We start from the raw sequence: 57,671 nt of genomic DNA on the forward strand, positions 1-57,671 counted from the left end.
GGCGGTGCCCAGGTCCCAGACGCCGTTGGCCTGCGGCAGGTCGGCGCGCTCGTCGAAGTCGAGGACCTGCTCGTAGAACTCCACGCCACGGGCCGCCGACGCCTCGTCGATGCCGCCGACCAGCTTGGGGTAGCGGCGCAGGTCGGCGAAGACCCGGCCGGTGAGCACGCGCTCCGGGGAGAAGACGAGGTGGAAGTCCTCGCCCGCGGTCAGGCCGGAGCCCTCGGCGAGCATCGGCGCCCAGCGGGTGCGGGTGGTGCCGACCGGGAGGGTCGTCTCGTAGGAGACCAGCGTGCCGGGCTTGAGGCCCTGCGCGATCGCCTTCGTCGCGGAGTCCATCCAGCCGAAGTCCGGCGTGCCCTCGGCGTCCACGAACAGCGGGACGACCACGACGACGGCGTCGGACTCGGCGACCGCGGACGCGGTGTCCGTGGTCGCGCTCAGCAGACCGGCGTCGACGGCCTGCTTCAGCTTGACGTCCAGGTCGTGCTCACCGGGGAACGGCTCGACGCCGGCGTTGACCAGCTCGACGACCTTCTCGTTGACGTCCGCGCCGATGACCCGGTGGCCCTTGGAGGCGAACTGCACCGCCAGCGGGAGCCCGATCTTGCCGAGCGCTACTACACAGATGTTCATGGAGGGTCGCTACTTCTTCCTTTTGGAACGGGACTTCAGTTTCCGGACAAGGCCCCCCAGCGCTCGCCGGACGACGGTCCTCTTCGGGGGGTTCAGCTGGGCGGTGTCGATCACCACACGCCCCTTGGGGTTGACCACGGCCGACGCCCGGTAGGGATCGCCGTCCCGGCCCCACCTGCGGGCCAGCGGCATGGGCAGATCCTTGCCGCGCACGGGGATCTCGTACGTCGATCCGGCCACGTCCAGGTACACGCGTACGCCGCGCTTGCCGGTGACGAGCTCCAGCGGGACCCGGGCGTGCAGCACGCTGGCGGCGCCGTCCGCGGCCGGCTCCACCGTCGTCTCCCCCACGACGGGGGCGAGTTCGTGGTCGTCCTTCAGCCGGCGCGCGGCCGCCTTGTCCGCCGACTTGGGCATGGCCCCCTTGACCAGCCGCAGCGCGGCGCCGTCCACGTCGCCGAGGACCGGCACCCGTACGGACGCCGTGTAGGCGAGGGACTCGCCCTGCTGCTCCCAGCCGGAGGCCACCAGTTCGGTGCCCTTGGCGAGGCGGCCAGGGACGGCCTCCCCGATCAGCTCGTAGACGCGGTCGGGGACCCCGACGAGCGCGTCGCGGAAGCCCGGGTAGCGGGCGTAGGCACGCGTGCCGTCGAGGACGAACGGGGGCGCCCCGTGCTCCTTCTCCGAGGAGATCGCCTCGGCCAGCTCGTCGACCGCGCCCGCGCGCGCGAGGGCGATCCGCACCCGGCGCTTGACGTCCATCGCGTCCCGGACGGCGTCGGTGAAGTACACGTCGGCGAGCCGCGCGATGCCCGCGCAGAGCTGTCGCTGCAACTCCCGGTCCAGGGACGGGAAGTCGTCCTGGACGAGCTTGGCGAGCTCCCAGGTGAAGTGGCGGCGCAGGACGGCGTCGCGCTCCTCGCCCGCCTCGATGAGGCCGGCCGTGAAGTCCATGATCTCCGCCGCCGCCCGCAGCCGCGCCAGATGGTCGGCGCGGTAGGTGATGTTGCTGGCGTCGCCCCGCTTGACGGCGTAGTAGCAGGTGTAGTCGGCCACCACCGAGATCTTCCGCGCGCGGACGCACGCCTCGATGGTGAACGGCTGGTCGCTGCCCACCGGCAGGTGCTCGGGGAACCGCAGGTGGTGCTTCTCGACCATCTCCCGCCGGAACAGCTTGGTGTTGGCGAGGGTGAACGGCAGCGCCGAGTCGGTCAGACCGACGTGCGCGGCGTTCTCCTTGTACAGCTGCTGGTGCACGTACCGGCCGTTGGTGCCGACCATCTTGCCTATGACGACGTCGGAGTCGTTCTCGTCGGCGCACTTCACCATGCGCTCCAGCGCCTCCTCGCCGAGGAAGTCGTCGGAGCCGATGAAGTACACGAAACGGCCGGTGGCCACGTCCAGCGCACGGTTGCTGGGCGCGGCCGGGCCGCCGGAGTTCGGCTGGTGGATCACCTTGACGGTGTCCGGGTACAGCGCCGCGAACCGGTCCAGTTCGCGGCCGCTGTCGTCGGTGGAGCCGTCGTCGACGGCGACGACCTCCAGGCGCTCTCTGCCGATGCTCTGCCCGATCAGGGAGTTCAGGCACTCCGTCAGGTAGGGCATCGTGTTGTACACCGCGACGACGACGCTGACGTCCGGTGCGGCGCTCATGCTCCCGCCTCCACCGGTCTGCGCTCGGCCGCCGGACGGACCGCGCTGCCGGGGACGAGCCGGGTGTACACCTTGTCGAGCAGGTCGGCCTGGGCCTCCCAGGTCCACTCGTCGAGCAGGCCGTCGCGGTCGTACACGTCCCGGTAGCGGTCCGCGTCGCCGAGCACCGACTTGACGGCGCGTACGTAGTCCTCGATGTCCTCGGCCCGGAACACCTCGCCCTGGCCAGTGCTCTGGACCATCTCGCCCATCGTCTTCACGTCACTGACGACCAGCGGCAGCCGGGCGTGGGAGTACTCGAAGAACTTGGTGATGAGGGCGATCTCGTGGTTCGGCCAGTGGTGGATCGGGATGACCCCGAGGTCCGCCGAGGCCAGGAACGGCACCACCTGGTAGTGCGGCACGTACGGCAGGATGTGCAGCCGGTCGGAGACGTCCAGCTCCTCGGCGCGCTCGCGCAGGGTGCGCATGTACTCGGACTCGGTGTTGAGCACGACGAACGCGGTGTGCACGTCCGGAAGCTGCGGCAGCGACTCGACCATGATGTCGAGGCCGCGCTGCGGGGCGGCGGCACCGCTGTACACGGTCAGCGGCACGTCGCGGCCGATGCCGCACAGTTCGCGCAGGTCCGGGACCGGCTCGGCGGCCTGCTCCGGGGAGATCTCCGCGTCGGGCGCGTTGAGCACCACGGCGGGGCGCTCCGTGAGCGAGTGCCGCTCCTGGAGCATGCCGGCGAGGGTGTCGGACACCGTGGTCACGGCGTCCGCGTACCGCGAGTACTCCAGCTCGTGCGCGCACTGGGCGATGTGCCAGCGCGGGTGCGAGTTCCACGGCTTGATGCCGGGGAGGAACTCGTGGGCGTCCCAGACCAGCTTGACCTTGCGGCCGCGGGACCGGGCGCGCAGGGTGGCGCGGGCGCCGACGCCCAGCATCCGGAAGTCGTTGGCGTGGATCAGGTCCGGGTTCAGCTCGTCGATGACCTTGCCGTACGCCAGCTCCATGTCCCACAGGTGCGGGTCGAGCCTGCGCCAGCTGCGGGTGCCCATGGTCTTGTGCCAGAACGCGGTGGTGAACCGGTCCAGCGGGCCTTCCATCTCCTTGCGGCTCTTCTCCAGCTTGGCGGTCTTGCGCGCCCGCAGGTTCACCCAGTCCTGCACGAACCGGGAGGTCAGCCGCGGCAGCAGCAGCCGCAGCCGGCCCAGGAAGGAGCCGTTCTGCTGGGCGAGGATCAGCCGGATGTTGAGATCGGCACGCCACGCCTTGATCTTCTGCCGGCGGAACGCGGCCAGCGGACCGGGCTTGTAGGCCAGCGGCGAGCGCAGCACGGCCCGGCGGTACTCGTGACGGCGGCGGTGCATGGGACCGGGGACCGGCAGCAGGCGCACCTGCGCCTCACCGATCTCCCAGGTCGTCTCCTGCTTCCCCTTGCCCTTGCCGAGCAGGACGACGTCCCACCCGGCGGCGGCGGCCGAGCGTGCTTCCTTCTGCACGCGCGAGTCGCCGTTCACCCCGTTGTCGACCAGCATGACGATGCGTCCCCGCACCGCCTTCTTCGTCGACGTGTTCTCAGCTGCCATGAGTTGCCAGGTCCTCCACCTGAAGGGAAACGCTACGGTTCTGCGTCGCCGATTCCAGCACCGCGGCGGCCACCTGGACGGTGCGCATGCCCTGGCGCAGGGTGCAGATGTCGGCGTCCTTGCCGAGCACCGCGTCCCGGAACAGTTCGTGCTCGACCAGCAGCGGCTCACGCTTGGGAATGGCGTAGCGGATCATGTCGCCCTCGGAGACCCCGCGGAAGGCCTGGAGGGCCTCCCACTCGGTGGTCACCGCGGCGTTGGAGTGGAACGTCAGGTCCGCGGTGAGGGTGTCGGCGATGAAGCAGCCGCGCTCACCGGTGACCGACGTGAAGCGCTCCTTGAGCGGGCTCAGCCAGTTCACCAGGTGGTTCACCATGGTGCCGTCGTCGAGCCGGCCGACCGCGGAGACCATGTCCTCGTGGACGCGGCCGCTCTTGGAGACGGTGTGGGCGGCGATGGACACGTACTCGCGTCCGGTCACCCAGCCGGTGAGGTCGATGTCGTGGGTGGCGAGGTCCTTGACCACGCCGACGTCCGCGATGCGGTGCGGGAACGGGCCCTGGCGGCGGGTGACGACCTGGTAGACGTCGCCCAGCTCGCCGGCCTCCAGCCGCGCGCGCAGCGAGCGCAGCGCCGGGTTGCACCGCTCGATGTGACCGACACCGGCGACCAGGGAGCGCGACTCGAACGCCTCGACGAGACGGCGGGCGCCGTCGACGGACTCGGCGAGGGGCTTCTCGATGAGCGCGCACACGCCGGCCTCGGCGAGCGCCATGCCGACCTCCTCGTGGAGGCCGGTGGGGCAGGCGACGACGGCGTAGTCGACGCCGAGGGCAATGAGCTCCTCGACGGTGTCCAGGATCGGCGCGCCCTGGGCGGCGCCGAACTTGTCGCCCATCGGGTCGACGACGCCGACCAGGTCGACGCCCTCCAGACCCGACAGCACGCGGGCGTGGTGACGCCCCATGGAACCGAGGCCGACGAGTCCCGCCCGCAGCGGCTTGGCGTCGCTCACAGCTGCTCCCCCAGCGCGTTCACGGCGGCGACGATGCGCTCGAGGTCGGCGGCGGACAGCGCCGGGTGGACGGGCAGCGACACGACCGCGGCGGCGGCGCGCTCCGTCTCGGGCAGGTCCCAGGTGCGGCCGGCCTTCTGGTCCGGCTCCCAGTACGGCTTCAGCCGGTGGATGGGGGTCGGGTAGTACACGGCGTTGCCGATGCCGGCCTCGGTGAGGCGGGCCATGGCGGCGTCGCGGTCGCCCTCGATGCGCACGGTGTACTGGTGGTAGATGTGCCGGGCGCCCTCGGCGACCTTCGGCGTGACCACGTTCGGCGCGCTGATGTGCTCGGTGAGGTACGCGGCGTTGGCGATGCGCTGCTCGGTCCAGCCGTCGAGCTTGCGGCGCTGGACGCGGCCGATCGCGGCGGAGACGTCCGTCATGCGCACGTTGGCGCCGACGATCTCGTTGGCGTAGCGCTGCTCCATGCCCTGGTTGCGCAGCAGGCGCAGGGTGCGGGCGACCTCGGCGTCACCGGTGGAGATCATGCCGCCCTCGAGGCTGTGCATGTTCTTCGTCGGGTAGAAGCTGAAGGTGCCCGCGGCACCGAAGGCGCCGACCGGCGTGCCGTTCAGTGCGGCCGCGTGGGCCTGGCAGGCGTCCTCGACGACGGCGAGGCCGTGCTTCTCGGCGATCGCCATGATCTTGTCCATGGCGGCGGGGTGGCCGTACAGGTGGACCGGCATGATCGCGGCGGTGCGCGGCGTGATGGCCGCCTCGACCGCGGCGGGGTCCAGACAGAAGGTGTCGGCCTCGATGTCGGCGAAGACCACGTCGGCGCCGACCAGCCGGACCACGTTGGCGGACGCGGCGAAGGAGAACGACGGCACGATGACCTCGTCGCCCGGGCCGATGTTCAGGGCCATCAGGGCCAGGTGCAGCGCCGAGGTGCCGGAGTTGACCGCGACGCAGTGGCGCCCGTCGACCAGGTCCGAGAACTCCTCCTCGAAGGCGGCCACCTCGGGGCCCTGGACGACCATGCCGCTGCGCAGCACGCGCACCGCGGCCTCGATCTCCTCCTCGGCGATCACTGGTCTGGCGGCCGGTATGAACTCATGGGCGTCGGTCATCGACATCCCCTCCTCTACGGCGACCTCGAAGGCGCACCACGTCATGCAGGGTCGGGAAGGGCCATGTCGATGCTCAGCACGGCCGCATCCCGGTGTCCACCGACGCCTGTGGGCGAGTGGACGGGTTGTACACAGGAGCCCGCCCCCCGAGGGTTCCTTGCGGGAATTCAGCCGTTTCCAGGCCGGAGGACCGGATGTGCTCATCGGCTGTGGTCACGGTGTGCATGTCTTTGGCCACCGTGGCCACAGTGCACGTTACCAGCACGGGGACGGCAATTTTCCCGGGTGTTACCACAGAGAAACCCAGGGCTCTGGTGCGCTCCATCACAAGCAAGACACAGAGTAACTCCGCGGTGAACGCACTGCGACGCGAGTACGTGGGGGCGTACGGAAGCTCGAACACGCCCGTGTGGCGCGCCCCTCACGCACCACCCTCGGGGACGCTCCGCGCGCCCGGGCGTGTACGACCGGCGGCACGCGAACGGCGGCGCGGGCGCCCGGTGGTGTCCGGGTGCCCGCGCCGCCGTGCGGGTGCGTGACCGGGTCAGTCCTCCGTCGAGGCCGACACCGACGGCACGCTCTGCTGTGCCGCCGCGGTCTTCTTGGCCGCGGTCGCGGTGGTCGCCTTGGCCGCCTTCTTGGCCGTCGTCTTCTTGGCGACGGTCTTCTTGGCGGCCGTCTTCTTGACCGCGGCCGTCTTCTTGGTGGCGGCCTTCTTCGCCGTGGCCTTCTTGGCCGTCTTGCGGGCGGCGGTCTTCTTGGCCGGAGCGGCCTCCGCCTCCTCGACGGTCACGTCGTCCGCGAGGGCCTCGGCCGGTGCCTCGGTGAGGGCGGCCTCCGGGGCGGTCTCCGGGGCGGCCGCCTCGGCGGTGGCCTCCGTCGCGGCCGACGGGAGGACCGTCACGGCCGTCTCCTCGGACGCGGTCGGCGCGGTGGCCTTGCGCACGGCGCGACGCCGCGGGCGGGCCGGAGCCGCGCTCTCGGCGACCGCGGCCTCGGCCTGCTCCACCGGGGCGGCCACGGCGACCGCGGCCTCCACCGGCTCGGCGACCACGGACTCGGCGACCGTCAGCACGGCGGCCTCCGCCCCGGCGGGCGAACCGGCCGGCGCGGACACCTTGCGGGTGGCCCGACGGCGCGTACGCCCCTTGGGCGCGGCCTCGTCGGCCGCCGCAGCCTCCGGGGCCTCGACGACCGGGTCCTCGACGGCGACCGGCTCGGCCTGCGCGACGACCGTCTCGACGACGGCCTCCTGCGCGGCGGGCACGTCGGCCGGCCCGGCGACGGGCGACTCGGCAGGCGCCTCGACGGCCTCCTCCACGGGCTCCGCCGGGGCGAACACCTCGGAGACGCCCGCCCTGCGCGACGTACCGCCACGCACCGGACCGCTCTTCGGCGCGCCCGCCGGAGCGGACGCCCGGCGGCTCGCCCGACGACGGCCCCGCCCGCGCGAGGCCGCGGCCTCCGCCTCGGCGACGCTGCTGTACAGCTCCTCGTCGGCGGCGAACTCGGGGGCGGAGAGCGCGATCGGCTCGGCCACCTCGGCGGCGACCTCGAGCTCGGTCTCGGCCTCCTCCTCGACGCCCACCCCGGCCTCGGACAGGTCGGCGGTCACCGTCTCGTGCTCGTGCTCGTGGTCATGGGTGTGCGCGTCACCGCCGCGGCCGCGCTTCTTGCGCTTCCCGCCGCCACCGGCGGAGGTCGGCTGCTCCATGTGGACGATGACACCGCGGCCGTTGCAGTGCACACAGGTCTCGGAGAACGACTCCAGCAGACCCTGGCCGACCCGCTTACGGGTCATCTGCACGAGCCCCAGCGAGGTCACCTCGGCGACCTGGTGCTTCGTACGGTCACGGCCCAGGCACTCGAGGAGGCGCCGCAGGACGAGATCCCTGTTGGACTCCAGGACCATGTCGATGAAGTCGATGACGATGATGCCGCCGAGGTCGCGCAGCCGCAGCTGACGCACGATCTCCTCGGCCGCCTCCAGGTTGTTCCTGGTGACGGTCTCCTCGAGGTTGCCGCCCTGACCGGTGAACTTGCCGGTGTTGACGTCGACGACGACCATCGCCTCGGTCCGGTCGATCACCAGCGAACCGCCGCTGGGCAGCCAGACCTTGCGGTCCAGCGCCTTGGAGAGCTGCTCGTCGATCCGGTAGGTGGCGAAGACGTCGACCTCGGAGGTCCACCGCGACAGCCGCTCGGCCAGGTCGGGCGCGACGTGCGAGACGTACCCGTGGATGGTCGACCAGGCCTCGTCGCCGCTGACGACGACCTTGGAGAAGTCCTCGTTGAAGATGTCGCGGACGACCCGGACGGTCATGTCCGGCTCGCCGTAGAGCAGTGTCGGGGCGTTGCCGCTCTTGGCCTTCTTCTGGATGTCCTCCCACTGCGCCTGGAGCCGTTCGACGTCACGGCGCAGCTCGTCCTCGCTCGCGCCCTCGGCGGCGGTGCGCACGATGACGCCCGCGTCCTCGGGGACGATCTTCTTGAGGATCGTCTTCAGCCGGGCCCGCTCGGTGTCGGGCAGCTTGCGGCTGATGCCGGTCATCGAACCCTCGGGCACGTACACGAGGTAGCGGCCCGGGAGGGAGACCTGGCTGGTCAGACGGGCGCCCTTGTGGCCGATGGGGTCCTTCGTCACCTGGACGAGGACCGACTGGCCCGACTTCAGGGCGGCCTCGATCCGGCGCGGCCCGTTGGCCATGCCGAGCGCCTCGAAGTTGACCTCACCGGCGTACAGGACGGCGTTGCGCCCCTTGCCGATGTCGATGAAGGCGGCCTCCATCGACGGCAGCACGTTCTGGACCTTGCCCAGGTAGACGTTGCCGACGTACGAGGTCGACTGCTCCTTGTTGACGTAGTGCTCGACGAGCACGCCGTCCTCGAGGACGCCGATCTGGGTGCGCTCACCGCTCTGCCGGACGACCATCACGCGCTCGACGGCCTCACGGCGGGCCAGGAACTCGGCCTCGGTGATGATCGGGACACGGCGGCGGCCCTGCTCACGGCCTTCGCGGCGGCGCTGCTTCTTGGCCTCCAGACGGGTCGAGCCCTTGATGGACTGCACCTCGTCGGACGGCTCGGACGGCTTGCGCGGCTCACGGACCTTGACGACGGTGCGCTCCGGGTCGCCCTCGCCGGGCTCGCCGTCGCTCGTGCCGTCACCGGCGCGACGACGACGGCGCCGACGGCGGCGGCTGCCGGCGGAGGAGCCGGCGGCGTCGTCCTCGGCGTCCTCGTCCTCCTGCTCGGCGGTGTCCTCGGCGTCCTGCGCGGCCTGCTCGGCGGCGAGTTCGTCGGACTCCGCGTCCCCGGACTCGCCCTCGCCCTCGGCGGCGTCACCGCGACGGCGACGACGGCCGCCACGGCGGCGACGGCGACGGGAGCCGGTCTCCTCGGTGTCGTCGTCACCGTCGACGGCGTCCTCGGCGTCCTCGGCGTCGTCGGCGGTCTCGTCCGTCTCGTCCTCCGGCTCCGGCGCCTCCTGCACGGCGGGGGCGGCGGGCGCGGCGGCGGTGCGGAAGGTCTCGGTCTCCTCGCCGGAGGGGGCGCCCCGACGGCGCCGGCGGCGGCGCGAGCCGGTCTGCTCCTCGGCGGCGGGCTCCTCGGTCTCCTCGACCTCGGCGGGCTCCTCGGGCTCCTCCGTCACGGCGGCGGCCGCCTCGGCGGCGGCGCGCTGCGGCGTCTGGAACTGCGGCTCGGCGAACACGGGCGCCTGGAACACGGCGACCGAGGGCCGCGCGGGACGACGCGGGGCGTCGCCCTCGTCGCCGCCCTTCGCGGACGCGGGCTCGGAGAACCCACCGGCGGCCCGGCGCACCACGCGCCGCCGCGGGCGCCGGGATCCGGCGTCCTCGTCGGCGGCGGCCTCGGGGGCCGCGGGCGCCTGGGCGGCGGCAGGGGGCGCGGGCGCCTCGTCCCGGGCCTCGGTCTGCACGGGCGCGTCGGCGGGCGTGGTCACCCGACGGGTGGCCCGGCGACGGCCGCGCGGCGCGGCCACGGGCTCTTCGGCGGCGGGCTCGGTGACGGCGGCGGGCTTCTCGGCGTCGTCGGCGCTCGCCGGCGCCACGGCCTCGGCGGTCTCCACGGCCTCGGCGGCCGCGGGCGCGCCGGCGGGCGCGGAGGCCCGGCGGGTGGCACGGCGACGGGTACGCGGCGCGGGCGCGGCCTCGGCGGTGTCGGCGTCCTCGACGGTCACCGTCACGACGGTCTCGGCGGCCTCGGTGGTCTCCGTGGCCTCGGCGGTCTCCGCGGGCGTGGTCACGCGACGCGTGGCACGGCGACGGGTACGGCGCGGAGCGGCGTCCTCGGCGGTGTCGTCCCCGGCGGGGGCCGCGCTCTCCTCGACCGCGGTCACCTCGGCGGGCGCGACGGCCGGGACGACGGTCTCGGCCGCCTCGGTGGCCTCGGCGGACGCCGGAGCCCCGGCCGGTGCGGACGCCCGGCGCGTGGCCCGACGGCGCGTACGCGGCGCGGCCTCGACGACCTCGGCCTCGGCCTCCGCCTCGGTCAGCGTCTCGTCGACCTTGGTGTCCTCGACGTCCTCGACGTTCTCGTCCGCCAGGGCCTCGACGGTCTCCACGGCCGGTATGGCCGGCGCGGTGATCTCCGCGGCGGCCTCGGCACCGGCGGCCGGCGGACCGGCCGGCCGGGAGGCGGCACGGCGCCGGCGACGCGGCGGCAGGGTGTCGCTGGGGGTGTTGTTCTGGTCTTCGGAACCCTGGGTGGGTTCGGTCGGCTCGAGCATGCGGGTGTATCTCCCGTCAGGCTCCCGGGCGCCGCGCTGGGTCCGGTGCCGATCACTGGGGATCGGTCACCGCTGACGTCCGCGGCTCGCGCAGTGCGCGGTGCCGCCGTCCGGGGCGCGGCCGCCGCACGGGAGCTCTCTGTGTCTTGTCTCGCCGGTTCCGTACGCCGTTTTGCGTACGGCCTGGCGAAAGTCTTCTGGTCGGTGCACTGCCCGACCCAGGTGGCTCCCGAGTACGAGGGCGGCGCTACGGCGTCCGTCCCTGTGCGGAACCTTCCTTACGCCGGCGCCTTCGCGGCGGCAGTCGGATCGGCCGTGTGGGCCCCGGCTGCCTCGCGGTCGGGCGCGAGCGGGTCGGTCACCGCGCCGGTCTCTTCATCGAGCAGCCCCTGCGCCAGCCTGGTCACCGCTGCGGGGACCGGCGGCGCCAGGTCGGCCACGGCGCGAAGACCGGACAGGACGTCGTCGGGTCGTACGGCAGGCGTCACGTGCCGAACAACCAGCCGCAGTATCGCACAGGGCCGGTCGGTCGGCCTATCAGCCGTTTCACTCTGTGTTTCAAGTTGCACGACGGCCGGGCGGGCGTCGAAGGTGCGCACGCCGTTCTTGGTCATGCGCTGGACCTCGACGGACCCGGCGGTGTTGAAGGCCTGGACGGCGCGCTGGGCGTCGGCCGCCTCCACTCCGTCGAGCCGCAGTTCCCACACGGAGGCCGTGAGTCTGTCGGCCAGGCCCGAGGTGCGGACCTCGACCGCGTCCACGATGTCGAGCCCGGTCGGCAGCGACTCGTCGAGCAGGGCTCTCAGCTTCTCCGGGTCCCGCGCCGCGGTGAGCGCGATCTCCAGGTACTCCGCCTCGCTGCCCGTGCCGGTGGGTGCGGCATTGGCGTACGACACCTTCGGGTGCGGCGTGAACCCCGCCGAGTAGGCCATCGGCACCTCGGCACGGCGCAACGCGCGCTCGAAGGCACGCTGGAAGTCACGGTGGCTGGTGAACCGGAGGCGGCCGCGCTTGGTGTAGCGCAGTCGGATGCGCTGCACCGCGGGTGCGGGCGGCGGGCCTTCGGGCTGTCGCTTGCCCAGTGTCGTTCAGTCCTTCGTGAGAGCGGTCGTACTGCTATCAAGAGTACGTGTGCCGAGCGGCCTCGGTTCCCGCCGGGAGGCAGTCTCCCTCTCCCGGGGCACTCCGAAGAGCGCCCGCCGCACGTCGGCGCGGGCCTGGCGGACCGTCTCGCGGGCGGCGGCCAGGGCCTGCCGGCCGGCCCGGCCCACGGCGCGCGCGGCCTCGGCGGCGGGCCGCAGCACGGCGTCGCGCACCACGTGCCCGACCGGGGTGAGGACCGTGCGGTACACCCAGCGCACGGGCTCGACGAAGATCCACCGCAGGAGGGTGGCGAGGAACCGGCCGACGGCGAGCGAGATCCGCCCGGCGATCCGCCAGGCGTGCCCGAGCGCCTCCCCCACCTCACGCGCGAGGACGGCGAGGAAGCGCCCGACGGGGGCCAGCACCCAGCGCCACAGGGCGAGCGCCGGCAGCACGATCAGCACCCGCACGGTCCAGTAGACCGCCAGGCCGATCCCGGTGACCAGTGCCCCCACGCACCACACGGCCGCCCGTCCGACGGGCGCGAGAATCCAGGTGTACAGCCAGCGGGCCGGTACGACGACGAGGTACCGCACCAGCCAGAGCACCGCGTGGCCGACGGGTGTGAGCACGCGCGCGTACACCCATCCCAGCCCGGCCCCGATCCCGCGTGCCAGCCAGGTCGCGCCCGCCCAGATCCCGGCGGCCACCCAGGTCGCGCCGGCCCAGATCCCGGCCGCCACCCAGGTCGCGCCCGCCCAGACGCCCCGGCCCAGCCGGGCCAGGCCGTGTCCGACCGGGGTCAGGACCTGCCGGAAGAACCAGACCGCCGGGACGACGACCAGCACGTTCCCGAGCCACGCGAGCGCCGTGCCGACGGGGACGACGACGTACCGCCACAGCCCCACCAGCGGCCACACGAAGAGGGCCCGCCCCAGCCACAGCAGGGCACGGCCCAGCGGCCGCAGCACGGTGTCCAGGAGGAACCGGCCCACGACGACGAGCGCGTCCCAGGCCATCCGCACGGGCACGACCAGCACGAGCGCCACGATCCGCACGGGCAGCCGGATGGCGACGACGAGACACCCCTCGGGCTGCCGGGGTTCGACGGGACGTTTCTCCAGGTCCATACCGGTAGGGACGCCGCGCGGGGCCGGATGGATGCGAAAAGCCCCCTTCCCGATCGGAAAGGGGGCTTCGCGTCCGGCTCAGTGGCTGTGCGCGGCACTTCCCGCCGGCTGCTCCACGGTCAGCGGCAGGAGCTTCTTGCCGGTCGGACCGATCTGGATGCTGGTGTCCATGGCCGGGCAGACACCGCAGTCGAAGCACGGCGTCCAGCGGCAGTCCTCGACCTCGGTCTCGTCGAGGGAGTCCTGCCAGTCCTCCCAGAGCCAGTCCTTGTCGAGACCGGAGTCCAGGTGGTCCCAGGGCAGGACCTCCTCGTACGTCCGCTCACGGGTGGTGTACCAGTCGACGTCCACGCCGAAGGCGGGCAGTGCCTTGTCCGCGCAGGCCATCCAGCGGTCGTAGGAGAAGTGCTCGCGCCAGCCGTCGAAGCGGCCGCCGTCCTCGTAGACGGCCCGGATGACCGCGCCGATACGGCGGTCGCCGCGCGAGAGCAGGCCCTCGACGATGCCGGGCTTGCCGTCGTGGTAGCGGAAGCCGATGGAGCGGCCGTACTTCTTGTCGCCGCGGATCTTGTCCCGGAGCTTCGTCAGCCGGGCGTCCGTCTCCTCCGCCGACAGCTGCGGAGCCCACTGGAACGGGGTGTGGGGCTTGGGGACGAAACCGCCGATCGAGACCGTGCAGCGGATGTCGTTCTGGCCGGAGACCTTGCGGCCCTCGGCGATCACGTTCATCGCCATGTCGGCGATCTGCATGACGTCCTCGTCGGTCTCCGTCGGCAGACCGCACATGAAGTACAGCTTCACCTGACGCCAGCCGTTGCCGTACGCGGTGGAGACCGTCCTGATCAGGTCCTCTTCCGAGACCATCTTGTTGATGACCTTGCGCATGCGCTCCGAGCCGCCCTCGGGGGCGAAGGTGAGGCCCGAGCGGCGGCCGTTGCGCGTGAGTTCGTTCGCCAGGTCGACGTTGAAGGCGTCCACGCGGGTGGAGGGGAGGGACAGGCCGATCTTGTCCGCCTCGTAGCGGTCCGCCAGCCCCTTCGCGACCTCGCCGATCTCGCTGTGGTCGGCGCTGGACAGCGACAGAAGGCCGACCTCCTCGAAGCCCGTCGCCTTCAGGCCCTTCTCCACCATGTCGCCGATCCCGGTGATCGACCGCTCGCGCACCGGGCGGGTGATCATGCCGGCCTGGCAGAAGCGGCAGCCGCGGGTGCAGCCGCGGAAGATCTCCACCGACATGCGCTCGTGGACCGTCTCGGCGAGCGGGACCAGGGGCTGCTTGGGGTAGGGCCACTCGTCGAGGTCCATCACCGTGTGCTTGGAGACGCGCCACGGGACGCCCGACCGGTTGGGGACCACACGGGCGATCCGGCCGTCGGGGAGGTACTCGACGTCGTAGAACGCGGGGATGTAGACGCCGCCGGTCTTCGCGAGGCGGAAGAGGACCTCCTCGCGGCCGCCGGGGCGGCCCTCGGCCTTCCACTCCTTGATGATCCGGGTCATGTCGAGCACGGCCTGCTCGCCGTCGCCGATGACCGCCGCGTCGATGAAGTCGGCGATCGGCTCGGGGTTGAACGCCGCGTGGCCGCCCGCGAGGACGATCGGGTCGTCGACCGTGCGGTCCTTGGACTCCAGCGGGATGCCGGCGAGGTCCAGGGCGGTGAGCATGTTGGTGTAGCCCAGCTCCGTGGAGAAGGACAGGCCGAACACGTCGAACGCCTTCACCGGGCGGTGGCTGTCCACGGTGAACTGCGGGACGCCGTGCTCCCGCATCAGCGCCTCCAGGTCCGGCCACACGCTGTAGGTGCGCTCGGCGAGGACGCCCTCCTGCTCGTTCAGCACCTCGTAGAGGATCATGACGCCCTGGTTGGGCAGGCCGACCTCGTAGGCGTCCGGGTACATCAGCGCCCAGCGGACGTCACAGGCCTCCCAGGGCTTGACCGTGGAGTTGAGCTCGCCTCCGACGTACTGGATCGGCTTCTGCACGTGCGGGAGCAAGGCTTCGAGCTGCGGGAAGACCGACTCGACAGACATCGCGGCGTTACCTTCGTGAGCTGACTGGGGGTACCCCCGGCCTCAGGCGGCTGGGGAGGGTGACCATCTAGCGTAACCCGCCCGGAGCACTCCCCCGGCCGTGATCACCCGTTCCCTACACCTCCATGGCCTCTCGGATCGCCGTCCAGGCGTCCGGCACCTGAGCCTCGACGGCCGCCGACCGCCGCTCCTCGCGGCCGAAGAGCAGCCCGTACGTGAAGGTGTTCTCCCCCGCCGCGTGCGCCACGGCGGACAGCTCGCGCAGGGTGGTGCGGGCCATCACGCTGTCCTGGTGGTCGCCGAGCAGGCCCTGGAGCGACTTCATGGACTTGACCAGGGTCTTGGCCGCACCGCCGAGGGCGGGGACGGCGGCCTCGGCCGCGTAGCGGGTGCGCTTGGCCTTCTTGCGGGCCTCGTGCAGCGCGAGGTCGCGGTCGGCGCCGGGCGGCCGCTCGACGGCCTCCTCGATCAGCGCGGCCACCTTCCCGAAGTCCTTGCGTACGGCCTTGGGGAGCACCTTCTCCGGCTTCCCGGCGGCCGCCTTGCGCACCGGCGGATCCGCGACCAGGGCGTCCAGGGTGTCGAGGAGGGTCAGATAGCGCGCGGAGTCCAGGGCGCCGAGCAGCCGGCGGCGCGATCCGCCGTAGCCGGCCTTGGCCCAGGTGTGCAGGCGCTCGGAGACGGGGCCGTCGACCAGGGTGGCGGGCAGTTCGCCGAGCCCCGCGGCGAGCCGCTCGGCCAGCACCTCCTGGTCGCGGCCCACGCCCAGTTCCCCGGCGAGCCACTTCAGCTCGTCGGCGATCGGGTCGGTGACCTCCCGGTCGAGGACCGTCCCGAACGAGCGGAAGGTGCTGCGCAGCCGCCGGGTGGCGACCCGCATGTCGTGCACGGACTCCTCGGCGTCCCGGCGCACGGCCGGGTCCAGCGCCACGATCGCGTCCCGCTGGGCGCGGACGTACGCCAGGACGTGGTCGCCGGCGGTGACGGGCTCGCCGGGCCCCTCGTCCTTGGGCTTCGGATGCCCGCCCTTGGTCTCGGCGAGCGCCCGCGCCAGCTTCGAGGGGGACTTCGAGGGCCGTACGCCCGCCTTGCGCAGCCGCTTGTCCACCTTGTCCAGGAAGGCCGGGTCACCGCCGTCGGCCAGCTCGACCTCGATCTCGGTCCACTGGGTGCGGCCCTTCCCGCCGAACAGCCGCTCCGCCCGTACGGTGTCGACTCCGACCTCGGCGAGCTGCCGGCCGTCGGCGTCGACGAGGTCGTGCACGTCCCGCGCGGAGCGCAGCCGCACCACGGGCACCAGTTGCCCTTCGCGCACCCGGGCGCGGACCAGTCCGGCGAGTTCTTCGGGGAGGTCGTCGCAGAGCGGGACCTGGATCTCGTCCCGGACTCCCGGTCCGACCGGGAGTTTCAGATGCCAGCCGGCGTCGGAGCCGCCGGTCCTGCGGCGCAGGGTGATCGAAGCCGCGGCCAGGCGCAGGTCCGAGGTGTCGTAGTAGGTCGCGTCGAGTTCTGCGGTGCCTTTGTCGAGGACGTCCGCCACCTGGGGAACGCCGGTCAGGTCGGGCAGCCCACTGTCATCGGATTCGTACTTGCGCTCGATCTCGCGTTTCGTCTCCGCCATGAATTGAATCTAGTCGCACTCGGGCCCGGAGGGCAGTACCCACCGGGCCCGAATGGCCGTGAAACACCGGCGGACGCCGAGGTGTCGGCGTCCTGTCCGGCTCGCTACGCGGACATCGGCCGCTGCACGCGAATGGACTGCAACAGCCCTATCGCGACCCACACCGCGAACATCGACGATCCGCCGTAGGACACGAACGGCAGCGGAAGACCCGTCACCGGCATGATGCCGAGGGTCATGCCGATGTTCTCGAACGACTGGAACGCGAACCACGCCACGATCCCGGCGGCCACGACCGTGCCGTACAGCTCGGTCGTCTCGCGGGCGATCCGGCAGGCGCGCCACAGGACCACGCCCAGCAGCAGGACGATCAGCCCCGCGCCGACGAAGCCCAGTTCCTCGCCCGCGACCGTGAACACGAAGTCCGTCTGCTGCTCGGGCACGAACTGACCGGTGGTCTGCGAACCGTGGAACAGGCCCGAGCCGGTCAGACCGCCCGAGCCGATCGCGATACGCGCCTGGTTGGTGTTGTAGCCGACGCCCGCCGGGTCGAGGCTCGGGTTGGCGAAGGCGGCGAACCGGGCGATCTGGTAGTCGTCCAGGATGTGCAGCTGCCAGACGGCGACCGCGCCGGCCGCGCCCGCGCCGAGGATCCCGAAGACCCAGCGGTTGGAGGCACCGGAGGCCAGCAGCACCCCCAGCACGATCATCACCATCACCATGACCGACCCGAGGTCGGGCATCAGCATCACGACGAGCATGGGGACCGCCGCCAGGCCCAGCGCCTGGACGACCGTGCGGTGGTCCGGGTACGTCCTGTCGCCCGCGTCGACCCGGGCGGCCAGGAGCATCGCCGTGCCCAGGATGATCGTGATCTTCACGAACTCCGAGGGCTGAAGCGAGAAGCCGCCGCCCAGCACGATCCAGGAGTGGGCGCCGTTGACCGTCGAGCCCAGCGGTGTCAGCACCAGCAGGATCAGCAGCACCGACAGGCCGTAGAGCACCGGCACCGCGTTGCGCAGGGCGCGGTGGCCGAGCCAGACCGTGCCGGCCATCAGGGCGAAGCCGATGCCGGTGTTCATCAGGTGCCGGATCAGGAAGTAGTACGGGTCGCCCTGGTTGATCTCGGTGCGGTTGCGGGTCGCCGAGAAGACCAGCACCGAGCCGATCAGCGACAGGGCCGTGGCCGACAGGAGTATCGGCCAGTCCAGTCGCCGGGCCAGCGAGTCACGGGCGAAGACCCGGGTCCAGCCGGCCCGCTCGGGCCCGTACCCGGAGACGGAGAAGCTGTTCGCGCCGGTCATGTGCACATCCTCCGGCTTCCCCTCTTCCGCCGTCGCCTGCGGGTGTCCCGGTTGGTGCCCGTGCCGGTCTGCTGCACGGTGCCGGCCGGCTGCGACTCGTCCGGCTCGGGGACGCCCTGCTGGCTCAGACGCTGCTCCTTGGCCGGGTCCTTGGCGACCTTCGGGGACTTGATGGTGCCGTCCGTGCGGACCGTCGGCAGGCTCTTCTGCGGGGTGGGCAGCAGGGCCTTGGACTTGTCGATCGTGCCGTCGTCGGCGACGCCGTACAGCGCGTCGTAGATGTTGCGCACGGCCGGGCCGGACGCTCCCGAACCGGTACCGCCCTGCGAGATCGTCATCACGACCGCGTAGTCCTTGGTGTACGTGGTGAACCAGGACGTCGTCTGCTTGCCGTAGACCTCGGCGGTACCCGTCTTGGCGTGCATCGGGATCTTGTCCTGCGGCCAGCCGACCTGGGCGAAGCGCCAGGCCGCCGTACCGCGGGTGGCGACGCCCGCGAGGGCCTCGTCCATCTGGTTCAGCGTGGTCCTGCTTATCGGCAGCTTGCCGTGCGACGTGGGCTCGATCTCGGTGACCTTCTTGCCGTCGGCGCTGATGACGGCCTTGCCGACCGTGGGGTCGTAGAGCGTGCCGCCGTTGGAGATGGCGGCGTAGATCGTGGCCATCTGGATCGGGGTGACGAGGGTGTCGCCCTGGCCGATGGAGTAGTTGATCTCGTCACCGGCGCGCATCTGGTTGCCTTCGAGGCAGTTCTCGTAGGCGATCACCTCGACGTAACTGCCGTCCTTCTTGCCGGACTTGCACCAGGCGTCCTTGTTGGCCTCCCAGTAGGCCTGCTTCCAGGCGCGGTCCGGGACCCGGCCGGTGACCTCGTTGGGGAGGTCGATGCCGGTCTCCTTGCCGAGGCCGAACTGGTGGGCGGCCTTGAAGAAGTAGTCGTTGGCGCTCTTCTTCGGCTTGATGCCGCCGTCCTTCTGCCACTCCCGGTGCGCGAGCCCGTAGAACACGGTGTCGCAGGAGACCTCGAGGGCGCGGCCGAGGCTGATCGGGCCGAAGTTCTCCGACTCGAAGTTCTTGAAGACCTGTCCGCCCACCGAGTAGGAGCTGGTGCACGGGTAGTGGCCGTCGAACGCGTACCCGGCCTCGACCGCCGCCGCCGTCGAGATCACCTTGAAGGTGGAGCCGGGGGCCGACTGACCCTGTATGGCCCGGTTGAGCAGCGGATAGTTGGAGGACTTGCCGGTGAGCTTCTTGTAGTCCTTGGCGGAGATGCCGCCGACCCAGGCGTTGGGGTCGTAGTTCGGGTTGGACGCCATGGCGACGATCCGGCCGGTCTTGGCCTCCATCACCACGACGGCGCCGGAGTCGGCCTTGTACTTCTCCTGGGTGTTGCGGTCCCACTGCTTGCGGGCTTCCTTCATCGCCTCGTTCAGCTCGTACTCGGCGACCCGCTGGACGCGGGAGTCGATGCTGGTGACGAGGTTGGAGCCGGGCTGGGCCGCGTCCGCCTCGGCCTGGCCGATGACCCGGCCGAGGTTGTCGACCTCGTAGCGGGTGACGCCGGCCTTGCCGCGCAGTTCCTTGTCGTACTGCCGCTCCAGGCCGGAGCGGCCGACCTGGTCGGAGCGCAGATAGGGCGAGTCGGTGTCCTGGGCCTTGGTGATCTCCTCGTCGGTGACCGGGGAGAGGTAGCCGAGGACCTGGGCGGTGTTGGACTTGCCGGGGGCGGGGTAGCGCCGCACGGCCTCCGGCTCGGCGGTGATGCCGGGGAAGTCCTCGGCGCGCTCGCGGATCTGGAGGGCCTGCTTGGCGGTGGCCTCGTCGGTGATGGGGATCGGCTGGTACGGCGAACCGTTCCAGCAGGGCTGGGGGGTCTCGGCGTCGCACAGGCGGACCTTCTGAAGGACCTCCTCGGGGTCCATGCCGAGGACGCCCGCGAGCTTGGTCAGGACCGCCTTGCCGTCGTCCTGCTGCTTGAGCAGGTCGGTACGGGAGGCGGAGACCACCAGCCGGGTCTCGTTGTCCGCGAGGGGGATTCCGCGCGCGTCCAGGATGGAGCCTCGGACGGCGGGCTCGACGACCTGCTGGACGTGGTTGCCGGAGGCCTCCTTGGCGTACTCCGCGCCCTCCCGGATCTGGAGGTACCACAGGCGTCCGCCGAGGGTGCCGAGGAGGGAGAGGACGAGGATCTGGATCACGACGAGACGGATCTGGACCCGTGGGGTCCGCCCGGTCTCGGGAATGTTGGTCACTGCTGCTGCCTCCCCCTTTCAGTGCGCAGGCGTGTGTGCGCTGACGAATGATGAACGACCGGCCTGTGAGGCCTCGTTCCGCCCGGGCTTCCCCGTTCGGGTGAACTCGCGGGGGCTCACAGCCGCTTGACCCCCTTGATCCGGCCGGCCCGCGCCACCCGGGCCTTGGTGACCTTCATCTTCAGCCCGCCGCGCTGGCCGCCGATGCGCAGCCCCGTGCCCGAGGAGAGCCAGCCGGAGGAGATGTCCGACGACTTGCCGGCGGAGCCGGTCTCGCCGAGCGGGTCGTTCTCCGCCCGCCGGGCCAGGAACATCACCGCGGGGACGATGAACGGGGCGAGCAGCAGGTCGTACAGGGCGGCGGTGAACAGCAGGCCGGTCAGGCCGACATGGCGGGCGGCGGTGTCGCCGACGAGGGCGCCCACGCCCGCGTAGAGCAGGGTGGAGCCGATCGCGGCGCCGACCACGACCAGCATCGGGCCGGTGGCCGACTTGATCTGCCCGTTCTCCGGTTTGATCAGCCCGGCGAGGTAGCCGATCACACACAGCACCAGGGCGTAGCGGCCGGCCGCGTGGTCGGCGGGCGGGGCGAGGTCGGCGAGGAGGCCGGCGCCGAAGCCGATGAGGGCGCCGCCGACATGGCCGTAGACCATGGCGAGGCCCAGGACGGTGAGCAGGAGGAGGTCGGGGACGGCGCCGGGCAGATGGAGGCGGGCGAGGACGCTCACCTGGACCACCAGGGCGACGACGATCAGCGGGGCGGAGAGCAGGATCCGGTTGACGCGCATGGGGTGTGTCAGCTCCTACTGCTGCTCTTGCTGCTGGCCGTCGGCGTTCGGGGTCACCGTGACGGTGACCGTCGGAGTGGGTACCGGTTTGGGCTTGGCCGGCAGCACCGTGTCGCGCGGGTCCTTCTTCGGCGCCTCGACGACCACGCCGATGATGTCGAGCTTGGTGAAGCTGACGTAGGGCGTGACGTAGAGGGTGCGGGTGAGGTCGCCGCCGGAGGGGTCGACCCGGGAGACCACGCCCACCGGGACGCCCGGCACGAACGGCCTGTCGGCCTGCGAGCCGAAGGTGACCAGCCGGTCGCCCTTCTTCACGTCCGCCTTGCCGTTGAGCAGTTCGACCCGCAGCGGCTGGTCGCCCTGTCCGGAGGCGAAGCCCAGCTCGTCGGAGGCCTCCATCCGGGTGCCGACCGTGAAGTCGGGGTCGTTGGCGAGCAGGACGGTCGCGGTGTCCGGTCCGACCGTGGTGACCCGCCCGACCAGCCCGTCGCCGTTCAGGACGGTCATGTCGCGGGTGACGCCGTCCCGGGCGCCGACGTCGATGGTGATCGTCCAGGAGAAGCCCTGGGCCGCCCCTATCGCGATGACCTCCGCGCCCTTGATGCCGTACTGGCCCGCGCCCGCGGTCTTCAGCATCTTGTCGAGCTGGGCGAGGCGGCTGCGGTTGCGGTCGTCGCTGCCGAGCTTCGCCTCGAGGGCCGCGTTCTCCTTCTCCAGCTCGGCGAGCCGGTCGTGTCGCTCGTCGGAGTCACGGACGGCGGAGACGGCGTTGCCGACGGGGTTCACCGCCGACGCCACACCGTCCTCGATCGGTCCGAAGACCGCGGCCGCGGCCTGTCGGGCACCGTCGACCGGGGAATCCTCCCCTCCCCGGATGTCGACCGTGATCAGCGCGAACGCGACGGCGACCAGCAGCACCAGGAGCAGCCGGCTCTCTCGTGTGTCCCTCACGTGCGGCGGCCGTGCCCTTCCTCGATAGGAAATCAGGAACCAGGATTCAGGAATTCGGGTAGCCCCTGGCCAGGATGACCAAGGGCGCTTTGTCGGAGCTTATGCCGCGATATCAACGATCCGCCGCACGAGGAGAGATCATCCCGTACGGCGGAATCGAAGCGTTACGTCATCTGCGGGGCGCGGCGTCCAGAACCTGCTGGAGCGCCTCGAACTCCTCGACACACTTGCCGGAGCCGAGCGCGACGCTGTCCAGCGGATCCTCGGCGATGTGGATCGGCATGCCGGTCTCCCGGCGCAGCCGCTCGTCCAGACCGCGCAGCAGGGCTCCGCCGCCGGTCAGAACGATTCCGCGGTCCATGATGTCGCCGGACAGCTCCGGCGGGCACTTGTCGAGCGTGGTCTTCACGGCGTCGACGATCGCGTTGACCGGCTCCTCGATCGCCTTGCGCACCTCGGCGGCCGAGATCACGACGGTCTTGGGCAGCCCGGACACCAGGTCCCGGCCCCGGATTTCGGTGTGCTCGTCGGAGTCGAGGTCGTACGCCGAGCCGATGGTGATCTTGATCTGCTCGGCCGTCCGCTCACCGAGAAGGAGGCTGTACTCCTTCTTGATGTGCTGGATGATCGCGTTGTCCAGCTCGTCGCCCGCGACGCGGATGGACTGTGCGGTGACGATGCCGCCGAGCGAGATGACCGCGACCTCCGTGGTGCCGCCGCCGATGTCCACCACCATGTTGCCCGTGGCCTCGTGGACCGGCAGGCCGGAGCCGATGGCTGCGGCCATGGGCTCCTCGATGATGTGCACCTGACGGGCGCCGGCCTGGGTCGACGCCTCGATGACGGCACGGCGCTCGACGCCCGTGATGCCCGAGGGCACGCAGACGACGACCCGCGGCCGGGCGAGATACCGCCGCTTGTGGATCTTCAGAATGAAGTAGCGGAGCATCCGCTCGGTGATCTCGAAGTCGGCGATGACGCCGTCCTTCAGCGGGCGCACGGCCACGATGTTGCCCGGCGTCCGCCCGATCATCTTCTTCGCCTCCGCGCCGACCGCGAGGATGCCACCGGTGTTGGTGTTGATCGCGACGACGGACGGCTCGTTGAGTACGATCCCGCGACCCCTGACGTACACCAGCGTGTTGGCGGTCCCGAGGTCGACAGCCATGTCACGGCCGATGAACGACATTGAGTTCCCCATCAGGATTCGACTGGCCTTCCCATGAGCTTGTGAGGGCTGTTTCAGGTCGGCGAGGTGGGTGCTGTGACGTGAAGGGTTCCATCGTAGACGCGCCTTCCCGAACACTGCGCGAGGGTCTTCGCCATTGTCAGCAGATGCCGGACCGGCTCGCTTGTGGAGACGGTCCATCGGGGGCACGCGTTCCCCCGATCGGCACGCATATGCCGAAGGACGGCCGAAAAGGTACGGCCGTCCCTGGTCGGACGCGTGGGCGAACTGACGGAGGCTCAGAAAAAACCGCGAAAAATCCGCGATCACCGGCAGTCGGCGGGCTCAGCCACGGCAGCGGTGGGCGGCCCGGGGCGCGGCCGGAACCGGAGGGCTCAGGCGCGGCCCGGGAAGAAGATCTTCACCTCGCGCTCGGCGGACTCCTCGGAGTCGGAGGCGTGGATCAGGTTCTCCCGGACGATGACGCCGAAGTCGCCGCGGATCGAACCGGGCGCGGCGGCGATCGGGTCGGTCGGGCCGGCGAGCGCGCGCACGCCCTCGATGACCCGCTCGCCCTCGACGATCAGCGCCACGACCGGGCCGGAGGCCATGAACTCCACCAGCGGCTCGTAGAACGGCTTGCCCTTGTGCTCCCCGTAGTGCTGCTCCAGTGTGTCCTGGTCCAGCGTGCGCAGCTCCAGCGCGGTGATCTGCCAGCCGGCCTTGCGCTCGATACGGCTGATGATCTCGCCGGTCAGGCCACGACGGACGGCGTCGGGCTTGAGGAGGACGAGGGTGCGCTGGCTCACGAGGGGCTCCTTACGACTGCGGGTGGGCACTACGGCCGGTGCGGTGGGACGAGATTACAGGGCGTGTCCGTGCCCCTGTCACACAGCGTCAGCGGTATCCCCCGAGGAGGCCGCGGCCTGTGCGGCGAACCGGGCCTTCGCCTCGTCGATCTTCCGGCCGTAGTGCACCGAGGCCCACCACAGACCGGCGAACAGCAGACCAAGGATGAACATCGTCGGGACGACGAAACCGGCGGCGACCAGCGCGATCTGGAGCGCCCAGCCGAGGGCCACGCCCCCGGGCCGGGTGATCACACCGCACAGCACCACGCAGAAGAACATCGCGGCCCCGCACACCGTCCACACCGTGGACATGGCCAGATCGGGGTCCTTCATGGCGACCAGTCCGGCGAAGCCGACGATGAAGAACTCGCCGATCAGGGTCGAGGAACAGAGCGTACGCATGGCTGGGGACTCAGCCCTTCCCGAGAAGCAGCCGGGCCTCGCCGACCGTGATGACGGAACCGGTGACCAGGACCCCGCCGCCGGCGAACTCGCCCTCCTCCTCGGCGAGCGTGATCGCCGCCTCCAGGGCGTCGGGCAGCCGCGGCTCGACCTGGACCCGCTCGTCGCCGAACACCTCGACGGCGATCGCGGCCAGTTCGTCCGCGTCCATCGCGCGGTGGCTGGTGTTCTGGGTGACGACGATCTCCGCGAAGATCGGCTCGAAGGCCTCCAGCAGCCCTCGTACGTTCTTGTCGCCGCTCGCGCCGACGACGCCGATCAGCCGGCTGAAGTCGAAGGCCTCGCCCACCGCCTCGGCGATGACCCGGGCGCCCGCCGGGTTGTGGGCGGCGTCCAGCACGATCGTCGGCGAGCGGCGCACGACCTCCAGCCGGCCCGGCGAGGTGACCGCGGCGAACGCCTTGCGGACGGTGTCGATGTCGAGCGGCTCGGCCCGCGCGGCCCCCACGCCGAAGAACGCCTCGACGGCGGCGAGCGCGACGGCCGCGTTGTGCGCCTGGTGGGCGCCGTGCAGCGGGAGGTACACCTCGGGGTACTCGCCGCCCAGCCCGCGCAGGGTCAGCAACTGCCCGCCGACGGCGACCTGCCGGGCGACGACGCCGAACTCCAGTCCCTCGCGGGCCACGGTCGCGTCGACCTCGACGGCCTTCTTCAGCAGCACCTGCGCCGCGTCGACCGGCTGCTGGGCCAGGATGACGGTGGCGTCCTGCTTGATGATGCCGCTCTTCTCGCCCGCGATCTCGGCCGGGGTCTCCCCCAGCCGGTCGGTGTGGTCGAGGTCGATGGGCGTGACCACGGCGACGTCGCCGTCGATGACGTTGGTGGCGTCCCAGGAGCCGCCCATCCCCACTTCCACGACGGCCACGTCGACGGGGGCGTCCGCGAACGCGGCGTACGCCATGCCCGTGAGCACCTCGAAGAAGGACAGCCGGTACTCCTGCTGCCCGTCGACCATCTCGATGTACGGCCTGATGTCCTGGTAGGTCTCGATGAACCGCTCGGCGGAGATCGGGGCGCCGTCCAGGCTGATCCGCTCGGTGATCGACTGGACGTGCGGGCTCGTGTACCGCCCGGTGCGCAGCTCGAAGGCGCCGAGGAGGGCCTCGATCATGCGGGCCGTGGACGTCTTGCCGTTGGTCCCCGTGATGTGGATCGAGGGGTACGACCGCTGCGGCTCGCCCAGCAGGTCCATCAGCGCGGCGATCCGGCGGACGGAGGGCTCCAGCTTGGTCTCGCCCCAGCGGGTGGCCAGCTCCGTCTCGACCTCGCGCAGGGCCTTGTCGACCTCGGGGTCCTCGGGGCGGCCGGGGACGTCGGCGCTCGGCCGGCCGCCCTGGGAGCGCAGGGTGCGGCTGCCGGCCTCGATGACGGCGAGATCGGGGTCTCGGTCGGTCTCGGCCTCGATGATGTCGTCGAAGGGGTCGTGGTTGCCGTTCGGGGGGAGCTCGGTCACGGGGCCAGTCTACGGAGGCGCACCGACAGACGTAGGCAAAGGCCCCCGGAACCGTCCTGGTCCCGGGGGCCTCGCCGACGTACGGGGCGCGAGACGCCCCCTAAGCCTTCGGCAGGCGCTCCAGCTGGGTCTCGATGCGGGCGATGTCCTCGTCCGCCTTGGCGAGCCGGGTGCGGATCTTGTCCACGACGTTGTCCGGGGCCTTCGCGAGGAACGCCTCGTTGCCGAGCTTGGCCTCGGCCTGCTGGCGCTCCTTCTGCGCCGCCGCGAGGTCCTTCGCGAGGCGCTTGCGCTCGGCGGCCACGTCGATCGTGCCGGACAGGTCCAGCGCGACGGTGGCGCCCGCGACCGGCAGGGTCGCCGTGGCGGAGAAGGCCTCGCCCTCCGGCTGGAGGCGGAGCAGCTGGCGGATCGCCGCCTCGTGCGCCGCGAACGGCGTGCCGTCCAGCTCCAGCCGGGCCGGGACCCGCTGGCCGGGCTGGAGGCCCTGGTCGGCGCGGAACCGGCGGACCTCGGTGACCACCGACTGAAGGCTCTCGATCTCCCGCTCGGCGTCGGCGTCCCGGAAGCCCGAGTCGGTCGGCCACGGGGCGACGACGATCGACTCGCCGCCGGTCAGCGTGGTCCACAGGGTCTCGGTGACGAACGGGACCACCGGGTGCAGCAGCTTCAGCGTGACGTCGAGGACCTCGCCGAGGACCCGCTTGCTGACCTCGGCCGCCTCGCCGCCCGCCTGGAACGTGGTCTTGGACAGCTCGACGTACCAGTCGAAGACCTCGTCCCACGCGAAGTGGAACAGCGCGTCGGAGAGCTTCGCGAACTGGAAGTCCTCGTAGAGCGCGTCGACTTCGGCGACGACGGAGTTGAGGCGGGAGAGGATCCAGCGGTCGGTCGCCGACAGGGCGGCGGCGTCCGGCAGCGGGCCCTCGACCGTGGCGCCGTTCATCAGCGCGAAGCGGGTCGCGTTCCAGATCTTGTTGGCGAAGTTGCGGGAGCCCTGGACCCAGTCCTCGCCGATCGGGACGTCGACGCCGGGGTTGGCGCCGCGCGCGAGGGTGAACCGGAGCGCGTCGGAGCCGTACTTGTCCATCCAGTCCAGCGGGTTGACCGCGTTGCCGAAGGACTTCGACATCTTCTTGCCGAACTGGTCGCGGACCATGCCGTGCAGGGCGATGGTGTGGAACGGCGGGGTGCCGTCCATCGCGTACAGGCCGAACATCATCATCCGGGCGACCCAGAAGAAGAGGATGTCGTAGCCGGTGACCAGGACGGAGTTCGGGTAGAACTTCGCGAGGCTGTCGGTCTGTTCGGGCCAGCCGAGCGTGGAGAACGGCCACAGGCCGGAGGAGAACCAGGTGTCCAGGACGTCGGTGTCCTGGTGCCAGCCCTCACCGGTCGGGGCCTCGTCGTCGGGGCCGACACAGACGACCTCGCCGTTCGGGCCGTACCAGACCGGGATGCGGTGGCCCCACCACAACTGCCGCGAGATGCACCAGTCGTGGAGGTTGTCGACCCAGTCGAAGTACCGCTTCTCCATCTCCTGCGGGTGGATCTTGACCCGGCCGTCGCGGACCGCGTCACCGGCGGCCTTGGCGAGCGGGCCGACCTTGACCCACCACTGCATGGACAGCCGCGGCTCGATGGTGGTCTTGCAGCGCGAGCAGTGGCCGACGGAGTGGGAGTACGGCCGCTTCTCGGCGACGATCCGGCCCTCGGCGCGCAGGGCGGCGACGATGGCGGAGCGGGCCTCCAGGCGGTCCAGGCCCTGGAAGGGGCCGTGGGCCGTGATGACCGCGTGCTCGTCCATGACGGTGAGCGACGGCAGGTTGTGGCGCTGGCCGATCTCGAAGTCGTTCGGGTCGTGGGCCGGGGTGACCTTGACCGCGCCGGTGCCGAACTCCGGGTCGACGTGGGTGTCGGCGACGACCGGGATGGAGCGGTCGGTGAGCGGCAGCCGGATCTGCTTGCCGATCAGGTGCCGGTAGCGCTCGTCGTCGGGGTGGACGGCGACGGCCGTGTCACCGAGCATCGTCTCGGCGCGGGTCGTGGCGACGACGATGGTGTCGTCCCCCTCGCCGTACTTCATGGAGACGAGCTCGCCGTCGTCGTCCTGGTACTCCACCTCGATGTCGGAGATGGCGGTGAGGCAGCGGGGGCACCAGTTGATGATGCGCTCGGCGCGGTAGATCAGCTCGTCGTCGTAGAGCCGCTTGAAGATGGTCTGGACGGCCTGGGAGAGCCCTTCGTCCATGGTGAAGCGCTCGCGGGACCAGGCGACGCCGTCGCCGAGGCGGCGCATCTGGCCGCTGATCTGGCCGCCGGACTCGCCCTTCCACTGCCAGACGCGCTCGACGAACGCCTCACGGCCCAGGTCGTGGCGGGACTTGCCCTCCTTGCCCAGTTCGCGCTCGACGACGTTCTGCGTGGCGATGCCGGCGTGGTCCATGCCGGGCTGCCACAGCGTCTCGTACCCCTGCATGCGCTTGCGGCGGGTCAGGGCGTCGATGAGCGTGTGCTCGAAGGCGTGCCCGAGGTGCAGGCTGCCGGTGACGTTCGGCGGCGGGATGACGACGGTGTACGGAGGCTTGTCGCTCTTGGCGTCGGCCTCGAAGTAACCGCGCTCTACCCAGCGCTCGTACAGCGGCCCCTCTACATCGGCCGGCGCGTACTGGGTCGGCAGTTCGGTGTGGGGCGCTGATGGCTGCTGCTGAGCGTTCTCGGTCACGGGGCCAGTTTAGGGGTGTCACGGCGCCGTCCCGAAACGTGTTTGCTCTGTAACGGTAGGGGCCCCGCCGCTCTGAGCCTGTTGCCTTTGAGCCAGGATGTGAAAATCACATAAGCATCTGGAGGGGAACCCAGAGATGAGTCACAACCAGCCGGGCCCGTACGGCGGGCAGCCCCAGCAGCCCGGACCGTACGGCCAGCCCGGCCCGTACGGCCAGCCGCCGCAGGCACCCCAGCCCGGCTACGGCTACCCCCAGCAGCCCCCGGCCCCGCAGCCCGGCTACGGCTACCCCGCGCAGCCCCCGCAGGGCGTACCCCCGCAGACCCCGCCCTACGGCCAGCAGCCCGGGTACGGCCAGCAGCCGCCGTACGGCCAGCCCCCGTACGGCCAGGCCCCCTACGGCATGCCCCAGCCCCCGGCGCCGGGCGGCGGCAGGAAGAAGACCGGCATCATCCTCGGCTCGGTCGCGGTCGTCGCGGCGATCGCGGTGGCCGGCTACTTCGTCCTGAGCGGCAGCAGCGGCGCGGCCGGCCTGGAGGACGACGGCGCGCACAAGATCGCCACGCCGACGACCCTGCTCACGGACTACAAGCGGGTCTCCGACGACGGCGCCAGCAGCGGCGACGACTCGGCCAGCGAGCTGGAGAAGAGCGGCGTGAAGGACGCCAAGACGGCTCTCGGCATCTACTCGACGGCGGACCTCAGCGGCTACGACCCCGACGACCCGAGCACGATTCCCGACCAGAGCGAGCTGGCCACCGCCAAGGGCATCACCTTCGTCGGCGCCTACGGCAAGATCGCCGATCCCGAGCAGGCGCTGGACACCTTCTTCGCCAACTTCAAGAAGTCGTCCGAGGAGTCCTCCTCCTCCGACGGCTCCACCACCCCCAAGACCGAACTGGTCGGCGAGCCCGAGGACGCCGACATCGACGGCGCGGTCATGAAGTGCCAGGCCGCCAAGGGCACCGACACCACCACCAAGCAGGCGAAGACCGACTGGTTCTGCGCCTGGGCCGACTACAGCACCATCGTCATGGTGTCGCCCGGCGACACCACCAAGGGCATCACCAAGGACGTGGCGATCGACGTCACCACCAAGGTGCGCTCGGAGGTCCGCGTCAAGGCGTAGCCCGCACGCGTTCCCGCACCACGTCGAAGGGGCCCCGGTCGGTCGACCGGGGCCCCTTCGATGCGGTGTTCGGCGTGTGGTGCCGTCGGCTACGCCGTCTTCTGCTCGCCCGGGCCCCGGCCGCCCCGCGCCTCGCGGGGGATCAGGGTCGGGTTGACGTTGGAGTGGACGACGTCGGCGGTGATGACCACGCGGGCCACGTCCTTGCGGGACGGGACCTCGTACATCACCGACATCAGGACCTCCTCCATGATGGCGCGCAGGCCGCGGGCGCCGGTCTGGCGGAGGATGGCCTGGTCGGCGATGGCCTCCAGGGCCTCGCGCTCGAAGTCCAGCTCCACGCCGTCGAGTTCGAAGAGGCGCTGGTACTGCTTCACCAGCGCGTTGCGCGGCTCGATGAGGATCTGGAGCAGGGCCTCGCGGTCCAGGTTGTGCACCGAGGTGATGACCGGGAGACGGCCGATGAACTCGGGGATCATGCCGAACTTGACCAGGTCCTCCGGCATGACGGCCTCGAACTGGTCCTTGGCCTCCAGCTCGCGCTTGGAGCGGATCGTCGCGCCGAAGCCGATGCCCTTGGCGCCGGCCCGGGTCTCGATGATCTTCTCCAGACCGGAGAAGGCACCGCCCACGATGAACAGGACGTTCGTCGTGTCGATCTGGATGAACTCCTGGTGCGGGTGCTTGCGGCCGCCCTGCGGCGGGACGGAGGCCGTGGTGCCCTCAAGGATCTTCAGCAGGGCCTGCTGCACACCCTCGCCGGACACATCGCGCGTGATCGACGGGTTCTCGCTCTTGCGGGCGACCTTGTCGATCTCGTCGATGTAGATGATGCCGGTCTCGGCCTTCTTGACGTCGTAGTCGGCGGCCTGGATCAGCTTCAGCAGGATGTTCTCGACGTCCTCGCCGACGTAACCGGCCTCGGTGAGCGCCGTGGCGTCGGCGATGGCGAACGGAACGTTCAGCATGCGCGCGAGGGTCTGGGCGAGGAGCGTCTTGCCCGAGCCCGTGGGGCCGAGCAGGAGGATGTTGGACTTCGCCAACTCGATGGCGTCCTCGCGGCTTTGGCCGCCGCCGTTCTCACCGGCCTGGACCCGCTTGTAGTGGTTGTACACCGCGACGGAGAGGGCCTTCTTCGCGGGCTCCTGGCCGACGACGTACCCCTCCAGGAACTCGTAGATCTCGCGGGGCTTGGGCAGTTCCTCCCAGCGCACCTCGCTCGTCTCCGCGAGCTCCTCCTCGATGATCTCGTTGCAGAGATCGATGCACTCGTCGCAGATGTACACACCGGGCCCTGCGATGAGCTTCTTGACCTGCTTCTGGCTCTTGCCACAGAACGAGCACTTGAGCAGATCGCCGCCGTCACCGATGCGTGCCACGGTGTGCTTCCCCTTCGCCTGGGAGACGACTGGACGCTTTCGAATCCAGCGGCTCCTGGTGCTGCCTTATTCCGACGGTACCTTGCCGGGACCCCCGTTCGGGCCCCCCTTGGCACGGTTCACTTCCACGTGGACCGTGTCACACCGTGCCAAGGGGTACGGACGAGAGCGCCCCGTGCGTCAACGCAGTGAGTTGTTGTTCATCTTCCGGGTGGAGATGATCTGGTCGATCAGGCCGTACGACAGCGCGTCCTCGGCCGTGAGGATCTTGTCGCGCTCGATGTCCTCGCGGATCTTCTCGATCGGCGTGGTCGAGTGCTTGGCCAGCATGTCCTCCAGCTGCGAGCGCATCCGGAGGATTTCGTTGGCGGCGATCTCCAGGTCGGAGACCTGACCGCGGCCGGTCTCGCTGTACGGCTGGTGGATCAGCACCCGGGCGTTCGGCAGCGCCATGCGCTTGCCCGGCGTACCGGCGGCCAGCAGGATCGCGGCGGCGGAGGCCGCCTGGCCCATGCAGACCGTCTGGATGTCGGGCTTCACGAACTGCATCGTGTCGTAGATCGCGGTCAGCGCCGTGAAGGAGCCGCCGGGGCTGTTGATGTAGACCGAGATGTCGCGGTCGGGGTCCATCGACTCCAGGCACAGCAGCTGCGCCATGACGTCGTTGGCGGAGGCGTCGTCGATCTGCACGCCGAGGAAGATCACGCGCTCCTCGAAGAGCTTCGCGTACGGGTCGTACTCGCGGATGCCCTGCGAGGTGCGCTCCACGAAGCGCGGGATGACGTAGCGGGACTCGGCTCGGGGACCGGTGTACTCGGCCGCCGTACGGGCGTAGAGGCCGCTGCCGGGGAAGTCGTTCACGGTGTCTCCTGGAAAGGGGCTGGGGCGGTGGCTGGAGGGGCTGGGCGGGGCTTGTCGACGGCGGTGTCCGGGCGGGTCCTCGCGGGGCTTCGGCCGGCCTGCGGGGCCCTGGGGTCCCGAGGGCCTGACGGCCGCTGCCGGGCCTCGTGAGCCCTGCGGGGCCGTCGGGGCGTCTCCGGGGCCGTGGAGGCCCTGGCGACCCGCCTCACGGCGGCCTCGCGGGGTTCGCGGGGTCCGGCGGGGCCGTGGCGGCCCTGCCGGGCTGCGCGGCCCTTGCGGGGCTGCGTTGCCCTTGCGGGGGCCGTGCGACCCTGCGGCCGCTGCGGCCTGCGCGGGGCCGCAGCGGCCCGCCCGGGTCGTCGCGCGACCCCTGCGGAGCTGTGCGGCCCGCTGCCGGACCGTGCGGCCCGTGCGGGGTGCGGCCCTGCGGAGGCCCGGCGGCCCTGCCGGGGCTGCGAGGCCCTTGCGAGGTTTCCGCGGGCCCTGCCGGACCGCTCGGACCTGCGGGGCCTCACGGCCTTCGCGGTGCCCTGCGGCCCTGCCGGGCCGGGTGGCCCTGCCGGAGGCGGTCGTGCGGATCCCCGGTCGGGGGACCTGCGCGGCCCTGCCGTCGGGTGTGGCTTACGCCGCCCCGGTGCCGCCACCGCCCGGCATGCCGGCGGCCGTCGGAATCACGTCGTCGATGAGGCCGTACTCCTTGGCCTCGAAGGCGTCGAACCAGCGGTCGCGGTCCGAGTCACGGGTGACCTGCTCGACCGTCTGGCCGGTGTGCTGCGAGGTCAGCTCGGCCATGCGCTTCTTGGTGTGCAGCAGCCGCTCGGCGTGGATCTTGATGTCCGAGGCCGAGCCGGCCAGGCCGGCCGAGGGCTGGTGGATCAGGATCTCGGCGTTCGGCAGGGCGAAGCGCTTGCCGGGCGTGCCCGCGCTGAGCAGGAACTGGCCCATCGAGGCCGCGAGGCCCATGGCGATGGTCACCACGTCGTTCTTGATGAACTGCATGGTGTCGTAGATCGCCATACCGGCCGTGATCGAACCGCCGGGGCTGTTGATGTAGAGGTAGATGTCCTTGTCCGGGTCGGCGGCAAGGAGCAGCAGCTGTGCGGTGATCTTGTTGGCGATGTCGTCGTCGACCGGCTGGCCGAGGAAGATGATCCGCTCGCCGAGCAGCCGGTTGTAGACCTGGTCGCCGAGGCCACCACCGATGGAAGGCTCGCCGGCGGCATAGGGCATCAGATTCGTCACGTATCCACCTGCTCGTCTTACGACGGCGCCGGGCCGTCTCACGTGTACTGCCGGGGGCAACGGGGACTCCCCTGCCCTCGTATTCATGGACCCTAACGCGCGGGTCCCTTCGGAGAATCCCGGAGAGGTGAGTGTTCGCCGGGGGCGTAGCGGCCCCGGACGGGAACGGGCCCCGGAACACAAGGTTCCGGGGCCCGTCGCACAAGCGTCGGAGACGAGGCTCAGGCCTCGTTCTTCTCCTCGGCGGAGTCGGAGGCCTCGACGGCGCCCTCGACGGCCTCGACCGTCTCGGTGGCGGCCTCGACCTCGTCCTCGTCGTCGAGGTCGATGACCTCGCCGTTGGTGTCCTTCACCGTGGCGGCCTCGACGACCAGCGCCAGGGCCTTGCCGCGGGCGACCTCGCCGACGAGCAGCGGAACCTGGCCGCCCTCGACGACCGCCTGGGCGAACTGGTCGGGGGACATGCCCGAGGAAGCGGCACGGCGCATGAGGTGCTCGGTGAGCTCCTCCTGGTTGACGTTCAGCTGCTCGCGCTTGACCAGCTCGTCCAGGACGAACTGGGTCTTGATGCCCTTGACCGCGGCCTCACGGGTCTCGGTCTCGAACTCTTCCTCGGTCTTGCCCTGGATCTCCAGGTACTTCGCGAGGTCGAGGCCCATCTGGCCGAGCTGGTGGTGCTCCAGGTTGTGCTTGCGGGTGTTGACCTCGTCCTCGAGCAGCTTCTCGGGGACGGGCACCTCGACGAGCTCCAGCAGCTTCTCCAGGACGCGCTCCTGGGCCTGCGTGGCCTGGTCGTACTGCTTCATGTTCTCGAGGCGCTTGCGGCTGTCCGCCTTCAGCTCGTCGAGGGTGTCGAACTCGGAGGCGAGCTGGGCGAACTCGTCGTCCAGCTCCGGCAGCTCGCGCGCGGCGACCTGGGTGACCTTGACGGAGACCTCGGCCTCCTTGCCGGCCGCCGAGCCGCCCTTGAGTTCGGAGGTGAAGGTGGCCTCGCCACCGGCCTCCAGGCCCTTCACGGCGTCGTCGATGCCGTCCAGCAGCTCACCGGAGCCGATGGTGTAGGAGACACCGCTGGCGATGCCGTCCTCCAGGACCTCGCCGTCGACCTTGGCCTCGAGGTCCACGGTCACGACGTCGCCGTCCTCGGAGGCGCGCTCGACCGGGGAGGTGGAGGCGAAGCGCTCACGGAGCTGCTCGACGGACTTGTCGATGTCGTCCTCGGTCACCTCGACCGCGTCGACCTCGACCTCGATGGAGGAGAAGTCCTCGGGGAGCTCCAGGGCGGGACGGATGTCGACCTCGGCGGTGAAGTTCAGCGTCTCGCCGTCCTTCAGCTCGGTGATGTCGACCTCGGGCTGGCCGAGGACGTCGATCTCCGCCTCGTTGACGGCCTCCGTGTAGAACTTCGGCAGCGCGTCGTTGACGGCCTCCTCCAGCACCGCACCGCGGCCGAACCGCTGGTCGATGACCCGGGCAGGGATCTTGCCCTTACGGAAACCCTTCACCGAGACCTGCTGGTTGATCTTCTTGTACGCCGCGTCGAGGCTGTCCTTGAGCTCCTCGAAGGGCACCTCGACAGTGAGCCGAACCCGAGTCGGGTTCAGGGTCTCCACGGCGCTCTTCACGGTTCGGTCTCCTTGTGGCTGACTGCTTGGTTTTCGCCGGGGCCTGACAGGTCCGGCGATTCGTCGCCCGGGGGAGTTCGTGGGCCGGAAGGCCGGGCACGGACACACGGGCGCGCAGCTTGCATAGTAACCGCAGCGGCCGGGCCGCCCAAAGACGATCACCGGCCGGGCGCACTCCGTGATCGCGCAGGTGGTCGGGGTGGCGGGATTTGAACCCACGGCCTTCCGCTCCCAAAGCGGACGCGCTACCAAGCTGCGCCACACCCCGTGGTGCGACACGTAGGGTACATGCCCACAAGCCCCCTGACCGCCCCTTTCGGGGAGCGCGCGGGGGCACGACGGCGCGGGCCCGGAACGGGGTGTGCGGGCGAGGCGGCCGACCCGCTACGATGCGTGCAGTGCCGCGGTCACCCGGTGTGCGGCACGCCTGTGCGGGCGTAGCTCAATGGTAGAGCCCTAGTCTTCCAAACTAGCTACGCGGGTTCGATTCCCGTCGCCCGCTCCATACGCCCGAGGCCCGGGCGGAGGCCGACTCCTCCGCCCGGGCCTTCGGCGTTCCCCGGCCGGCGTTCCTCAGAAGCTGATCGAGTTGATCGTGTCCGCGAGCGAGTCGAGGAAACGGTTGATCGACGGCGCCATGCCGGTCGAGGCGAGGAAGAATCCGAACAGGACGGCGACGATGGCGGGGCCGGCCTTGATGTTGCCGCCCCGGATCAGCACCACCAGGATGATCGCCAACAGCAGCACCACTGACAGTGAAATGGCCACACTGATCACACCCTCGGTCGGTCCGCACTCCCGGCCCGGGGACGCAGCGCCGCGCACCCCCGCCAGAGACCATGGTGCCACCAACCCGGCCTCCCTATGCGGCTCGTGACACATCATTGCCCCGTCGCCCGGGCGCGCGTACCCCGCACAGCAATTCGAAGCCCACCCCCCACAGGGAATTGAGGGAGATCGTTTCCCGCTCCACACAACACGCGCGCAGGGAATTCGAATTGTGGACACAGGTACCTCAACACCCCACCCCCAGAGGACGTTATGTACCTTTTAGTCTAGATGAATCGTGACATCCAGGACATCAACTCCGGTGAATATCGGGGTACCCGCAGCCAATAACCAGGAATGACCTCGGTTGTTTTACGCATAGCCACAGACAACGCTAGGGTGCTTCAGATGTTCCACGCCGCTTCGTCTCCCGTGACTAGTCCGCGCTCCCCCCTGGGCGAGAAAGATCAGCACCACCGGCCCCAGGACAGACAGTCCAAGCGGCGTGACGCGTTCTTCGACAACGCCAAGTACCTGGCGATCGTCCTGGTGGCCGTGGCCCACTCCTGGGAGCCGCTCAAGGGCGACAGCCGGGTGCTCCAGGCCGCCTACATGGTCGTGTACGCGTTCCACATGCCGGCGTTCATCGTCATCTCCGGGTTCTTCTCCCGCGGCTTCGACGCGAGCCCCGGCAAGCTCGGGCGGCTGGTCACCGGGATCGCCGTGCCGTACGTCGTCTTCGAGACCGCCTACTCGCTCTTCAAGCGCTACGTCGACGACTCCCCCGGCCAGGAGCTCAGCCTCCTCGACCCCTACTACCTGACCTGGTTCCTGGTCGCGCTCTTCATCTGGCGGCTCACCACACCCCTGTGGAAGACCGTCCGCCATCCGCTGCCGGTGGCGCTGGGCGTCGCCGCGCTGGCGTCCGTCAGCCCGGACATCGGCGACGACCTCGACCTCCAGCGGGTCCTTCAGTTCCTGCCGTTCTTCGTGCTGGGCCTGTGCCTGCGGCCGGAGCACTTCCGGCTGGTGCGCCGCCGCTCGGTGCGGATCGCGGCCGTGCCGGTGTTCGCCGTCGCGCTGGCCTTCGCCTGGTGGGCGGTGCCGCGGATGAACGGCGCCTGGTTCTACCACCGCGACGCCGCGCAGGAGATGGGCGCACCCTGGTGGGCCGGGCCCGTCATGCAGCTCGCGCTGTTCGGCTGCTCCCTGGTGCTGACGGCCTGCTTCTTCTCCTGGGTCCCGGGCCGCACCCTGTGGTGCACGGCCCTCGGCGCGGGCACCCTGTACGGCTATCTGCTGCACGGCTTCCTGCTGAAGGGCGCCGACTACCGCGGCTGGTTCGACCAGGCCTGGCTGCACCGGCCGCTCGGTGAGATCGCCGTCAGCGCGGCCGTGGCCGTCGCCGTCACCCTGCTGTGCACGCCGCCCGTCCAGCGGGTCTTCCGGTTCGTCATGGAGCCCCGGATGGAGTGGGCCTTCAAACGGGACGCGGCCGAGCTGGCACGGGAACGCGAGAAGGCGGGCGAGCGGGAGCGGGAACGGCGCGGCGAGAAGGTCAGCGCCTAGGACGCCTGTCCGGGCCGGGTCCCGGGCGTCAAGGTCCCGGGCGTCGGTCGACGGGCCCGGGCGGCAGGCCGAGAAGGGCGCGCATCCGGGCGTACTTCTCGGTCAGCCGGGTCCGGGTCGGCTCGTCCAGGACCGCGAGGCGGGCCGGGTCCGCGTTGTGCGCGAGGTCCGCCTCCTTCACCAGCAGCGCGCCGGGGGTCGCGAGGATCCGGGCCGCGTACGCCCGCGGCGGCTCGCCCGCCCGTTTGGTGACCGCCAGGACGATTCGCTTCGTACGGTCGCTCAGCGCGGCCGCGCACAGCCACTCCCCGGTCAGGGCGTCGTCCTCGACGGAGTCGTGCAGCCAGGCCGCGGCGATCTGCTCGTCGTCGCCGCCGCGGGACCGTACGCCCTCGGCGACCGCGTGCAGGTGCTCGGCGTAGGGGCGGCCCGCCTTGTCGGTCTGGCCCTCGTGGGCGGCGCGGGCGAGGGTCTCGACCTCGGCCAGGGTGAGCATGCGGATCCCCTCAGGAGAGCAGGGCCGGCTGGGACGTCGGGCCCTCGCGGCAGACCAGCAGCAGGGCACGGTCGTCGTTGACGTCCTTGGCGACCGCCTCGATCAGATGCCAGGCGGCGCCCTGGAAGCCGCCGGCGACATAGCGGTCGGCCTCGCCGGTGAGCCGGTCGATGCCCTCGACGATGTCCCGGTCGGAGGTCTCCACCAGGCCGTCGGTGAACAGCATGAGCACGTCACCGGGGCGCAGCGACCCCTTCACGGGGTCGAACTGGGCGCCCTCGTAGACGCCGAGCAGCGGCCCCTCGGCCGCCTTCTCCTCCCAGCGGCCGCTGCCGGCGCTGAGCTGGAGGCCCGGCGGGTGCCCGGCGGAGTACAGCTCGTAGTCCCCGGAGTCGAGGTCGAGAACGAGGTGGATGGAGGTCGCGAAGCCCTCGTCCCAGTCCTGGCGGAGCAGATAGCCGTTGGCGGCCGGGAGGAAGGCGTGCGGCGGCAGCGAGCCGAGCAGGCCGCCGAAGGCGCCGGACAGCAGCAGGGCCCGGGAGCCCGCGTCCATGCCCTTGCCGGAGACGTCGGTGAGGACGACCTCCATGGTGCGGCCGCCGTTCGTACGGGCCGCGACGACGAAGTCACCGGAGAACGACTGGCCGCCGGCCGGCCGCAGGGCCATCTCCCGGTGCCAGCCCTGCGGCAGCTTCGGGAGCTTGCTCTGCACCCGGATCCGTTCGCGCAGGTCGAAGAGCATGGTGCCGCCGCGCCGCCAGGGCACGCCGACCCGGCTGCGGAACTGGGCGATGAGCAGACCGAAGAAACCGCATGCGGCGACGACCAGGACGACGCCCGGGGTGACCCGGGACGGGCCCTGCGTGTACGGGCCCAGCTGGACCGACTCCACGATCAGTGCCGTGGCCGCGGCGGCGTAGAGGCTGAGCAGGCTCGACGGGCGCAGCAGCAGGCCGCCGGCGACGATCGGCAGGACCAGGGCGGCCGGGGAGCACCACACCGAGTTGGCGAGGGTGGTGGCCGCGATCAGCGGAACGGTGAGCAGCAGCAGGGCCAGCGCGATCCAGTCCGAGCCGTCACCGCGGAAGTAGTCCACGGCGCTTCTGCGCACGCCGGTGCGGACCCGGTGCATCCAGTGCTTCAACCGGGCCGTCGACGTTTCGGCTTCCGCTCGCCGCTGTCGTCCTGATGCCATTAGTTCGGGACCCTATCCATCCAACCCGCCGCTTGGCACGGGAGGTCCCACTTGTCCCCCGTCCGAGCTTCAACTTCACAGTGAACTTCACGGAAAGCGCTCGCGTCGCCAGGAGAGAGAAATTTGCTGGCTCGTCCCGCAATGTGCTGCTAGGCATGGACCCATGACGACAGGTGCGACCACTGCGGGTACGACGACACGGCCGGCGGGGCGGGCGACCTCTTCCGCGGCCGAGCTGCGGACGCTGCGGCAGGACGATTGGGACAGCTGGTACGACACCCTGCTGCGGGCGTTCGGCGGGGTCTCGGAGTCGGCCGAGGAACGGGAGCTGTGGCGGGCGCTCACGGTGTGCGAGCGGTCCGTCGGTGCGTGGGACGGCGAGCGGGTGGTGGGCACCGCCGGGGCGTTCGGCTTCCGGCTGACCGTGCCGGGCGGGGCGTCCGTGCCGGCGGCCGGGGTGACGATGGTCGGGGTGAGCCAGACGCACCGGCGGCGCGGGCTGCTCACGGCGATGATGCGGCGGCAGCTGGACGACGTACGGGCCTGGGGCGAGCCGCTGGCCGTCCTCACCGCCTCCGAGCCCATGATCTACGGCCGGTTCGGGTACGACGCGGCGACGTTCGGGCTGCACGCCGAGATCGACACGAGCCGGGTGCGGCTGTCCGCGCCGGCCGGGGTGGACGACGTACGGCTGCGGTACGCGGATCCCGTCGCGGAGCTGGACGTGTGCGAGGCCGTGTACGCGCGGACGGTGGCCGGGCGGCCCGGGATGCTGGCCCGGCTGCCCGGGTGGGAGCGGCTCGGGGTGCTGGAGGCGGAGACCGAGCGGGACGGCGCGTCGGCGCTCCAGTGCGTGGTCGCCGAGCGGGACGGCGAGGTGACCGGGTACGCCCGTTTCCGGGTCCGGCCGGAGTGGACGGACACCGGGCACAACGGCCAGGTGCTGCTCCAGGATCTGGCGGGGGTCGATCCGGTCACGGACGCGGCCCTGTGGCGGTTCCTGTTCGGGATCGATCTGACGACCTCGCTGAAGGTGCGGGGGCGGCCGCTGGACGAGGCGTGGCGGTACCAGGTGTCGGACGTCCGCCGCTGCCGGCTGCGGGTGCGGGACTCCCTGCACGTACGGCTGGTGGACGTGGGCGCGGCTCTCCAGGCGCGGACCTACCAGGCGCCGGTGGATGTGGTGTTGGAGGTCGAGGACGCCTTCTGCCCCTGGAACGAGGGGCGTTGGCGGCTGACCGGCGACGCCCGGGGCGCGGCGTGCGGGCGTACCGCGGACGCAGCCGATCTCGCCCTGTCGGTACGGGAGTTGGGGGCGGCGTATCTCGGCGGGGTGAGCCTGGCCGCGCTGGCCGCGGCGGGGCGGGTGCGGGAGCTGCGGCCGGGGGCGCTGGCGGCGGCGGCCGTGGGCTTCGGGGCACCGACGGCCCCGTGGCTGCCGCACGGCTTCTGAGGCCGTGTCCGCAAGGTCCCGTCCGGCTCGCGGTGCCCGGCACGACCCGGGACGCCGTCAGTCCTGCTGGCAGGTGGGGCACCAGAAGAGGTTGCGGGCGGCGAGGTCGGCGGTGCGGACCGGGTCGCCGCAGAGGTGGCAGGGCTGGTGGGCGCGGCGGTAGACGTACACCTCGCCGCCGTGGTCGTCGACGCGGGGCGGGCGGCCCATCGCCTCGGGGGTGTGCTCGGGGCGGACGGTGTCGATGCGGTTGTTGCGGACGCCCTCGCGCATGAGGGCGACGAGGTCGGCCCAGATCGCGTCCCACTCGGCGGGGGTGAGGTCCCGGCCCGGGCGGTAGGGGTCGATGCCGTGCCGGAAGAGGACCTCGGCGCGGTAGACGTTGCCGACGCCGGCGATGATCTTCTGGTCCATGAGGAGGGCGGCGATCGTGGTCCGGCTGCGGGAGACGCGGACGTAGGCCCGCGAGGGGTCGGCGTCGGCGCGCAGCGGGTCGGGGCCGAGGCGGGCGTGCACGGCCCGCTTCTCGGCGTCCGTGATGAGGGCGCAGGCGGTGGGCCCGCGCAGGTCGACGTAGCCGGTGTCGCCGGCGAGGCGCAGGCGGACGGTGTCCGTGGGCGGGGGCGCGGGGGCGTCGCCGAAGGTGACCTTGCCGAAGAGGCCGAGGTGGATGTGGACCCACTCGCCGTCCCGGAAGCCGAGGAAGAGGTGCTTGCCGTGGGCCTCGGTCCGGGTGAGCCCGACGCCGTCCAGGAGTGCGGCGGCGTCGGAGAACTTCCCCTGGGGGCTGGTCACGCGCGGTGCGGTGCCGGCGAAGCGGTCGGCGTAGTCCGCCGCCAGCCGGTGGATCGTGTGCCCCTCTGGCACGGTGCGTGTTCCTTTCCAGCCCCCGCCGGGGGCGGTCAGTCCTGCTGCGGGTGGTGGGCCGGGATCGCCGGGAGGTCGCCGGTCGTCTCGTAGTCGGCCAGCATCTCGATCCTGCGGATGTGGCGCTCGTCACCCGAGAACGGGGTGCCGAGGAAGGTCTCGACGAACTTCGTGGCCTCCTCCGTGGTGTGCATCCGGGCCCCGACGGCGACGACGTTGGCGTCGTTGTGCTGGCGGCCGAGGGAGGCGGTCTCCTCGCTCCAGGCCAGGGCCGCACGGACGCCCTTCACCTTGTTCGCCGCGATCTGCTCGCCGTTGCCGGAGCCGCCGATCACGACGCCGAGGGACTCGGGGTCCGCGGCCGCCTTCTCCGCCGCACGGAGGCAGAAGGGCGGGTAGTCGTCCAGGGCGTCGTAGATGTGCGGGCCGCAGTCGACCGGGTCGTGACCCGCCGCCTTCAGCCATTCGACGAGGTGGTTCTTGAGTTCGAAGCCGGCATGGTCCGAGCCGAGATACACGCGCATGGGATGAGTGTGACATGGGTGTCGCGGGGCAGCAGCGTGGGGTGTCAGGCCCGAAAAACCCGGCCAACGCCATGGAACCTCAGGGAAACCTCAAGTAACGATCCGGATTCAGAGGTTCACGAATCACTTCGCCTCCGTTTCACTGGACCGACTTGTTACACGGCGCAAAGGAAATCCATCCCCCATGACTTCGCAGCCGACCCTCACGAAGGCCGACCGCGGCCATGAAGGCCCCGGAGAACCCGGTTCCGGCCTCCAGGCAGGTCTCAAGAACCGGCATCTGTCGATGATCGCCATCGGCGGTGTCATCGGTGCCGGCCTGTTCGTCGGATCCAGCTCCGGCATCGCCACCGCCGGACCCGGCATCCTGCTCTCCTACGCGCTCGTCGGCACGCTCGTGGTGCTGGTGATGCGGATGCTGGGCGAGATGTCCGCGGCCAACCCCACCTCCGGCTCCTTCTCCGCGCACGCCGACCGGGCGCTCGGCCCGTGGGCCGGCTTCTCCATCGGCTGGCTGTACTGGTTCTTCTGGGTGGTCGTGCTGGCCGTCGAGGCCACCGCCGGCGCCGCGATCCTGGAGAGCTGGATCCCCGCCGTGCCGCAGTGGGGCTGGGCGCTCATCGTGATGGTGGTGCTGACCGCCACCAACCTGGTCTCCGTCGGCTCCTACGGCGAGTTCGAGTTCTGGTTCGCCGGCATCAAGGTCGTGGCGATCGGCGCGTTCATCGTCGTCGGCGGGCTGGCCGTGTTCGGCGTCCTTCCGGGCGTCGACAGCGACAAGGCCGGCCTGGGCAACCTCACCGGCGAGGGCGGCTTCCTGCCCCACGGACCCGGCGCCATCCTCACCGGCGTCCTGCTCGTCGTCTTCTCCTTCATGGGCAGCGAGATCGCGACCCTGGCGGCCGGCGAGTCCGAGAACCCGCAGCGGGCCGTGACCAAGTCCACCAACAGCATCATCTGGCGGATCGGCGTCTTCTACCTCGGCTCGATCTTCGTCGTCGTCACGCTGCTGCCGTGGAACGACCCCTCCATCAAGGAGCAGGGCTCCTACGTCGCCGCCCTCGACTCCCTCGGCATCGCGCACGCCGGTCAGATCATGAACTTCATCGTGCTGACCTCGGTGCTGTCCTGCCTGAACTCCGGCCTCTACACCGCCTCCCGGATGGCCTTCTCGCTCGGCCAGCGGGGCGACGCGCCCAAGGCGTTCGCCCGCACCACCTCCCGCGGTGTGCCGATGACGGCGATCGTCGCGTCGGTGGTGTTCGGATTCGTCGCGGTGTTCTTCAACTACAAGTTCCCGGACTCCGTCTTCCTCTTCCTCGTCAACTCCAGCGGCGCGGTCGCCCTGTTCGTCTGGCTGGTCATCTGCTTCTCGCAGCTGCGCATGCGGAAGATCATCCAGCGCGAGGCGCCGGAGAAGCTGGTCGTGCGGATGTGGCTGTACCCGTACCTGACCTGGGCGACGGCCGCGCTGATCGTGTTCGTCCTCGGTTACATGCTGACCGACACCAAGGGGGAGAGCAGCGGACGCACGACCGTGCTGCTGTCGCTGCTCGTCGCGGCGGTCGTCATCGCCATCGCCGTCGTGAAGGAGCGCCTGGCGCCCCGCGGCCGGACGGCCGTGGCGGACGCGGTGCCCGCGGACGCCGCCGAGTAGCGCTCGGCCACCTGTACGAGGGGCCCGCCGTATCCCTGACACCGGCGGGCCCCTTCGTCATTCCCTCTCCGGCGCGCCACGCGCTCCTCACAGCACCGTGAAGCTGTCCTTGACCGTCTCGTAGGTCCGCAGCGCCTCGGCCTCGATCCCGGGCCGGTACCAGGTGTTGATCTGGTACGACGTCCCGCTCTCGTCGAATCCCAGGAGCCGGGCGTGCCAGCGGGCGCCCCGGAGGGTGAAGGTGTACTCCCAGACGACCGCCGGACGGCCGCGGAACGTCGTCTCCTCCAGCCGGATCTTCTCGTAGTCCGCGCCCTGGCGGGCGTTGCGTTCGGAGGTCTCCCAGGTGTCCATCAGGTCGCCGCGGGCCAGCGAGGACTTGGCGACGAGTTCCTGGGTGCCGTCGGGGGAGGTGTAGTGCACCTCCGCGCCCGTCTTCACGTCCCGCCGCCAGCCCCGAGGGGTCGCCCACGCGAAACCGCCGGCCTCGGCGTGTGTGCCCGGCGGCAGGCTCCGCGGCCGGGACGTCCCCTCGACGGTGGGCGACGGCGTGGGCGTGCCGGGCGTCGAACGGGGCGTGGACGGCCGGGACGTGCCCCCGGCCTCGTCCTTCTCGCCCCCTCCGCCGGGGGCGAGGGCCAGCACGACCGCCACGACCGCGCCCACGGCGACGACGGCGGCCGCGGCCGCCACGGCCCTCGTACGGCGTCGGGTGCGGCCGGCGGGCGCGGAACCCGGCGGCCCGTCCGGCGGGGGCCGGCGTTCGGTCTCCGCGGCGGCCCGGGTGGGGGAGACGCCGAAGGCGGCACCGGAGGGGCGGGGGCGGGTGCCACCGCCTGCCGGGCCGGGTGACGGGGGTTCGGCACCGGCCCGCGAGCGCGGCGGCGAGGCGCCCTCCGCCGGCGCCCCGGGCACGGCCGGCAGCCGGGGATCGTACGGCCCGGCCGCCCTGGCGGGCCTGCGCAGGGCCCGGGTCGGCGACTCCCCCGCACCGGGCTCCCCCTCCCCCGCAGTTGGCGTCGGCGACGGCGCGGGTGCCGGGAAGGCCACCGGCCGCAGGGCCGCCGCCACCTCGGCCAGGGACGCCCGCACCTGCGGCTCCTTCTCCAGCAGTGCCGCCAGGATCTCCCGCAACGGGCCCGCGCCGGGCGGGAGTTCGGGCTCCTCATAGAGGACGGCGTGCAGGGTGGCCAGGGTGGTGTCGCGGGAGAAGGGGGAGTGGCCGGCCAGGGCGGCGCAGAGGGTCGCGCCGAGGGACCAGACGTCGGACGGCGGGCCCTGGGGGCGGCCGGATATGCGCTCGGGGGCCATGTAGTCGGGGGAGCCGACCAGCATGCCGACCATGGTCAGCGCCTTGGCGTCCTGGATCGCGGCGATGCCGAAGTCGGTGAGGACGACCCGCCCGCCGTCCGGTTCCGCCCCGCCCGTGTCCTCCACCAGGACGTTGCCCGGCTTGATGTCCCGGTGCAGGACGCCCCGCGCGTGCACCTGGCGCAGCGCCGCGACCAGCCCGAGGCCGATCCGGGCCGTCTGCGCCGGTCCCAGCGGGCCGTCCTCCGCCATGACCCGTTCCAGCGAGCGGCCGGCCACCAACTCCATGACGATCCACAGGCGTTCGCCCTCGTCGACCACGTCGTAGACGCGCACGACATGGGGGTGGTCGATCCGGGCCGTGGCCCTGGCCTCGCGCAGGGTGCGTTCGCGGCGGGTGCGGGTGTCCTCCGGGTCGAGGCCGTCGATGCGCATCTCCTTCACGGCGACCGGCCGGTCGAGCATTTCGTCGGTCGCCCGCCACACCCGCCCCATTCCCCCCTGGCCGATGCTCTCGACCAGCCGGTACCGCCCTGTCACCAGAAGACCTGGAACACCGCCGCTCTCCGAATTCACCGGCAATTCGCTGCACCCCCTCCATTGCGCGGCCCTACCAATTCATGCCGCACCAGCATAGTGCGGAGAAATCTTGTGGTACCTCTTCAAGTACTGCGAATTCAGGCGCAGCCAAGGGGGACGAACATGAGTTCTCGTCGTACGACGACCATCGCCGGATCACTGGTCGCGGCATCTTTCTCGGCAGTGTTGATCCTTTCCGCCCCGGCCGGGGCGGACGACCAGGTGCCCGGCAGTGGCAAGGGGGGAAAGGCCGTCGACGAGGCACCGGCCGGCGTGCGGCTGACCACGCTGCTGCCCGAGAGGATCTCGGTCGACAACGGTTCACGGGAAACGGCGATCACCGCCACGGTGAAGAATGAGGGAACCAAGGAAAGCGGAGAGATCAGGATGCTCGTCGTCGGTTTCGACGGGCTGACCGTCAAAAGTGTCGAGGGGTGTGCCGCGATCGCGAAGAAGGATCTCCCGGAGGGGTCGAACAGCGGTTTCTCGTGCCCCGTCGGAAATCTCGCGGCGGGCGCCTCGAAATCGTACGACGTCGACGCGACGTTCGATCTGGGCGCGACCGGAAAGATCTGTCTGCCCGTCCAGACCGCGGACGGGACGAAGACGTTCTGGCAGCAGGGCCCGGTGCCCTTCGGTACGACGAACCCGTCGCCGAACGCGCCGGCCACCCCGCTGCTCCTGGGAACCGACAACACACCCGTGGCGCCGGGCGAGTTGCCGAGGACCGGCGCCGGACGGGACCTGCTGCCGCTGGGCGCGGCCGGTGTCTCGCTGCTCACGGCGGGCGCGGCCGGGCTGTGGTGGGCCGGGCGCCGGCGGCCGGGAGGGGAGGCGGGCTGAGCGGCGCATGCCCCGCCGAACGCGCGGGAGGCCCGCCGGGGTGATCCCGGCGGGCCTCCTGCGCGGCGGCTGCGTGCGCGTCAGCGCTTGACGAGCTTCCAGGCACTGGGCAGCAGGCCCATCGCCAGGGCGGCCTTGAGGGCGTCGCCGATCAGGAAGGGGGTGAGGCCGGCCGCGACGGCGGCGGAGAGGGAGAGGTCGGCGGCGTAGGCCAGGTAGGGGACGCCGACGGCGTAGATGATCGCCTCGCCGAGCAGCATCGCGCCCGCCATGCGCCACACGCTGCGGTCGGCGCCGCGCCGGGCCAGGGCACCCACGACGGCGGAGGCGAGGACCATGCCGAGGATGTAGCCGAAGGAGACGGCCGCGGAGCCCGAGGTGCCGTCGGCGAACCACGGCACGCCGGCGACGCCGGCCAGCGCGTAGAGGGCGAGGGAGAGGAAGCCGCGCCGGGCGCCGAGGGTGGTGCCGACGAGCAGGGCGGCGAAGGTCTGGCCGGTCACCGGCACCGGGGAGCCGGGGATCGGGACCGCGATCTGGGCCGCGAGGCCGGTGAGCGCGGCGCCGCCGAGCACGAGCGCGACGTCGCGGACTCGGGAGGCGGGGATCAGGTCGGCGAGGACCTGTCCGGTGCGAGCGGGGGCGACGACGGCGGTGCTCATGGGGACTCCGCTGGGTGGGGACGGTTCGGGACACGGCGACGCTATCCCAGGGGAGTCCGGGCGATCACCGTCCGCGATCGACAAACGGCCGAACGGCAGATTGGTGGGCTCCTGACAAAGGGTGGGGGTTACACGCGGTACGAGGTGACCCTGGTCACTGAGGTCGAGTGGTTCGGGATACGCGAGTGCCCCGGACGGTCTCTGTAGGGTTTCACCAAGGAAGCGACGGCCGTCTCGCCCGTCGGTCGCCATCTGGGCAGGGCCGATCCCCTTTGCTAGCTTCGAGCCATGGTTGCCCAGGCCCTGAACTTCTCGTCGCGTCGCCACGTCGACCTGCGACGCGTGGGCGCGGCCGCCTGTCGCCCTCCGGTGTGAGGCGGGCGGGGCCGATCGTCCGGCGCGCCGCGCTCCACAGACGGCGCAGTGTCGGACCGGCTCCCGACTTCCGAGGAAGTTCTCCCATGCCCCGTACCGCGGCTCCTCCCGCCCCGCCCTCTCCCGTCACCCGGGTCGCCGACAGCGACCGGCGGCGTACCAGCGCCAGTGTGATCCTGCGGTCCGTGCTGGAACACGGACCGGTCGCGCGCTCCACCATCGCCCGGCTCACCGGGCTGTCCCCCGCCTCCGTCACCGACCACTGTGCCCGGCTCACCGGGCTCGGGCTCATCCGGGAGGCGGCGGTGCCCCGGCGCAGCAACGGGGTGGGCCGGCCGCACGTCCCCGTGGACCTGGACGACTCGCGGTTCGTGGTGGGCGGGGTGCATGTGGCGGTGCCGTACACGACCGTCTCGCTGCTGGATCTGCGCGGCCGGGTGGTGGCACGGCGGGAGTTGAAGCACCGCGGCCGCCTGGAACCGTCCGAGGTGCTGGCCCGGGCCGCCGACGCGCTCGGCGCTCTGCTGGGGGAGGCTCCCGGCTGCCGGGCCCTCGGGGTGGGGGTCGCCGTGGGCGGCTGGGTGGACCGGGATTCGGGGACCGTCGTCGAGCATCCGCTGCTGGGCTGGCGGGACGTGCCGGTGCGGGAGACCGTCGGCGCGTACACCGGGCTGCCGGTCGAGGTGGACGGGCACGCGCGGGCGCTGGTCAACGCGGAGCGGCTGTTCGGGCAGGCCCGTGGCAGCCTCAGCGTGCTGCATCTGTTCGTCGGAAACGTGGTCGACGCGGCGTTCGCCACGAACGACGAGGTGCACCACGGGCCGCGTTCGCAGGCCGGCGCCATCGCGCACCTGCCGCTGGCCGGCGGCACCGAGCCCTGCGACTGCGGCCGGGCCGGCTGCCTCCAGGTGGAGCTGAGCGAGCGGACGTTGTGCCGGCGGGCCCGGCGGGCCGGGGTGATCGACGGGGTGAACCCGATGCATGTGATCGCCGCGGCGGACGCGGGGAACCCGGTGGCCGCACGGCTGCTGCGGGAGCGCGCGCGGATGGTGGGCCGGGCGGCCGGACTGCTGCTGGACGTGCTCAATCCGGAGCGGGTCGTCGTCACCGAGGTGGGTGTGCTGTTCCGGGAGGACTGCCTCGCCGCGCTGCGCGACGAGGTCGGGGCGGGGCGCTCCGCCGCCGTCTCGCCGAGCAGCTTCCCCGACTCCGTACTGGCCGTGGCGGGCGGGGCGGTGGCCCTCGACGTGCTCTACCGGGATCCGCTGGCCTCGTCCCGGCCCCGTCCGCCGGGCACCTCGCCCGATCCGAGTTAATTCAGAATCTCCGAATGTTGACAGGCCCCACACGTGGACAGGAACATCTTTCCCATGAGCTGTCGCACCTTCTGTTGCTGACGCCCCGGCGCGCCGGGAGCGCGTCCTTCTCCTGCCTTTAGCCGCAGGATTCGTTTCGGTCCCGTTGCAGATTCCTTGCGGATTTATTGCGGATTCCTCTCAATTCCCGCAGACCCGTTGCATCTCTGCCACGCCCGCTTTTCCCCGCCGGCTTCCGCCTGCCTTGTCTCCGTTTTCCCCTGGGGGTTCTCCCGTGCCTGTTTCCCGTACGTCCGGTGTCGACCGGCGTCTCTTCCTCGCCTCGCTGCTGGGCGCCGCGGCCGGTGTCGCCGGGCTCAGCGGCTGCGCCGAGAGCAATGCCGCCACCGGTGGCAAGGGCGCCTCCACGGCTCCGCTCTCCGACAAGGTGCCCGCCGGCACCAGCCTGAAGATCGCCTCCTTCCAGGGCGCGCAGCAGTTGCAGCTGAAGCTGGCGAAACTGCCCGAACTGCCCTTCACGGTGTCGAACTGGCTGAACATCGGGGCCGGTCCCGATGTCATCAACGCCTTCCGCGCCAAGTCCCTGGACGTCGCCAACAACGCGGGTATTCCGCCGATCCAGGCGCATTACCAGGGCTTCGACGCGAAAATCGTGGCGATCAACATCACGCGCAAGCCGAACTACGTCTTCGCCACCAAGCCGGGCAGCGACATCGAGACCGTCGACGACTTCCGCGGAAAGAAGCTGGCGTTCTCCCAGGGGCAGGCGCAGGGCGTCGTCCTGCTGCGGGCACTGAAGAAGGCCGGCCTGAAGTACGACGACGTGAAGCTGGTCCCGCTCACCAGCAACCAGTTCCTCACCGCCCTCCAGTCGGGCCAGGTGGACATCGCCCCGCTCGGCAACACCCAGTCGCCCGCCTACCTCAAGCAGTACGAGTCCAAGGGCGCCCGCGTCATCACCACCGACGTCGTCGACCTGCTCAGCCTGCTGTGGGCGCCGGCGTCCGTACTGAACGACAAGGCGAAGGCCGCCGCCGTCGCCGCGTACATCCCGCAGTGGGCGCAGGGCCTGGTGTGGAGCTACGAGAACCCGGACGCCTGGAACGAGGAGTTCTACGTCAAGACGCAGAACCTGACCCTCGACCAGGCCAAGTCGATCACCGCACTCGCCAACAAGCCGCTCTTCCCGCCGAGTTGGGACGAGGCCATCAAGTGGGAGCAGGAGACCGCGGACCTCCTCGCGGACGGCGGCTTCGTGAAGGAGTTCGACGTCGCCTCGCTCTTCGACCACCGCTTCGAGGGCATCGCCGCCAAGTCCGTGGCAGCCGAGTACCGGAGTTGACCGCCATGACCACCAGCGCAAGCACGAACACCACAACGAGCACGACCGCCGACGCGACCGCGGACACCGGCACGAGCACGGCCACCGACGCGACCGCAGACACCGGCACGAGCACGGCCACCGGCACGACGGCGACCACGGTCCCCGCCGTCCCCGTAGCCGCCACCGGCACCGTCGACGACGCCCCTCGGGGCCGTCGCCGACGACGACGTGGACTCGCTCCCGGCAAGCCGTGGCCCGCCTCCCGGCTCGTCGGACCCCTGCTGCTCATCGCCTTGTGGGCCGCCGCCTCGGCCGCCGGGCAGCTGGACACCGGGGCGATCCCCGCGCCCTGGACGGTGCTGGAGACCGGCGTGAACCTGTGGACCGACGGGACACTTCCCACCGACGTCCTCACCTCGCTGGAGCGCGCCGCGTACGGCTTCGCGATCGGCCTGACCGCCGGGGTGGCACTCGCGCTGGCCTCGGGGCTGACCCGGACCGGCGAGGCCCTCATCGACGGGACCGTGCAGCTCAACCGGGCGATCCCGACCCTCGGTCTGATCCCGCTGTTCATCCTCTGGCTGGGCATCGGCGAGACCTTCAAGATCGCGATCATCGCCATCGTCGTCTACATCCCCGTCTACCTCAACACGCATGCCGCACTGTCCGGCATCGACCACCGGTTCGTCGAACTCGCCGAGGTGCAGGGCCTGTCGAAGGTCCGGTTCGTCCGGCAGATCGTGATCCCCGGCGCACTGCCCGGATTCTTCGTGGGACTCCGGCTCGGGGTGACCGGCTCCTGGCTGGGACTGGTGGTCCTGGAGCAGATCAACGCCACCAGCGGCCTCGGCTACATGATGTTCCAGGCCCAGAACTACGGCCAGTCGGACGTCATCCTCGTCGGCCTCCTCATCTACGGCGTCTTCGGTCTCCTCTCCGACACCGCGGTCCGTCTCATCGAACGGAGGGTGCTGTCGTGGCGCCGCACACTGAGCAGCTGACCCGCCCCGCCGCAGTCCGACTGCGCGGCCTGACACGGTCGTTCGAGGATCGCACGGTTCTCGACGGCATCGACCTGGACATCCCCGCCGGACAGTTCGTGGCGCTCCTCGGGCACAGCGGGTCCGGCAAGAGCACCCTGCTGCGGGCCGTCGCCCATCTCGACCACGAGGTCGCCGGCAGCGGGCAGCTCGCGGCCCCCGAGCGGGTGTCGGTGGTCTTCCAGGACTCCCGCCTGCTGCCCTGGCGGCGGGTGCTGGACAACGTACTGCTGGGCCTGGACGGTAAGGAGGCGGAGCACAAGGGCCGCGAGGCCCTGGCCGAGGTGGGGCTGAAGGGCCGCGAACGTGCCTGGCCCAACGAACTGTCCGGCGGTGAGGCGCAGCGTGCCGCCCTCGCCCGCTCACTGGTCCGTGAGCCCGAACTCCTCCTCGCGGACGAGCCGTTCGGGGCGCTGGACGCCCTCACCCGGATCAAGATGCACACCCTGCTGCGCGAGCTGTGGGAGCGCCACCGGCCCTCCGTACTGCTCGTCACCCATGACGTGGACGAGGCGATCGTGCTCGCCGACCGGGTCCTCGTCCTCGACCACGGCCGGATCGGCCTCGACCTGACCATCGACCGCCCGCACCCGCGCTCGTACCGGGACCCGCTGCTCGGCGAGTACCGCGAACGACTGCTCGCCGCCCTGGGCGTCACGGAGGACCACAAGTGACCACGGCCCACCACGGACGACAGCTCCACCTCAACGCGTTCCTGATGAACACCGGCCACCACGAGGCGTCCTGGCGGCTCCCGGAGAGCGACCCGTACGCCCACGTGGAGCTGGACCACTACGTCCACCTGGCCCGGATCGCCGAACGCGGCACCTTCGACTCCCTGTTCCTCGCCGACGGCCCGCAGCTCTGGGGCACCATCGCCCAGCGTCCGGCCGGCGCCCTGGAGCCGCTCACCCTGCTGACCGCACTGGCGACGGCCACCCGGGACATCGGCCTCATCGCCACCGCCTCCACCTCCTACAACTCCCCCTACAACCTGGCCCGCAAGTTCGCCTCCCTCGACATCATCAGCGGCGGCCGGGCGGGCTGGAACATCGTCACCACGGCCGGCGCCGAGGCCGCGCGCAACTTCGGCCTGGACGCCGAGCCCGCGCACGCCGAGCGCTATGCCCGGGCCGGCGAGTTCCTCGACGTGGCCCTGAAGCTCTGGGACAGCTGGGAGGACGACGCGATCCTCGCCGACAAGGCGGCCGGCGTCTGGGGCGACGACGCGAAGGTCCACCCTCCCCGGCACCAGGGGACGTACTTCAGTGTCGAGGGTGCCCTCAACGTCCCGCGGTCGCCGCAGGGTTACCCGCTGCTGGTGCAGGCCGGGTCGAGCGAGGACGGCAAGACCTTCGCGGCCCGGTACGCGGAGGCGGTGTTCACCGCGCAGCAGACGCTCGCCGACGCCCGGGCCTTCTACGCCGACCTCAAGTCCCGTACCCGGCAGGCCGGCCGGGACCCCGAGCACATCAAGGTGCTGCCCGGCATCGTCCCGGTGATCGGCTCGACGGAGGCCGAGGCGCGAGGACACGAGCAGGTCCTGGAGGACCACATCGTGCACACGCACGGGGTCCAGCGGCTGGAGCAGCTGCTCCAGCTGGAGCCGGGTGCCCTGGAGCTGGACTCGGAGCTGCCCGCCGATCTGCCGCCGGAGAGCGCGATCGAGGGCGCCAAGAGCCGCTACACCCTCGTGGTGGAGCTGGCCCGGCGCGAGCGCCTCACCGTGCGGCAGCTGATCGGGCGGCTCGGCGGCGGGCGCGGGCACCTCACCTTCGCGGGCACGCCCGAGCAGGTCGCCGACACGATCGAGACCTGGTTCACCCAGGGCGCCGCCGACGGGTTCAACATCATGCCCGCGGTGCTGCCCTCCGGCCTGGACGCCTTCGTCGACCACGTCGTGCCGATCCTGCGCGCCCGCGGCCTGCTGCGCACCGAGTACGGCCCGCGCACGACCCTGCGCGAGAGGTACGGCCTCCCGCGCCCCGCCAACCAGTACGTGAACGCCCCCGCACCCGCCCTCGTCTGACCCTCGTCCGAAAGGAACCTCCCATGAGCATCGAGATCCGCAAGGTCACCGCGAACATCGGCGCCCAGGTCCTCGGCGTCGACATCGCGAAGCCCCTCGACGAGGAGACCTACGCCGCCCTGCGCGAGGCCCTCAACGTCCACAAGGCCCTGGTCTTCGACGACGTGCACCTGGACGACGCGGGCCAGCAGGCCTTCGTCCGCCACTTCGGGGACCTCACCACCGCCCACCCGACGGTCCCCGCGGTCGACGGCGCCCCGAACGTGCTGCCCGTCGACAGCGAGCGCGGCCGCGCCGCCAACCACTGGCACACGGACGTCACCTTCGTCCTCAACCCCCCGCAGGCCAGCACCCTGCGCAGCCTGGTCCTCCCGCCGTACGGCGGCGAGACCCTGATCACCAGCTCGGCGGCCGCCTACCGCCAGCTGCCGGAGCCGCTCAGGCAGCTCGCCGACACCCTGTGGGCCGAGCACACCAACGACTACGACTACGCGGTGCCGCAGGAGACGGTCGACGAGGCGCAGGCCGCCGCGCGCGCCCAGTTCACCTCGATCACGTACCGCACGGTCCACCCGGTGGTCCGTGTGCACCCGCTGACCGGCGAGCGCGGCCTGTTCATCGGCGGGTTCGCCCAGCGCATCGTGGGCCTGTCACCGGCCGAGTCCCGCAAGATCCTCGACCTGCTCCAGTCGTACGTCACCCGGCCGGAGAACATCCTGCGCCACCGCTGGTCGGAGAATCAGCTCGTCCTCTTCGACAACCGCATCACCCAGCACTACGCGGTCGACAACTACGACGGCCGGCCCCGCCGGCTGCACCGGGTGACGGTCGCGGGCGACGTCCCGGTCGGCGTCGACGGCAAGGAGAGCTACTCGATCGAGGGCGACGCGGCGCACTACACCTCCGTAGCGGCCTAGCCACACCGCGTGTCCGGTCCGTCCGGATCGTGGGCGGCCCCTCCGTGGGAGCGGAGGGGCCGCCCAGACTGGGGGCGTTTTTGCCCGTCTCACGCATTGGACGAACCGCGCCCATGCCCAGCACCACCGTCGAGGCTCCACAAGAGCCGGACGCCACCCTGTCCCACGGCCTCAAGCAGCGCCATCTGTCGATGATCGCCCTCGGCGGCGTCATCGGCGCGGGTCTCTTCGTCGGTTCGGGCGCGGGGATCGCCGCCGCCGGACCGTCGATCGTCCTCGCCTACACCGTCTCCGGCCTCCTGGTGATGCTGGTGATGCGGATGCTGGGCGAGATGTCCGCCGCGCATCCCTCCTCCGGCTCCTTCTCGGCGCACGCCGAGCGCGCGTTCGGCCCCTGGGCGGGCTTCACCGTCGGCTGGGCCTTCTGGATCCTGCTCTGCACGGCCGTCGGACTGGAGGGCATCGGCGCCGCGAAGATCGTCACCGGCTGGCTGCCGGGCACCCCCGAGTGGGCGTGGGTCGCCCTGTTCATGCTGGTGTTCTGCGGGACGAACCTGGCCGCCGTGAAGAACTTCGGCGAGTTCGAGTTCTGGTTCGCGGCGCTGAAGGTCGCCGCGATCACCCTGTTCCTGGCCCTGGGCGTCCTGGCGATCGCCGGCGTCCTGCCGGGCACGGACGCCCCGGGCACGGACAACCTGGGCGACCTCCTGCCGAACGGCACCGAGGGCCTGGTCGTCGGCCTGCTCGCCTCCGTCTTCGCCTACGGCGGCCTGGAGACCGTCACGATCGCCGCCGCCGAGTCGCGGGACCCGGTGCGGGGCGTGGCGAGCGCGGTCCGTACGGCGATGTGGCGCATCGCGCTGTTCTACGTCGGCTCGATGGCCGTCATCGTCACCCTCGTCCCCTGGGACTCCCCGGCGGTCGTCGAGCAGGGCCCGTACGTCGCCGCCCTCGACCGTCTCGGCATCCCGGGCGCCGGCCAGGTGATGAACGTGGTCGTGCTGGCCGCCCTGCTCAGCGCGATGAACGCCAATGTCTACGGCGCCTCGCGCATCGCGTACTCGCTGGTGGAGCGCGGGCACGGCCCGAAGGCCCTGGGCCGGGCGCCGGGCGGGGTGCCCCGCCCCGCGGTCCTCGCCTCCTGCCTCTTCGGCTTCGGCTGTGTGCTCCTCAGCCACTGGCGGCCGGACGACGTCTTCCCCTGGCTGCTGAACATGATCGGCGCGGTGATCCTGGTCGTCTGGATCTTCATCGCCGCCTCCCAGCTGCGGCTGCGCGGCCGCCTGGAACGGGAGACCCCCGAGCGGCTCGCGGTCCGGATGTGGGCGTTCCCGGTGCTGACCTGGGTGGCGCTGGCGGGGATGGCGGGCATCTTCCTGCTGATGCTGCGCGAGCCGGGGACGCGGGTGCAGCTGTACGCGTCGGGCGCGATGACGGCGGTGCTGGCGGCGGCCGGATACGGGTGGCAGCGGAGGCGGGCCCGGGGCTGATCGCCCCCTGCTCGCGGGGACGGGTCCGGCACCGGGGTGCCGGTCCCTGTCCTGCCGCGCGGAAAGCCCCCGCGAACCCGGTTCGCGGGGGCTTTCGGCGCGGGGCGGGTCACAGGTTGCTGAAGTCCGGGCCCTTGGTGCGGGTGCGCTTGATCTCGTAGAAGCCGGGGACCGAGGCGACCGCGATCGTGCCGTCCCAGAGGCGGGCGGCCTCCTCGCCCTTTGGGGCGGGGGTGACGACCGGGCCGAAGAAGGCGATCTGCTCGCCGTCGGGGCCGGGGACGGCGATGACCGGGGTGCCGACGTCCTGGCCGACCTTCTCGATGCCCTCCTTGTGGGAGGCGCGCAGCTGGGCGTCGAACTCGAAGTCCGTCTGCTCGGCGTAGTCGATCAGGGAGGCCGGCAGGCCGACGTCCTTGAGCGCGCCCGCTATGGCCTCCAGGGTCGCGCCCTCGCCGTTGTTGTGGAAGCGGGTGCCGAGCGCGGTGTAGAGGGGGCCGAGGACGTCCTCGCCGTGCAGCTGCCAGGCGGCGGTGACCACGCGCACCGGCTGCCAGGCCTTGACCGCGAGCATCTCGCGGTACTCCTCGGGCAGCTCGTCGAGCTTGTTCTCGTTGAGGACGGCGAGGCTCATGATGTGCCAGCGGACCTCGATGTCACGGACCTTCTCCACTTCCAGGACCCAACGGGAGGTCATCCAGGCCCAGGGGCACAGGGGATCGAACCAGAAGTCGACAGGGGTCTTCTCGGACATGTGTCTCCTCATGAGATAAGGCTTTCCCCGGCAACACCGCCGCCCGTGCCGCGCATTCCCTGCGGACCGCCGTCAGGGGCACATGGCAGGATCGGTCCTGTTCGGACCCAGTCGAGAAGTCCAGCCTTGAAGTCCAGCCGTGAAGCCCGGCCGAGAAGCCCGGTCGAGAAGTCCAGAGGGAGTGCCTCCGTGCCCGGTGAGAATCTGTCCCGCGACGAGGCCCGGGAGCGGGCCGCCCTGCTGTCCGTCGACGGGTACGACGTGTCCCTCGACCTCCGTTCGGCGGTGGGCGACCTGCCCGGTGGGGGCCCGCGCACCTTCCGCTCGGTGACCACGCTCCGCTTCCGCTGCAACGAGCCCGGCGCGTCGAGCTTCGCGGACCTGATCGCCCCGAGCGTGACGGCCGTCTCCCTCAACGGCCGCGATCTGGACCCCGGCGAGGTCTTCGACGGCTCACGTGTCCTGCTGGAGGACCTGGCCGCCGAGAACGAGCTGGTGGTGGACGCGCAGTGCGCCTACTCCCGCACCGGTGAGGGCCTGCACCGCTTCGTCGACCCGGAGGACGGCGAGGTCTACCTCTACACGCAGTACGAGCCCGCCGACTCCCGCCGGGTGTTCGCGGGCTTCGAGCAGCCCGACCTCAAGGCCCCGTTCCGCTTCGAGGTGCGGGCGCCGGAGGGCTGGACGGTGTGGAGCAACGGGGAGGGCTCGGCGGCGGACGGCGTCTGGCGGTTCGCGGAGACCAAGCCGATCTCGACGTACATCACCTGTGTCGTGGCCGGTCCCTACCACTACGTGACCGACTCCTACCGCCGGGACCTCGGGGACGGCACGACGCTGGAGATCCCGCTCGGCGCGATGTGCCGCAAGGGTCTCGCGCCCTACTTCGAGGCCGACGACGTCTTCCTGATCACCAAGCAGGGCCTGGACTTCTTCCACGACCACTTCGACTACCCGTACCCCTTCGGGAAGTACGACCAGGCGTTCGTGCCCGAGTACAACCTGGGCGCGATGGAGAACCCGGGCCTGGTGACCTTCCGCGAGGAGTACGTCTTCCGGGGCAAGGTGACCCAGGCGTCCTACGAGGCCCGCGCGAACGTCATCCTGCACGAGATGGCGCACATGTGGTTCGGCGACCTGGTCACCATGGAGTGGTGGGACGACCTGTGGCTGAAGGAGTCGTTCGCCGACTTCATGGGCGCCTTCTCGCTGGTCGGCGCGACCCGTTTCACCGACGGCTGGATCACCTTCGCCAACCGCCGCAAGGCATGGGCGTACCGCGCCGACCAGCTGCCCTCCACCCACCCGGTGACCGCCGACATCCGCGACCTCCAGGACGCCAAGCTCAACTTCGACGGCATCACCTACGCCAAGGGCGCCAGCGTGCTGAAGCAGCTGGTGGCGTACGTGGGCCAGGACGCGTTCCTCGAAGGCGCCCGGCGCTACTTCAAGCGGCACGCGTACGGCAACACCCGGCTCGGGGACCTGCTGTCGGTGCTCGGCGAGACCAGCGGCCGGGACATGGGCGCGTGGGCGCGGTCCTGGCTCCAGACGGCGGGCGTGAACGCGCTGACCCCGCAGGTGCTGCTGGACGCGGAGGGCCGGGTCGCCGAACTGGCGGTGCTCCAGGAGGCCGTGGAGTCCCACCCCGAACTGCGCCCGCACCGGGTGGCGATCGGCCTGTACCGCGTTCAGGACGGCAGC

The 57,671-nt window shown here is 71.1% G+C and carries 44 protein-coding genes and 2 tRNA genes (2 of these 46 running past the window's edge); 14 read left to right on the forward strand and 32 right to left on the reverse strand.

The window, feature by feature from the left end; translation table 11 throughout:
• The 19 genes from IE275_RS07725 to IE275_RS07815 form a co-directional block, all read right to left on the reverse strand.
• On the reverse strand, positions 1 to 636 hold the beginning of the coding sequence (locus IE275_RS07725; protein WP_189709050.1) for a nucleotide sugar dehydrogenase. Its footprint begins 648 nt before the window's first position; 636 of the gene's 1,284 nt are visible here — the first part of the coding sequence; the start codon lies at positions 634 to 636; its stop codon lies beyond the left edge, outside the window.
• A 9-nt stretch (positions 637 to 645) separates the two neighbouring features.
• A complete protein-coding gene (locus tag IE275_RS07730; RefSeq protein WP_189709052.1) occupies positions 646 to 2,289 on the reverse strand; it encodes a glycosyltransferase family 2 protein in 1,644 nt (547 codons plus the stop codon).
• A complete protein-coding gene (locus IE275_RS07735; RefSeq protein WP_229870152.1) occupies positions 2,286 to 3,866 on the reverse strand; it encodes a glycosyltransferase family 4 protein in 1,581 nt (526 codons plus the stop codon). The genes IE275_RS07730 and IE275_RS07735 overlap by 4 nt, the downstream gene beginning before the upstream one ends.
• Positions 3,856 to 4,881, reverse strand: coding sequence for a Gfo/Idh/MocA family protein (locus IE275_RS07740; protein ID WP_189709054.1), 1,026 nt, complete (start codon positions 4,879 to 4,881; stop codon positions 3,856 to 3,858). Before IE275_RS07740 ends, IE275_RS07735 begins: the two co-directional genes overlap by 11 nt.
• Entirely contained in the window at positions 4,878 to 5,993 is a 1,116-nt protein-coding gene (locus tag IE275_RS07745) for a DegT/DnrJ/EryC1/StrS family aminotransferase (protein WP_189709056.1), read from the reverse strand. Before IE275_RS07745 ends, IE275_RS07740 begins: the two co-directional genes overlap by 4 nt.
• A gap of 544 nt (positions 5,994 to 6,537) precedes the next feature.
• Positions 6,538 to 10,743, reverse strand: coding sequence for an Rne/Rng family ribonuclease (locus IE275_RS07750; RefSeq protein WP_189709058.1), 4,206 nt, complete (start codon positions 10,741 to 10,743; stop codon positions 6,538 to 6,540).
• A 278-nt stretch (positions 10,744 to 11,021) separates the two neighbouring features.
• Positions 11,022 to 11,783, reverse strand: coding sequence for a TIGR03936 family radical SAM-associated protein (locus IE275_RS07755; RefSeq protein WP_189709060.1), 762 nt, complete (start codon positions 11,781 to 11,783; stop codon positions 11,022 to 11,024).
• A 48-nt stretch (positions 11,784 to 11,831) separates the two neighbouring features.
• Entirely contained in the window at positions 11,832 to 12,956 is a 1,125-nt protein-coding gene (locus IE275_RS07760) for a hypothetical protein (protein WP_189709062.1), read from the reverse strand.
• A gap of 78 nt (positions 12,957 to 13,034) precedes the next feature.
• On the reverse strand, positions 13,035 to 14,987 hold the full coding sequence (locus tag IE275_RS07765) for a TIGR03960 family B12-binding radical SAM protein (RefSeq protein WP_189709064.1): 1,953 nt from the start codon (positions 14,985 to 14,987) through the stop codon (positions 13,035 to 13,037).
• A 115-nt stretch (positions 14,988 to 15,102) separates the two neighbouring features.
• Positions 15,103 to 16,608 (reverse strand): CYTH and CHAD domain-containing protein, encoded by a 1,506-nt coding sequence (locus IE275_RS07770; protein ID WP_189709066.1) that lies wholly within the window; start codon positions 16,606 to 16,608, stop codon positions 15,103 to 15,105.
• 104 nt (positions 16,609 to 16,712) lie between these two features.
• Entirely contained in the window at positions 16,713 to 17,912 is a 1,200-nt protein-coding gene (rodA, locus tag IE275_RS07775; protein ID WP_189709068.1) for a rod shape-determining protein RodA, read from the reverse strand.
• Positions 17,909 to 20,164: a penicillin-binding protein 2 gene (gene mrdA / locus IE275_RS07780; RefSeq protein ID WP_189709070.1), complete on the reverse strand. Its 2,256-nt coding sequence runs from the start codon at positions 20,162 to 20,164 to the stop codon at positions 17,909 to 17,911. Before mrdA ends, rodA begins: the two co-directional genes overlap by 4 nt.
• Positions 20,165 to 20,280: 116 nt before the next feature.
• Positions 20,281 to 20,952: a rod shape-determining protein MreD gene (mreD, locus tag IE275_RS07785; protein ID WP_189709072.1), complete on the reverse strand. Its 672-nt coding sequence runs from the start codon at positions 20,950 to 20,952 to the stop codon at positions 20,281 to 20,283.
• Between the two features lie 15 nt (positions 20,953 to 20,967).
• Positions 20,968 to 21,903, reverse strand: coding sequence for a rod shape-determining protein MreC (gene mreC / locus IE275_RS07790; protein WP_189709074.1), 936 nt, complete (start codon positions 21,901 to 21,903; stop codon positions 20,968 to 20,970).
• 169 nt (positions 21,904 to 22,072) lie between these two features.
• Positions 22,073 to 23,092, reverse strand: a complete 1,020-nt coding sequence (locus IE275_RS07795; protein WP_030779466.1) for a rod shape-determining protein — start codon at positions 23,090 to 23,092, stop codon at positions 22,073 to 22,075.
• A gap of 374 nt (positions 23,093 to 23,466) precedes the next feature.
• Positions 23,467 to 23,880 carry a nucleoside-diphosphate kinase gene (gene ndk / locus IE275_RS07800; protein ID WP_059205347.1) on the reverse strand — a complete coding sequence of 138 codons (414 nt, stop codon included), beginning with the start codon at positions 23,878 to 23,880 and terminating at the stop codon, positions 23,467 to 23,469.
• A 78-nt stretch (positions 23,881 to 23,958) separates the two neighbouring features.
• Entirely contained in the window at positions 23,959 to 24,324 is a 366-nt protein-coding gene (locus tag IE275_RS07805; protein WP_189709076.1) for a DUF4233 domain-containing protein, read from the reverse strand.
• A gap of 10 nt (positions 24,325 to 24,334) precedes the next feature.
• Positions 24,335 to 25,837 (reverse strand): bifunctional tetrahydrofolate synthase/dihydrofolate synthase, encoded by a 1,503-nt coding sequence (folC, locus tag IE275_RS07810; protein WP_189709078.1) that lies wholly within the window; start codon positions 25,835 to 25,837, stop codon positions 24,335 to 24,337.
• Between the two features lie 100 nt (positions 25,838 to 25,937).
• On the reverse strand, positions 25,938 to 28,562 hold the full coding sequence (locus IE275_RS07815) for a valine--tRNA ligase (protein WP_189709080.1): 2,625 nt from the start codon (positions 28,560 to 28,562) through the stop codon (positions 25,938 to 25,940).
• A gap of 136 nt (positions 28,563 to 28,698) precedes the next feature.
• Between IE275_RS07815 and IE275_RS07820 the strand changes: the two genes are divergently transcribed.
• Complete coding sequence (locus tag IE275_RS07820; RefSeq protein WP_189709082.1) at positions 28,699 to 29,691, forward strand: hypothetical protein; 993 nt, start codon at positions 28,699 to 28,701, stop codon at positions 29,689 to 29,691.
• Between the two features lie 89 nt (positions 29,692 to 29,780).
• Here the strand turns inward: IE275_RS07820 and clpX are convergent, their stop codons facing one another.
• From clpX to IE275_RS07845, 5 genes are all read right to left on the reverse strand, one after another.
• Positions 29,781 to 31,070, reverse strand: coding sequence for an ATP-dependent Clp protease ATP-binding subunit ClpX (gene clpX / locus IE275_RS07825; protein WP_189709084.1), 1,290 nt, complete (start codon positions 31,068 to 31,070; stop codon positions 29,781 to 29,783).
• A 180-nt stretch (positions 31,071 to 31,250) separates the two neighbouring features.
• Positions 31,251 to 31,931 (reverse strand): ATP-dependent Clp protease proteolytic subunit, encoded by a 681-nt coding sequence (locus IE275_RS07830; protein WP_189709086.1) that lies wholly within the window; start codon positions 31,929 to 31,931, stop codon positions 31,251 to 31,253.
• A gap of 621 nt (positions 31,932 to 32,552) precedes the next feature.
• Entirely contained in the window at positions 32,553 to 33,161 is a 609-nt protein-coding gene (locus tag IE275_RS07835) for an ATP-dependent Clp protease proteolytic subunit (RefSeq protein ID WP_189709844.1), read from the reverse strand.
• A gap of 233 nt (positions 33,162 to 33,394) precedes the next feature.
• On the reverse strand, positions 33,395 to 34,798 hold the full coding sequence (tig, locus tag IE275_RS07840; RefSeq protein WP_189709088.1) for a trigger factor: 1,404 nt from the start codon (positions 34,796 to 34,798) through the stop codon (positions 33,395 to 33,397).
• A 191-nt stretch (positions 34,799 to 34,989) separates the two neighbouring features.
• Positions 34,990 to 35,066 (reverse strand) — tRNA-Pro (locus IE275_RS07845).
• 163 nt (positions 35,067 to 35,229) lie between these two features.
• Between IE275_RS07845 and IE275_RS07850 the strand changes: the two genes are divergently transcribed.
• A tRNA-Gly gene (locus tag IE275_RS07850) sits at positions 35,230 to 35,303 on the forward strand.
• 68 nt (positions 35,304 to 35,371) lie between these two features.
• Here IE275_RS07850 and IE275_RS07855 read toward each other — a convergent pair.
• Positions 35,372 to 35,566, reverse strand: a complete 195-nt coding sequence (locus tag IE275_RS07855; RefSeq protein WP_189709090.1) for a hypothetical protein — start codon at positions 35,564 to 35,566, stop codon at positions 35,372 to 35,374.
• Between the two features lie 408 nt (positions 35,567 to 35,974).
• On the opposite strand from IE275_RS07855, the gene IE275_RS07860 reads away from it, so the two are divergent.
• Entirely contained in the window at positions 35,975 to 37,135 is a 1,161-nt protein-coding gene (locus IE275_RS07860) for an acyltransferase family protein (RefSeq protein ID WP_189709092.1), read from the forward strand.
• A 28-nt stretch (positions 37,136 to 37,163) separates the two neighbouring features.
• Here IE275_RS07860 and IE275_RS07865 read toward each other — a convergent pair whose 3' ends face one another.
• Positions 37,164 to 37,631, reverse strand: a complete 468-nt coding sequence (locus IE275_RS07865) for an HD domain-containing protein (protein ID WP_189709094.1) — start codon at positions 37,629 to 37,631, stop codon at positions 37,164 to 37,166.
• A gap of 10 nt (positions 37,632 to 37,641) precedes the next feature.
• On the reverse strand, positions 37,642 to 38,826 hold the full coding sequence (locus IE275_RS07870) for a PP2C family protein-serine/threonine phosphatase (RefSeq protein WP_189709096.1): 1,185 nt from the start codon (positions 38,824 to 38,826) through the stop codon (positions 37,642 to 37,644).
• 163 nt (positions 38,827 to 38,989) lie between these two features.
• Here IE275_RS07870 and IE275_RS07875 point away from each other — a divergent pair, with 163 nt between their 5' ends.
• Positions 38,990 to 40,279: a GNAT family N-acetyltransferase gene (locus IE275_RS07875; protein WP_189709098.1), complete on the forward strand. Its 1,290-nt coding sequence runs from the start codon at positions 38,990 to 38,992 to the stop codon at positions 40,277 to 40,279.
• A 57-nt stretch (positions 40,280 to 40,336) separates the two neighbouring features.
• Here IE275_RS07875 and IE275_RS07880 read toward each other — a convergent pair whose 3' ends face one another.
• Positions 40,337 to 41,146: an Fpg/Nei family DNA glycosylase gene (locus tag IE275_RS07880; protein WP_189709100.1), complete on the reverse strand. Its 810-nt coding sequence runs from the start codon at positions 41,144 to 41,146 to the stop codon at positions 40,337 to 40,339.
• Between the two features lie 35 nt (positions 41,147 to 41,181).
• Positions 41,182 to 41,670 (reverse strand): ribose-5-phosphate isomerase, encoded by a 489-nt coding sequence (locus IE275_RS07885; protein WP_189709102.1) that lies wholly within the window; start codon positions 41,668 to 41,670, stop codon positions 41,182 to 41,184.
• A 184-nt stretch (positions 41,671 to 41,854) separates the two neighbouring features.
• On the opposite strand from IE275_RS07885, the gene IE275_RS07890 reads away from it, so the two are divergent.
• The gene (locus IE275_RS07890) at positions 41,855 to 43,327 is read left to right on the forward strand and encodes an amino acid permease (protein ID WP_189709104.1); all 1,473 of its coding nucleotides are present in this window, start codon (positions 41,855 to 41,857) and stop codon (positions 43,325 to 43,327) included.
• Between the two features lie 87 nt (positions 43,328 to 43,414).
• Here IE275_RS07890 and IE275_RS07895 read toward each other — a convergent pair whose 3' ends face one another.
• Positions 43,415 to 45,178 (reverse strand): serine/threonine-protein kinase, encoded by a 1,764-nt coding sequence (locus tag IE275_RS07895; protein ID WP_189709106.1) that lies wholly within the window; start codon positions 45,176 to 45,178, stop codon positions 43,415 to 43,417.
• A 162-nt stretch (positions 45,179 to 45,340) separates the two neighbouring features.
• Between IE275_RS07895 and IE275_RS07900 the strand changes: the two genes are divergently transcribed.
• Positions 45,341 to 46,060, forward strand: a complete 720-nt coding sequence (locus tag IE275_RS07900; protein ID WP_189709108.1) for a hypothetical protein — start codon at positions 45,341 to 45,343, stop codon at positions 46,058 to 46,060.
• Positions 46,061 to 46,140: 80 nt separating this feature from the next.
• On the opposite strand, the gene IE275_RS07905 is transcribed toward IE275_RS07900, so the two are convergent.
• The gene (locus IE275_RS07905) at positions 46,141 to 46,722 is read right to left on the reverse strand and encodes a biotin transporter BioY (RefSeq protein ID WP_189709109.1); all 582 of its coding nucleotides are present in this window, start codon (positions 46,720 to 46,722) and stop codon (positions 46,141 to 46,143) included.
• Between the two features lie 461 nt (positions 46,723 to 47,183).
• On the opposite strand from IE275_RS07905, the gene IE275_RS07910 reads away from it, so the two are divergent.
• The 7 genes from IE275_RS07910 to IE275_RS07940 all read left to right on the forward strand — a co-directional run bounded on the left by IE275_RS07910 (position 47,184) and on the right by IE275_RS07940 (position 55,213).
• Positions 47,184 to 48,413, forward strand: a complete 1,230-nt coding sequence (locus IE275_RS07910; RefSeq protein WP_189709111.1) for an ROK family transcriptional regulator — start codon at positions 47,184 to 47,186, stop codon at positions 48,411 to 48,413.
• Positions 48,414 to 48,687: 274 nt separating this feature from the next.
• A complete protein-coding gene (locus tag IE275_RS07915; RefSeq protein ID WP_189709113.1) occupies positions 48,688 to 49,755 on the forward strand; it encodes an ABC transporter substrate-binding protein in 1,068 nt (355 codons plus the stop codon).
• Positions 49,756 to 49,760: 5 nt separating this feature from the next.
• Positions 49,761 to 50,738: an ABC transporter permease gene (locus tag IE275_RS07920; protein WP_189709115.1), complete on the forward strand. Its 978-nt coding sequence runs from the start codon at positions 49,761 to 49,763 to the stop codon at positions 50,736 to 50,738.
• Positions 50,714 to 51,451, forward strand: coding sequence for an ABC transporter ATP-binding protein (locus IE275_RS07925; RefSeq protein ID WP_189709117.1), 738 nt, complete (start codon positions 50,714 to 50,716; stop codon positions 51,449 to 51,451). Before IE275_RS07920 ends, IE275_RS07925 begins: the two co-directional genes overlap by 25 nt.
• Positions 51,448 to 52,806: an LLM class flavin-dependent oxidoreductase gene (locus IE275_RS07930; RefSeq protein ID WP_268255254.1), complete on the forward strand. Its 1,359-nt coding sequence runs from the start codon at positions 51,448 to 51,450 to the stop codon at positions 52,804 to 52,806. The genes IE275_RS07925 and IE275_RS07930 overlap by 4 nt, the downstream gene beginning before the upstream one ends.
• 23 nt (positions 52,807 to 52,829) lie before the next feature.
• Positions 52,830 to 53,723 carry a TauD/TfdA dioxygenase family protein gene (locus IE275_RS07935; protein ID WP_189709119.1) on the forward strand — a complete coding sequence of 298 codons (894 nt, stop codon included), beginning with the start codon at positions 52,830 to 52,832 and terminating at the stop codon, positions 53,721 to 53,723.
• A gap of 113 nt (positions 53,724 to 53,836) precedes the next feature.
• On the forward strand, positions 53,837 to 55,213 hold the full coding sequence (locus IE275_RS07940) for an amino acid permease (RefSeq protein ID WP_189709121.1): 1,377 nt from the start codon (positions 53,837 to 53,839) through the stop codon (positions 55,211 to 55,213).
• Positions 55,214 to 55,322: 109 nt separating this feature from the next.
• Here IE275_RS07940 and IE275_RS07945 read toward each other — a convergent pair whose 3' ends face one another.
• Positions 55,323 to 55,967 carry a mycothiol-dependent nitroreductase Rv2466c family protein gene (locus tag IE275_RS07945; protein ID WP_189709123.1) on the reverse strand — a complete coding sequence of 215 codons (645 nt, stop codon included), beginning with the start codon at positions 55,965 to 55,967 and terminating at the stop codon, positions 55,323 to 55,325.
• Positions 55,968 to 56,156: 189 nt separating this feature from the next.
• Here IE275_RS07945 and pepN point away from each other — a divergent pair, with 189 nt between their 5' ends.
• Positions 56,157 to 57,671 carry the 5' portion of an aminopeptidase N gene (gene pepN / locus IE275_RS07950; protein WP_189709125.1) on the forward strand. Its footprint extends 1,056 nt past the window's final position, so 1,515 of the gene's 2,571 nt are visible here — the first part of the coding sequence; its start codon is at positions 56,157 to 56,159; the stop codon falls past the right edge of the window.

Origin of the sequence: Streptomyces phaeofaciens (assembly GCF_014648915.1) — a bacterium.
In the GTDB taxonomy this organism is placed as follows: Bacteria; Actinomycetota; Actinomycetes; order Streptomycetales; family Streptomycetaceae; genus Streptomyces; species Streptomyces phaeofaciens.

Coding starts and splice junctions, on each gene's coding strand:
- IE275_RS07835 (WP_189709844.1), bottom strand. CDS start 33,161: ATGCCCTATGCCGCCGGCGAGCCTTCCATCGGTGGTGGCCTCGGCGAC.
- IE275_RS07770 (WP_189709066.1), bottom strand. CDS start 16,608: ATGGCGGAGACGAAACGCGAGATCGAGCGCAAGTACGAATCCGATGAC.
- IE275_RS07730 (WP_189709052.1), bottom strand. CDS start 2,289: ATGAGCGCCGCACCGGACGTCAGCGTCGTCGTCGCGGTGTACAACACG.
- mreD (WP_189709072.1), bottom strand. CDS start 20,952: ATGCGCGTCAACCGGATCCTGCTCTCCGCCCCGCTGATCGTCGTCGCC.
- IE275_RS07890 (WP_189709104.1), top strand. CDS start 41,855: ATGACTTCGCAGCCGACCCTCACGAAGGCCGACCGCGGCCATGAAGGC.
- IE275_RS07765 (WP_189709064.1), bottom strand. CDS start 14,987: ATGTCTGTCGAGTCGGTCTTCCCGCAGCTCGAAGCCTTGCTCCCGCAC.
- IE275_RS07900 (WP_189709108.1), top strand. CDS start 45,341: ATGAGTTCTCGTCGTACGACGACCATCGCCGGATCACTGGTCGCGGCA.
- IE275_RS07870 (WP_189709096.1), bottom strand. CDS start 38,826: ATGGCATCAGGACGACAGCGGCGAGCGGAAGCCGAAACGTCGACGGCC.
- IE275_RS07940 (WP_189709121.1), top strand. CDS start 53,837: ATGCCCAGCACCACCGTCGAGGCTCCACAAGAGCCGGACGCCACCCTG.
- IE275_RS07820 (WP_189709082.1), top strand. CDS start 28,699: ATGAGTCACAACCAGCCGGGCCCGTACGGCGGGCAGCCCCAGCAGCCC.
- IE275_RS07910 (WP_189709111.1), top strand. CDS start 47,184: ATGCCCCGTACCGCGGCTCCTCCCGCCCCGCCCTCTCCCGTCACCCGG.
- IE275_RS07905 (WP_189709109.1), bottom strand. CDS start 46,722: ATGAGCACCGCCGTCGTCGCCCCCGCTCGCACCGGACAGGTCCTCGCC.
- IE275_RS07735 (WP_229870152.1), bottom strand. CDS start 3,866: ATGGCAGCTGAGAACACGTCGACGAAGAAGGCGGTGCGGGGACGCATC.
- IE275_RS07750 (WP_189709058.1), bottom strand. CDS start 10,743: ATGCTCGAGCCGACCGAACCCACCCAGGGTTCCGAAGACCAGAACAAC.
- IE275_RS07885 (WP_189709102.1), bottom strand. CDS start 41,670: ATGCGCGTGTATCTCGGCTCGGACCATGCCGGCTTCGAACTCAAGAAC.
- IE275_RS07745 (WP_189709056.1), bottom strand. CDS start 5,993: ATGACCGACGCCCATGAGTTCATACCGGCCGCCAGACCAGTGATCGCC.
- IE275_RS07935 (WP_189709119.1), top strand. CDS start 52,830: ATGAGCATCGAGATCCGCAAGGTCACCGCGAACATCGGCGCCCAGGTC.
- IE275_RS07945 (WP_189709123.1), bottom strand. CDS start 55,967: ATGTCCGAGAAGACCCCTGTCGACTTCTGGTTCGATCCCCTGTGCCCC.
- rodA (WP_189709068.1), bottom strand. CDS start 17,912: ATGACCGGCGCGAACAGCTTCTCCGTCTCCGGGTACGGGCCCGAGCGG.
- IE275_RS07760 (WP_189709062.1), bottom strand. CDS start 12,956: ATGGACCTGGAGAAACGTCCCGTCGAACCCCGGCAGCCCGAGGGGTGT.
- IE275_RS07865 (WP_189709094.1), bottom strand. CDS start 37,631: ATGCTCACCCTGGCCGAGGTCGAGACCCTCGCCCGCGCCGCCCACGAG.
- IE275_RS07805 (WP_189709076.1), bottom strand. CDS start 24,324: ATGCGTACGCTCTGTTCCTCGACCCTGATCGGCGAGTTCTTCATCGTC.
- IE275_RS07875 (WP_189709098.1), top strand. CDS start 38,990: ATGACGACAGGTGCGACCACTGCGGGTACGACGACACGGCCGGCGGGG.
- IE275_RS07860 (WP_189709092.1), top strand. CDS start 35,975: ATGTTCCACGCCGCTTCGTCTCCCGTGACTAGTCCGCGCTCCCCCCTG.
- IE275_RS07795 (WP_030779466.1), bottom strand. CDS start 23,092: ATGTCGTTCATCGGCCGTGACATGGCTGTCGACCTCGGGACCGCCAAC.
- IE275_RS07920 (WP_189709115.1), top strand. CDS start 49,761: ATGACCACCAGCGCAAGCACGAACACCACAACGAGCACGACCGCCGAC.